This is a genomic window from Rhodoferax sp. U2-2l, assembly GCF_020594515.1.
Classification (GTDB): Bacteria; Pseudomonadota; Gammaproteobacteria; order Burkholderiales; family Burkholderiaceae_C; genus Rhodoferax.
This window is the reverse complement of sequence record NZ_JAJCTH010000003.1, coordinates 230205-287493: the sequence shown is the minus strand read 5'-3', so window position 1 is coordinate 287493 and position 57289 is coordinate 230205. Positions and strand designations below refer to the sequence as shown.

Below are 57289 nucleotides of genomic sequence, written 5' to 3'. Positions count from 1 at the left end.
AAATACAACGACACGTACGGTCATCCGGCGGGTGACGAGGCTCTCCAAAAAGTTGCCCATGGCCTGCGCACCACCTTGCGGCGCGAGCTCGACATGCCAGCACGCATGGGCGGCGAAGAATTTGGCGTGCTACTGCCAGGGGCCAACGCCGACCAGGCTCTCGCCACAGCCGAAGTCATCCGCACCACCCTGCAAGACATGGCCCTCACCCACCCAGCCAACCCCCCGCTCGGCGTGATCACCATGAGCCTGGGCGTGGCCGAAGTCACCGCCGCTGACACCGCCACAAGCCTCTACCGTCGCGCCGACGAAGCCCTGTACAAGGCGAAAAACACCGGGCGAAATCGGGTGGTGCTCGGCGACTGAGCGCCCGTCAAAGGCCCATCCACCCCGCCGTGTCCGGCGAGGCTTGGGCCATCAGGGCGCGTCGCTTGCGTCTTGCTTATTGGGCCTCAGACTCATATACCTCGTGATAGGCGTTGCCATAGTAGCTGTGGATCAGCAGTTCCTTGAGTTCGCTGATCAGCGGGAAGCGCGGGTTGGCGCCGGTGCACTGGTCGTCAAACGCGGCTTCTGCCAGGCTGTCCACCTTGGCCAGGAATTCGGCTTCGTTGACACCGGCGGCCTGGATCGAGGCAGGAATGCCCAGCACCTTCTTCAGGCCATCGACCCACTCCACCAGTTTCTCAACGTGGTCATGGTCGCTGGTGGCTTCCAGGCCAAGGTGTTTGGCGATCTGGGCATAACGCTCCACACCCTTGGGCCGGTCGTACTGGCTGAAGGCGGTTTGTTTGGTCGGGATGTCAGCGGCGTTGTAACGGATGACGTTCGAGATCAACAGCGCGTTGGCCAGGCCGTGGGCGAGATGGAACTCGGCACCCAGCTTGTGCGCCATCGAGTGGCACACACCCAGGAAGGCGTTGGCAAACGCAATACCGGCGATACACGACGCGTTGTGGACTTGTTCACGTGCTTTCGGATCGTTGGCACCGTTGATGAACGAGGCTGGCAGGTAGTCCTTGAGCAGCTTGAGGGCCTGCAAGGCTTGTGCATCAGAGTACTCGTTGGCCATCACCGACACATAAGCTTCCAGCGCATGGGTCACCGCGTCGATACCACCCACAGCGGTGAGTGACTTGGGCATGTTCATGACCAGGTTGGCATCCACGATGGCGATGTTGGGTGTGAGTTCGTAGTCGGCAATCGGGTACTTCACACCGGTCACTTCGTCGGTCACCACGGCAAACGGGGTCACTTCGGAGCCGGTGCCGGAGGTGGTTGGCACCGCGACCATCATGGCCTTGAGGCCCATCTTGGGGAACTTGTAGATGCGTTTGCGGATGTCCATGAAACGCAGCGCCAAGTCTTCAAACTGGACTTCCGGATGTTCGTACATCACCCACATGATCTTGGCCGCATCCATCGGTGAGCCACCACCCAGCGCCAGAATCACGTCGGGCTGGAAGGCGTTCGCCATCGACAGACCTTTGCGCACCACCGCCAGGGTCGGGTCAGCGGCCACTTCGTGGAAACATTCCACTTCCAGGCCTTGCTTCTTGAGAATGCGCGTGGTGTCGTCCACGTAGCCGTTTTCGAACAGGTACCGGTCCGTCACGATCAGGCAGCGCTTGCGGTCTGCCAGGTCTTCCAGGGCAATCGGCAGGCAGCCGCGACGGAAGTAGATGGATTTGGGGAGTTTGTGCCACAACATGTTCTCGGCCCTCTTGGCGACGGTTTTCTTGTTGATCAGGTGCTTGGGTCCGACGTTTTCGGAAATCGAGTTGCCACCCCAAGAGCCGCAGCCCAGGGTCAAGGACGGCGCGAGGTTGAAGTTGTAGAGGTCACCAATACCACCGTGTGAAGACGGTGTGTTGATGAGGATGCGGGCGGTCTTCATCTTGTCGCCAAAGTAGGCGATGCGGTCACCCTGCAAATCCTGGTCGGTGTAGAGCGAAGAGGTGTGGCCAATGCCACCCATGGCCACCAATGCCGCTGCTTTGCTGCAAGCATCAACAAAATCTGTGGCCTTGTACATGGCCAACATGGGTGAAAGTTTTTCGTGGGCAAAGGCTTCATTGGTTGACACATCGGTCACTTCACCGATCAACACCTTGGTGAAACCCGGCACAGAAATCCCGGCCATGGTTGCAATCACGATGGCCGATTGGCCCACGATCGCGCTGTTGAGTGAGCCATTTTTGAGGATGACCTTGCGCACAGCTTCGGCTTCTTCAGCGTTCAGGATGTAGCCGCCATGTTTGGCAAAACGTTCACGCACCGCCTGGTAGGCCTGTTCAACAATGATGACCGACTGCTCGGACGCACAGACCACGCCGTTGTCAAAGGTTTTGGACATCAGGATGGAGGCCACCGCACGTTTGATGTCAGCGGTCTCATCAATCACGGCCGGGGTGTTGCCCGCACCCACACCAATGGCGGGTTTGCCGGAGGAATAAGCAGCACGCACCATGGCCGGGCCGCCGGTGGCCAGGATCAGGTTGATGTCTGGATGGCGCATCAGCTCGTTGGACAAGTCCACGGTGGGTTCGTCGATCCAGCCAATGATGTCGGCCGGTGCACCAGCTGCCACAGCGGCCTCCAACACCAGACGAGCGGCTTCACAGGTGGACCTGCGTGCACGTGGGTGGGGCGAGAAGATGATGCCGTTGCGTGTCTTGAGCGCGATCAGCGCCTTGAAGATGGCGGTGGAGGTGGGGTTGGTGGTGGGGACGATGCCGCACAGGATGCCAATGGGTTCAGCAATCGTGATGGTGCCGAAGTTGTCGTCTTCAGACAAGATGCCGCAGGTCTTTTCGTCCTTGTACTTGTTGTAGATGTACTCTGACGAGAAGTGGTTTTTGATGACCTTGTCTTCCAGCACACCCATGCCGGTCTCGGTCACTGCGAGCTTGGCCAGCGGGATCCGCGCGTCGGTGGCAGCCAGCGCTGCGTTGCGGAAAATGGCATCCACTTTTTCCTGCGTGAAAGTCGCAAACAGTGCTTGCGCCTTCTTGACCCGCGCCACCAGTGCGTAGAGTTCTTCCTTGTTCGTCACAGCCATCTTGATTCTCCAAAACTGAAGTTAGACACTCGCTGCCACCCCACAACCCGTCGGGCAGCGCGAGGGTTTTCTCAAAAACGCGCAAGACATCTTGACATGCCGATGGATGAAAAGTTCCTTGCATGAGCCAACAACACACCTCTCACTCTGTTCGTTTGGTCTGTGTTATTAGTTTGAGTATTGTCATTTTACACACAATATCAATCAAAGTCGAACATGATTGACCTTGTTTTCCTTTGAGCTTGGAATTTGGAATTGGGTGATCAGGACGACGAGGGAAGCTGGCGGCAAGGCGCCCGCGGGCAAGCGCAACGGGCCGCCAAGACGTCGGCTCGTCCGGGTGGCGTCAGGCAAGCCGAGACGCTGCGGCCTCACCGCCGCGAATCACATGCCGTCGGCGTAGACCAGCGTGATACCGGCGGCCATGGCTGCCGCGATGCCTTGCGACGACAGGCCCCGGTCAACGACCCAGCGGCTGACACCATTGAACGGCACGATGGTGGCAAAGGACTCCTGCCCCCACTTGCCGCTGTCGCAGATCGACACCACGCTCTTGCTGCGCGCCACCACGGCACGCTTGACGGTGGCCTCGACCATGCTGGAGTTGGTCCAGCCAGCGTGGCTGTCCACCGCGCCCGGGGCCAGGAAGAACACGTCGATGTTGAGGTTGGCAATCTGCGCCAGCGCCACCGGCCCGACCGTGCTCAGGGTGTTCTGGTAAATGTCCCCGCCAATCAACTGGAGCTGGTACGGGGTGCGGCCCGCCAGTTCACTGGCGATGCCGATGCCGTGGGTGACGATGGTCAGGTCGCTCACCTGGGGCAGGCCCTGGGCAATGGCTCGGGCCATTTCGCAGGCGGTGGTGCCGGCGTCCAGATACACCGTCTGGCCGCTTTTGAGCAAGCGCGTGGCAGCCCTGCCCACCGACTGTTTTGGCGCCTGGTCCTGCGCCAAGCGCTGGGCGTAACCCACCTCTTGGTTCAGCAGCACGGCACCCCCGTGCACCCGGCGCAACAGGCCGCGCTTTTCCAGCTCGGCCAGATCCCGGCGCAGCGTCATCTCGGAGGACTGCAACTGCTCAGACAGCTGTTTGGTGCGGCATTCACCCCGGGCGGAGAGGGCCGCCATGATCAGCTCCTGGCGATGGTCGGCAAGGTATTCAGCCATGGTGTGTCTTCCTGCCGTTGTGTGGCGGTTTTGTTAACGTGAAAAACTGGGGGCTGTCATCCCGGACCTGACCCGCCTTCCATGAACCCGAGGCCATGGATGGCGGATCGGTGCTCGCCATGACTGCCACATTGGCCGCTTTTGGCTTGGCAGCCATGACAGTGCGTTTGGAAATGTGCGTGTTGCCAAAATTCCAACAAATTCGAACAGCCACCGAATTATCACCAAAAAAAGCACCCATCCACCCGCCACCGTTGAACAGGCTTTTACCGCTGGACCAACGCCGCACTGGCCGCCGCCAGCACCTCGCGGGTCAAGCCCGCCAGCAACGACGAGGTGGCGCGCGCCTGCTGCCAGTACAGTGGCACATCCAGGGGCGTGTCAGGCACCAATTCCACCAGCGATCCGTCTGCCAGATGTCCGGCCACCAGTTCCTGCGGATGCAGGCCCCAGCCCATCCCCGCGACGGCTGCCGTCACAAACGCCTGCGGCGACGGCAGCGTGTGCCGGGGCAATTCGACGTGCCGATGGCACAGGCGCTGCACCCAGCGGGCCTGCAACTCATCCTTGGTGTTGAACACCAGGCTGGGTGCGTCGGTCAGGCTGGCCACCCCCACCCCTTTGGCGAAATAACGCGCCACCAGGCCGGGGCTGGCCACCGCCAGGTAGCGCATGGCGCCCAGCGGGCGGCTGTTGCAACCCGCTGCTTGGCGGGCCGTGCCGGTCACGGCGGCCAGCACGGTGCCTGAGCGCAACCAGTCGGCCGTGTGGTCCTGGTCATCCACCGCAATGGCCATCAGCACCGGCGCATCGGCCGCAAAACGCGCCATGGCCGGGGCAAACCAGGTGGCCAGGCTGTCGGCGTTGACCGCCACCGGCAGCGGCACCCGTACCGCGCCGTCGTGCGTCAGCGTGGGCAATTCACCGTGCAATTCGTGCTCCAGCAGCCGCACCCGGTCCACATGCTGGCACAGGCGGCGCCCGGTCTCGGTGGCACCACACGGCGCGCCACGCACCACCAGGGCACAACCGACCTGCTCCTCCAGCAACCGGATGCGCTGCGACACGGCTGACGGTGTCACATGCAGCGCGCGGGCGGCGCGCTCAAAACTGCCTTCGCGCACCACGGCAGCCAGCGCAGACAAAGAGGCGTAGTCCATCATGACGTTAGTTTTTCTTAACGAGGTGCAGGAAAGATAGTTTGTCTTGATTCTAGAAAGCAGGCAAGCTCGGCCCCCATGCCCAACCAAGCCGCCCTCCTTTCTGCTGTCGCACCTGCTTTTGTGCAGGGTCTGTCCTTGAGCCTGGGGCTGATCGTGGCCATTGGCGCCCAAAACGCGTTTGTGCTGCGCCAAGGCTTGCGCCGCGAACACGTGGGCAGCGTGGTGGCGTTTTGTGCCTTGGCCGACGCGGTGCTGATCAGCGCCGGCGTGATGGGCATGGCCCAGGCCCTGGGGGAGCGCCCGGGCGTGGCCCGCTCTCTGGCGCTGGCGGGCGCTGCTTTTTTGGCGGTTTACGGTTGGCAGGCGTTACGCCGGGCGCGGCAGCCCCACCAGCTGCGGGCGGCAAACGGGGGCGCAGGCCTGAGCTTGGCGGGCGCCTTCAGCCAGGCTGCGGCCTTCACGCTGCTCAATCCGCACGTGTATCTGGACACGGTTCTGCTGGTTGGCAGCATCGGGGCGCAACAACCTGCGGCGTTAAGGCCGTGGTTTGTGACCGGCGCCTGTGTCGCCAGCCTGGCCTGGTTCGGCTTGCTGGGGTTTGGCGCCCGTTGGTTGGCGCCCTGGTTTGCCCGGCCCCGGGCCTGGCAGCTGCTGGACGGCCTGATCGGGCTAACGATGTGGGTGCTGGCCGCTTTGCTGGTGCGGCATGTGCTGACGGCCAGCGGGGGCTAAAACGGGCAGGCGCCAAGCCCGCCCTGGCGTTCGGCGGGTCAGCGTCAAGACGGGGTCACGATCTCCCGGGCGCTGATCTGGTATTTGAAGTCGTCCGGCGCGTATGAGTTGAAGCGCCCTGAGGCGTCTTCGCCCACCGGGTACATGAAGAAGCCCAGCGTTTCGCCTTTCGAATGGGGCAGCTTCACATCATGCGCCATGTTGTAGGCCATCCAGTTGCCTTCCCAGCCACCAAACAGCGCGCTGTTCACCGGCTTCACGATGGGGTTTTGCGGCGACTTGATCCACTCGGGGGTTTCCTGGCGCATCACCTTGGTCACGTCGGCCGGGTCCATGGCTACCCAGCCGTGGCCCTGAAGGTAGACCTCGGCCCGGCAGTGCTGCGCACCCTTCAGGCTGGCCGGGTTGCCACCCAGTTCCTTGTAGCCAAAAGCGGAGGGCACCAGACGCAGGCCATAAACATCCCGCGCGGGCAGCCCGATGGCGCGGCACATCCCCACAAACAGGGCGTTGAGGTCAGCACACTTGCCACCCAGGTTGCCAGTTTCCAGCATGGTCTTGATGTCGCCCTCGCCACAGCCTTTCACCTTGGGTTCACGGAACGTGTTGGCCACGATCCAGTCGTACAACTTTTGCGCCCTGTCCACGTCGGTTCGGGCACCCTGCGTGGCTGCCAACGCGGTTTGACGCACGATGCCATCGGTGGGCAGCAGGTCGGTCGGCTGGCGCCAGTAGGCCAGCGTGGCCGCGTCTTCGGCCGGGCTGCGCTTGGCTTGCCAGTCAACCGCACGATTCTGGGTCTGGATGCGGCTGGTCAGCTCCACGTAGGGTTTGGCTTCCTTCTCCGCAAATTCCACGTACAACATACGGGCGCCATACTGCCCATCGGCGGTCAACGTCGCCTGGCCGTTGCTGGTGTACGTGTGGTCCATGGATTTTTGCCAGTCGGTGTCAACCGAGGCCACAGGCAGCCAGACCCGCGCCGCCCCCTGCGGCGCCAGGATGTCAACCCGGGTGGTGACCTCAAACGTGCGCCATGAGCCCGGCTGGGGGGCAAACAGGCGATCGGCAGGTGACGCCGCTTGGGCGAAAGAGGCGGCAGGCAGTGCCGCGACAGTGGTCAGAGCCAGACTTTTCAAAAAAAGTCGGCGCGCGTGGGCGTGAACGGTGGTCATCCAAAGAACTCCGGAAAGGTTGCGAGGCCAGGTCGTCGGGGTAGGTGAAGGTACCCAGGTTGACCAACATCAATTATCGCCGCGCACCCTGTTGACTGACCGGGTCCAGCGGCTGCATCAAGGGCGCCAAAAGCTTGGCCGCTTGTGGGCCAGCCCAATCGAACTCGCCCCGCACCACACCCACCACACGGCCATCGGATGCCACCAGCACCGTGGTCGGGAAGACGCTCACCCCCCACGTCCGCGCCATCGTGCCCAGCGGGTCCAGCAACACGGGCAAGGTCAGGCTGTTGCGCTGGACGTAACGCTGAACCACGGTGCCGGACTCCTTGAAGTTCACCGCCAAAACCACCAGCTTGTCGCTCCCGTAGGCCTTGGGCAGCGACTGCAGCGAGGGCATTTCTGCCAGGCAGGGCGCACACCAACTGGCCCAAAAATTGATCAACACCGCTTTGCCGCGCAAATCGGCCAGTTGCCAGGTCTGGCCCTGCAGGTCAGTCCCCACCCACGCGCGTGCGGATTTGCCGGGGGGCCACGGCCGGATGTCGTAACCCTGCGCGTGGCCCGGCGCGCTGGACAACAACGCCGCAGCGGCAAGGATCAAGGGGCTAAAAGGGCGACAGATGGGCCAGAACAAGGGGGACTCTCAGGGTGGTGCCGTTAATGTAGCCGCGGCCAAGCATGGGGCAAGCTCCCTAGCCTTCCCCGGTGCGCCTGTGCACAATGGCGCATGACTCAACCTCTGCACAAACGCCCGGCCCACCATCTGCGCGCCTCGGACCTGCGGGCGGCCGCCCAACTGGCCACCCAGGCCACCCACGCCATCACCCGCATCAGCGAGGGTGTGCACCAGTCGGTTTGGCGCACGCTCGGCGCCCCCAGCGGCGCCACCGCCGCCCGCACGCGCGGCCTGACCGGGCTGGTCTACCAGAGCATCACTGGTGTGACCGCGCTGATCGGGCGTGGTGTGGACAGCGCCCTGACCCGGCTGGAACCCCTGCTGCAGCGGCTGGAAAACCAAGGTGACGCCTCGCCCGAACGGCTGGCGGTGGTGGCCGCCTTCAACGGCGTGATGGGCGACCGGCTGGCCGCCAGCCACAACCCGCTGGCGCTGCCCATGACCCCGCTGTTCAAGGCGCCCGCCGCCAAGGCACCCCAAAGGCTGGACGCCTATCTGGCACAAGACAACCCGAGCGCCCACGTCACACCCAAGCTGCTGCTGGTCATCCACGGCCTGTGCATGAACGACCTGCAGTGGACCACCGAGCACCAGGGTCAGCCGGTCAACCATGCCGACGCTTTGGCCAGCGCGCTGGGCTGCACCCCCGTTTACCTGCGTTACAACAGCGGGCTGCACGTGTCGCAAAACGGCCGCGAACTGGCCCGGCAACTGGAACACCTGGTGAAGCGCTGGCCGACAGCGCTGGCGCAGATCACCGTGCTAGCGCACAGCATGGGCGGGCTGTTGATCCGCAGCGCGCTGTATTACGCGCAGCAGGACGCGCTGACCTGGCCGCAGCGGGTCAAACACCTCGTTTTTCTGGGCACACCGCACCACGGCGCACCGCTGGAGCGCGCGGGCAACTGGGTGGATGTGATGCTGGGCAGCACGCCCTACAGCCGCCCGTTTGCCAAACTGGGTCAATTGCGCAGCGCCGGTGTGACCGACCTGCGCTACGGTCACCTGCTGGACGTGGACTGGCACGGCCACGACCGGTTTCACCGAAAACCCGACAGCCGCCAAGCCGTCCCCCTGCCTGACGGTATCGCCTGCTTCACCGTGGCCGCCACCGCAGCCACCCAACGCGGCACGCTGGCCGACCGCCTGCTGGGCGACGGCCTGGTGCCCCTGCCCAGCGCGCTGGGGCAGCACAAAGACCCGACGCGCTGCCTGCACTTTGCCCCCGATCACCAGCTGATCCTGTACCGCACCTACCACCTGCAACTGCTCAGCAGCCCGCAAGTGACGCGGCAGCTGATCCAGTGGCTGGCGTGACGCACAGCCTCCGCCCCAAACCCGGGCCTTGGCGATGGCCTGCGACATTCGTTGAAAATGCCCTGTCATCCACCTGAACCGCCATGCACCCCAATTTACAGACCCTGACCCGCTTTTACGCCGCCTTTGCCGCCCTGGACGCCGATGCCATGGGCAGTTGCTACAGCTTGGACGCCACTTTTGACGACCCCGCCTTCTCGCTCAAAGCCCAGCACGAGATCGCGGGCATGTGGCACATGTTGTGCAACGCCGCCCGGGGCCACGGCAAGCAGGACTGGCGGCTGGATGTCAGCAACCTGCACGCCGACGACCACACCGGGCACGCCCACTGGGAGGCGCACTACGTTTTTAGCGCCAACAAGCGGCCGGTGCACAACATCGTCGAGGCCGACTTCACCTTCACCCCCGAGGGGCTGATTGCCAGCCACCGCGACCGGTTCGACTTCTGGCGCTGGTCACGCCAGGCGCTGGGCATGGGCGGCTGGGTGCTGGGCTGGGCGCCGTTTTTCAACAAACAGGTGCGCGTGCAAACCCGCGCCGCGCTGGACCGGTTTCTGGCCCAAAACCCTCGGAATTGAACGCCTCAGCAAAACGGCCAACCGCGTTCAATCGCCACGTATTTGGATAGCCGCATGAACCACACTGACGCGGGTTGCCGGGCACTCGGCGTGGTCATCGGCGCCAGCGGTGGCATCGGTGCGGCGCTGCTGGCGCAACTCCAGGCCGACCCGCGTTTTACGCTGGCGCTGGGCCTGTCGCGCCGCAGCATGCCGGCGCTGGACTTGCTCGATGAAGCGAGCATCGCCGCCGCTGCCAGCTACGTCAAAACCCTGTTGCAGGAAAAGTCGCTGACATTGGACTTGGTGCTGGACGCCACCGGCATGCTGCACACGCCCACGCATCAGCCCGAAAAAAGCTGGGTGCAGCTCGATGCCACGCAGATGGCGCAGGCGTTTGCCATCAACGCCATTGGCCCGGCGCTGCTGATGAAACACTTTTTGCCGCTGCTGCCGCGCGAAGGCAGACCGGTGTTTGCCACGTTGTCGGCCAAGGTCGGCAGCATCGGCGACAACCGGCTGGGCGGCTGGTACAGCTACCGCGCCAGCAAAGCCGCGCTGAACCAATTGGTGCACACAGCGGCGATCGAGTTGCGGCGGCGTGCGCCGCAGGCGATTTGCGTGGCGCTGCACCCAGGCACGGTGCACAGCGCGCTGTCGCAACCGTTTGCCAAAACCGGCCTTCACGTGCGCCAGCCTGACGTGGCCGCCACCGAGTTGCTGGCGACCTTAGGCACCTTGAAGCCGGAGGACTCCGGCGGGTTTTTCAGTTATGACGGGGAAGCGCTGCCTTGGTGAAGGTGTCACCCCAATTGCAGCAGATGCGTCATGAGCCTCAAGCTCTCGTGAGCCGTTCTTCGGCTTTCTCGCGGGTGAAGCCTTCACAACTTCAACGCCAAGGCGTTGGCACGCGCGTCGGTTTCAACTTGCTGGTCATGGGGGCCTACAGCCACTCACCATTGCGGAGCCTGTTTATGGGAAGCAAGACCTCCGAGATGCTTAAAACATCCCAGGTGGCGACACTGTTACTGCGCTGATTGCGCCATTTACGAGATGATGTCCTGCGAGGACCTCAACTAAACTACTTACGGGTGCTGCAGCAGGGATTTGTTGCAGCAGGTTCACGCGACGGTCGGGCCGCCTCGCGGCTTTGTCACACATGAAAACCCGATGCCCAATATTTCAATCGAACAGATTGCGGCTGCACTATTTGCAGTCGCTCTTATCCACACATTTTCCGCCAAGCTATTTGAACGGCTGTCTTACCGCTACCCCCGACACGCAGGCCTTCTGCATTTGCTGGGAGAAGTCGAAGTCGTCTTCGGCTTCTGGGCCATCGTGCTGGTCTTTGCCATGGCCGTGGTGAGTGGCGGCAGTGAGGCGCTGGCCTACGCCGAGTCCCGGAAATACACCGAACCCCTGTTTGTCTTTGTGGTGATGGTGATCGCAGCATCCAAACCGGTGCTGCATGTGGTTATGGCTACGGTCAACGCCCTTGCTCGACTTTTGCCGGTCCGTCGATCACTGGCCACGGCGTGGCTGGGATTGGCCGCGGTACCGCTGTTTGGGTCTGCGATCACAGAGCCTGCAGCCATGACGATTGCAGCGCTTATGTTGGCTCCCCAGATTTTTAGACCGGATGTGCCAGAACGGGTGAAATACCTGGCTCTGGGCGTGCTGTTTGTCAATATTTCCATCGGCGGGACGCTGACATCCTTTGCCGCGCCGCCTGTGCTGATGGTTGCTTCGACATGGAATTGGACGTCTGCATTCATGCTGGCCACGTTTGGCTGGAAAGCGGCCATTGCCGTGCTGGTGAACGCCAGCATTGCCGTCTTCGTGCTGAGAAGGCACCTGCCAGAGATTGATGCCCGATTGGAGGGCTCCGGCGAAGGCAGCATGCCCATGCCCTTGGTGGCCGTCCATTTGACCTTCCTGGCTTCGGTGGTGGCACTCGCACACCATCCGGTGGCCTTCCTGGGTCTGTTTCTGATGTTTTTGGGGGTAACCCAGGCGTACGAGCGCTATCAGAACCAGCTCATCGTCAAAGAGGCGCTGCTTGTCGCGTTTTTCCTGGCGGGGTTGGTTGTGCTGGGCGGCATGCAGCAGTGGTGGCTCCAGCCCATCGTTTCCGGTATGTCTCCCAAGGTACTCTTCTTTGGTGCCACCGCCTTGACGGCATTGACGGACAACGCGGCTTTGACCTACCTTGGTTCGCTCATTGAGGGGATTTCAGACGAGGCCAAGTACAACTTGGTTGCGGGTGCAGTTGCCGGCGGTGGATTGACTGTGATTGCCAATGCACCCAATCCCGCCGGCGTTGCGTTGCTTCGTCGAGGTTTCGCTGATGAATCAATTGGGGCGGGCGAATTGCTAGTGGGTGCCTTGCTGCCGACATTGATCGCGGTTGCCGCATTCGCGCTCCTGTAAGCGACACCACTGACTCAGCAGGAACCAGCAATGCCACCCTTTTGGGGCAGGGTAAATCAGGTTACCGACGAATTGAACATCTCCCGCCACCCGCAGGCGCTGCTGAAACTTCGCGAACCCTCGCAGCGAACCAATTGCGTTGCATCTGCAGCGCTCTGATGCTTAAAGGCGGGGGGTAGTCGCAACATGCCCCTGGATTGAGGCGCTATGCCTTCAACAGCAATCTCTCAGTTGGCCCCGCAGCACTTCTTGTACTTTTTGCCGCTGCCGCACGAACAGGCGTCGTTGCGGCCCGGGGTTTCGACGCGGAACACGGTTTCCACGCGCGGGCCGATGTGGCGCCAGACTTCGCGCAGGTCGTACACCGCCCACAGCGCGTCGGCAAAGTCGTTCAGTCGCTGCTCGCTCATGGTGGGCACGCCGTCTTGCTCAAATGCGCCCACGGTGGGTTCTGCCGTGTCGTCTTCGGTCAGGGTCACGATGCATTCCAACGCGGCGTTGATCACCTTGGCGGCTTCGCGGTCGCGCGGTGGCTCCCACTCTTCGGGCCAGTTTTCCACCGCGTACATGAAGCCGATGGCCCAGATCTGGCCAAAGGATGGGATCGGTGCATCACCCATTTCGGCGCGCTGCTCGGGGGTCAGGGCGGCAATGGCGCCGCGCAGGTCCATCACCTCGGGCTGGTAGGCGCGCTCGTCGTCCAGCGCCTCGATGGGGGTGTTGAGCGCGGTGGCCACCTCGTTCATGCGGCGGGTCCAAAGCGTCATGAAACGCTCAAACTGCGCGGTATCGGCAAACACCGAGCTGCCACAGGCCCCGGCAGGGTCAAAGCCCAATAGCACCGGCAGGTATTCGGCGGGCACCAATTCGCGGCGGCAGCACACCAGCGCGGCCAGAAAACCTTCGCAAAACTCCCACTGAGGGATCTCGTCGTCGCGCATGCGCAGGTCGTCCAGAATGGTGTCGAGTTCGTCGAAATGTTCAACGTCCAATGCGCTTTCAGGCGCGACTTGGGTGGTTTCAGAGGTCATGTTTGAAAATCAGAAATTAAATCAGCCCGTATTGTCCTCGGTGCGCCGGGGGTCGTCAAAGCAGCGTGAACTTGCCGACCGATGCGCGCCCGTGCCACGAACCCGCACGGATGATTTCACCGTGATTTAGAGCGCTTTCAGGGCGGTCACATCCCAGGTCAGAAGCCTTTTTTTCATGCAAAGCACGGCCTTGTCCTTGCTCAGCAAGGTGGCTTGGTAGGCCACCGCAAGGTCGATGAATTTCTGGTCGTCGGGGTCTTTGCAGGTCACGCGGGCTTTGGGCACCACGGGCACGATGCGGGCCTGGCCGTCAAACGCTGCCAGCACCTGCTCTGCGGTCAGTGCGTGATGCACGATGCTTTTGACGATTGCAGGGTAGGTGAGCACCCGCGCCAGCTCCTCGCGCATGGGCGCGGTGGCCAGCCATTGCAACTGGCCCGAGTCCAGGGCGCTTTGCAAGGGTGGCGTGGCCGGGTCGCGGAAGATCAGCAGGTCCAGGACGATGTTGGTGTCAACCACCACCGGCGCAGGCTGGGCGGCCTGGGGCCCGATCGTCTGGGTGGCAGCGATCAGGCTCACGCGGCGGGTTTGGGGCTGCGCTCACGCGCGGAGCCGGCCACCATGTCAAAACGGAACAAGCGGCATTCGATCGGGCCGTTCCACATCGGCACGCGGCGGGATTCTTTCAGGCGCATCTTGCTGGGCAGTTTGAGGTCGGGCGTGAGCATCCAGGCGGTCCAGCCCGAGTAGTTTTTCTTCCAATGGGTGGCGAGTTGGCTGAAGAACTCACCGCCGTTCTCGGTTTGGGGCAGTTCACGGGCGCCAAAACGGCCCTGCTGCAAATCAGCACCCTCTTCTGCACCACTATCGTCCTCGTAGCTGTCAGCCCTGTCGTTATAAGGGCTAGAGGCCTGTTTGGCATGTAATGGCGCACGTTCCATACGGCCACTGCGGGCCACACCGGCGACCTCGATTCGTTCACCATAGGGGGGGTTCAACAGCATCACACCACCACCGGCCTGGCTCACATCCATCGGCGGCATTCGTTGTAATGCGTCACCACCCCGGAACTCAATCACCTGGGCGACACCGGCGCGCTCGGCATTGCGCTGGGCAAAGTCGACCATACGGTGGGCCACATCGCTGCCAAACAGCAGCGGTTTTTGATCGGCGTCGGGCATCACCACGGCCTCTTGAGCTTCCTGCTTCATGGCCTCCCAGTCAGCCTTGCGGAACGGCAGGTATTTCTCGAAGGCAAAACGGCGCTGGCCACCGGCGGGCATGTTGCAGGCCATTTGGGCGGCTTCGATCAGGATGGTGCCGCTGCCGCAACACGGGTCGTACAGCGGCTGCAGGTCACCCTCACCGTCGAGCCAGCCGCTGGCGGCGATCATCGCGGCGGCCAGGGTTTCTTTCAGAGGGGCATCACCCTTGTCAACACGCCAGCCGCGTTTGAACAGCGGTTCACCCGAGGTGTCGATGTAGAGCGAACAACTGTCGGTGGTCAGGTGGGCGTAGATGCGCACATCGGGCCACTGGGTGTTGACATCGGGGCGCACGCCATTGGCCACGGTGCGAAAACGGTCACAGACGGCGTCCTTGATCTTGAGCGCGGCAAAGTTCAGGCTATTGAGCGGGCTGTGCTGGGCGGTGATCTCAACCTTGATGCTTTCACGCGGGGTGAACCAGCGCTCCCAGGTGACTTCGCTGGCGGCACGGTACAGGTCCTGCTCAGAGCGGTATTCGGTGTAACTGAGCAACACCAGCACGCGTTGCGCCAGGCGGCTGTAGAGGTTGAGCAGCATGGCGTGGGCAAAGCCGGTGCGCACCGCCACGCCACCACGTTGTTTGGTGATGCAGCCCGGCGGCAGCTCGGTGATGCGCAAGACCTCAGTAGCCAGGTAGTCTTCGACGCCAGCGGCGCAGGGCAGGAACAGTTGGAGTTGGTTCATGAATTACCTCAATAGGTTGAGGACAGATCTAATTTGCGCCGCAAATCTTGATCTGTCCTGCAAGGTCGAACAGCCGACATCCGACGAGATGTTGGGGACAGAGCAAATTTGCTCCGCAAATCTTGGTCTGTCCCGCAAGGCCGAACAGCCGACATCCGACGAGATGTTGGGGACAGAGCAAATTTGCTCCGCAAATCTTGGTCTGTCCCGCAAGGTCTCACAATTCCTTGCGCAACGATGCCGGGGCGATGCGCAGGCCTTCGCGGTATTTGGCCACGGTGCGGCGGGCGCATTCGATGCCCTGTTCCTTGAGCATGTCGGAGATCTGGTTGTCGGACAGCGGTTTTTTGGGGCTCTCGGCGGCGACAAACTGCTTGATCAGGGCGCGCACCGCAGTGCTGGACGCATTGCCGCCGGATTCGGTGCCCAGGCCCGAGCCAAAGAAGTACTTGAGCTCGAAGGTGCCGTAGGGCGTGGCCATGTATTTGGCGGTGGTGACGCGGCTGATGGTGGACTCGTGCAGGCCCAGCTCGTCGGCAATTTCGCGCAGCACCAGCGGGCGCATGGCCAGCTCGCCGTGGATGAAGAAGCTTTTTTGCCGCTCCACAATCGCGGTGGACACCCGCAGGATGGTATCAAAGCGCTGTTGGATGTTTTTGATGAACCAGCGTGCTTCTTGCAGCCGTTGCTGCAGCGCCAGCGCACTCGATGCCTCGCTGCCACCGGCCTTGTGGCCCTTGAGCGCGTTGGCGTAGATGTCGTGCACGCGCAGGCGCGGCATCACTTCGGGGTTCAGGCGCACGGTGAATTTGACGCCTGCGCCATTGCCCACCTTGACCACCAGCACATCGGGCACCACCACGTTGCGTTCCACGTCCACAAAACGCCGTCCGGGTTTGGGCTCGAGGCGGCTGATCAGGGTGATGGCGGCGCGCACGGCGGCATCGGTGGCGCCACACAGCGGCATCAGGTGTTTGATGTCGCGCCTGGCCAGCAGGTCCATCGGCTGGCGGCAGATGGCCAGGGCGACCTTGATCACGTCGGGGTCGAACTCGTCGCTCAGATCGGTGTTGCGCTGCAGGGCTTGCAGCTGCAGGCTCAGGCATTCAGCCAGGCCACGGGCACCCACGCCAGTCGGCTCCAGGCTTTGCAGCAGGCTCAGGGCCACGGTGAAGTGGTGGACCAGTTGTTCCAGCTGCTCCGGATCGTCCTCACCGGCCAGGCCACGGGCCAGCTCGTCGAGCGGGTCTTCCAGGTAACCGTCGTCGTTGAGCGACTCGATCAGGAAACGCAGTGCGGCACTGTCCTCCGCACTCAAGCGCAGCGCCAGCGCCTGGCGGTGCAAAAAGCTTTGCAGCGACTCCTGGTTGCGCGCCAGTTCGGTGGCGTCCATCTCGTCGTCACCGCTGAGATTGTTGCCACGGGCGGCGGCCTCGCCACCCCATTCGCCGTCGTCGGGGGCCAGGCTGACGGTGCCGTCGCCCTCCCAACTGGGGCTGTCCTCAGACGGCACCCGCGCCTCGTCGCCGTCGTTGTCGGCCTTGACCCGGGTCGTCTCCGGGTAGTCAGCGCCTGAGTAGGTTGTGACTTCCGATTCACGGTCGGCCTGGCTGACCGGCGCATCGGCTTGCGCCAGGCCAAACGACTCGCGCTCGGCTTCCTCGACGTTGCGCTCCAGGAACGGGTTGTCGTCCAGCATCTGATCCACCTCGCTGGAAAGCTCCAGGGTGGAGAGCTGCAACAGCCGAATGGACTGCTGCAACTGGGGCGTGAGCGCCAGATGCTGCGAGATGCGTAGGGACAGGCCTTGTTTCATCACATTCTGAAGTGTTCACCCAGGTACACCCGACGGACATCAGCGTCGTTGACGATGTCGGCGGGGGTGCCCTGCGCCAGCACGGTGCCGTCGCTGATGATGTAGGCGTGGTCGCAAATACCCAGGGTTTCGCGCACGTTGTGATCGGTGATCAGCACGCCAATGCCCCGGTTTTTCAGAAAACTGATGATGCGCTGGATCTCGATCACGGCAATCGGGTCGATCCCGGCAAACGGCTCATCGAGCAGGATGAAACTGGGCCGCGTGGCCAGCGCGCGGGCAATTTCCACCCGCCTGCGTTCACCGCCCGACAGTGACAGCGCGCTGGATTGGCGCAGGTGTTCCACCCGCAGGTCTTGCAGCAAGCCGGTCAGGCGCTTTTCAATCTCGGCCTCACCCAGCGGCCGCCCATGTTCGTCAAATTGCAGTTCCAGCACCGCCCGCACGTTGTCTTCGACATTGAGCTTGCGAAAGATCGACGACTCCTGCGGCAAATACCCCAGCCCCAGGCGCGCACGCCGGTGGATCGGCATGTGTTCGATGGATTGGCCGTCGATGGTGATGTCGCCCGCGCTGGCTCGCACCAGCCCGACGATCATGTAAAACGAGGTGGTTTTGCCAGCCCCATTGGGGCCGAGCAGCCCCACCACCTCACCCCGGCGCACCGCCAGAGAGACGTCTTTCACCACCTTGCGGCTGCCGTAAGACTTTTCCAGATGGTGCGCTTGCAGGCTGCGGTGGTCCGACCCAACGTCCAGCGGACGCCCGCGCGCCACGGTATCAGCTGCGACCGGGGGCACCGGGGTGACCACGCTGCGGCCTGTCATGGCTTGGGGGTCCCCAGGGTGCCGGCTTCACGCAGGGGCGTCGAGGCCGGGGCGGCGGGCGCGCTGGCTGCGGCGCTGTTGGGCGTCAGCATGGCCTTGACGCGACCCGCCGGCGCACCAGGCCGCCCGGTGCTGCCGACTTTGCCCGCGACAGGCGCGCCGTCCAGCGTGAACACGTCGGTGACATTGTTGTAAACAATCAAACCGGCATTGAATTCGTCGTTCATGACGGTGCCACGGTAACGGCGAAGCTGCGCGCTGCCGATGAACTTGACGGTGCCGTTGCGGCCGTCGTATTCGATGGTTTCACCCTCACCTTCGATGTACTCGTCCAGGCCTTCGCGCTTCTGGCGAAAAAAGGCCAGCTTGCCAGGCTCAGCCTTGACCACGCCATATTGAAAGCCATCGGGGTCTTGCCGCACATCCAGCGTAGCACCCCGGATCAGGATGGTGCCCTTGGTCAGCACCACCCGGCCGGTGAACACGCTGACCTGGCGGACATCGTCATAACGCAGGGCGTCCGCCTCCACATTCATGGGCTTGTTGCGGTCAGCCTTCTCACCCCACGCGGCAGGTGCCAGCAGGACCATCAGGACCATGACCAGTCGGGAGAGAAGGGTGTTATTCATAAAGGCACGAATCTTGCATGATTTATGCCTTGCATTGTAGCGGCCCAAAGCGCTGCGCGGTACGGCCCAAGCCCGCATGACGCGCCACGCCGCTATCCGGCACTCAGCGCCCCGCGCGCACCTCCGCCACCAGAAAATTGGCCACTTGCAGCACCCGGTCCATGGCTCTGGTCATGGCTGCGTCGGTGTAAAACCGCCCGGCCACACCCAGCGCAGGCACGCCATCCACCTGATAGGCCGCCATCAACTGGTTGGCCCGACGCGCTTTGGTGCTTGTGCCAAAAGAATTGAAGTGGCTGGCAAACCGGGTTGTGTCAACGCCCTGCCCGGCAACCCACTCGGTGATGGCGCGCTCGCTGAGCAGATTCTGGCGCGCCACATGAATGGCCGCAAACACTTTGTCATGCAGTTGGGCCAGCAAACCCATGCCATCCAGGGCATAAAAAAGGCGCTGGTGCAGCAAATAACTGCTCTGGAAGGCCACCGGAACCCGTCTGAACGCCACGTCTGACGGCAATTGCCCAGCCCACGCGCCCAGCACGGGCTCAAACGCATGGCAATGCGGGCAACCGTACCAAAAAAACGCCAGCACCTCGATCTTGCCAGCGGCGGCATCCACCGGCGCCAAGTGGCCCAACGGGATGAAATCCGCACCCGCCTGCGGCACCCGGGCTTGCGCCAGCACGCTTGAAGGCAACAGACCGGCTGTGGCCAGTGAGGTGGCTGCCGCACAAAAATCACGACGATTCACAGACATGTGGGATTGTCAACGCGCCACACGCACCATGGCCGCTTCCTGACCGGCGGCTTCGAGCCGGGCCTTGGCTTTTTCGGCGTCTTCACGCGTCTCAAACGGCCCCATGCGCACGCGGTAGACCGTGCGACCGGCCTGCTCACGCTCGGTCATTTTGGTCTCGATGCCCGCCAGCGAGAGCTTGGCGCGCTGGCTCTCGGCGTCTTCCGGGCTGCGGTAGGCGCCCACCTGAACAAAATAGATAAAAGCCTCCGCCGGGCTGACTGCTTCCGATGCGGCGGCCTTGGCACCCGCCAGCTTGGCTTTGACCAGATCCCCCAGCGGGTCGGCGGTGACGGCGGGTTTGACCTCCGGCACGGCGGCATCGGCTGCCGAGGCCGCGGCCTTGGGCGGCAGAGTCTCCACCTGTTCGACGGAGGCCGGGCGCGCCGGGTTCTTGCCATACAAGGGGGCATTCGGATCCCAATCCTTGTTTTTCTGCTGCTCCACCGCGTCCTGATCGGCGGGGCGGTTCGTACCCTTGTCCAGAAAGGGCACCGGCACCTTGGTCACGTACACCGCCACCGCCAGCGCCACACCCAAGCCCACCACCAGCCCCAGCACAAATCCCAGAAAAGTGCCACCCCGTTGTTGTTTCATGTTTTGCCTTTGATACCGGTCTGTGTCCGTTGCTTACATTTTTTGCGGCGCGCTGACACCGAGCACCGCCAGGCCGTTGGACAACACCTGTGCCGTGGCCGCCACCAGCGCCAAGCGTGCCAGTTTGACCGCTTCATCATCGACCAAAATGCGCTCGGCATCGTAATAGCTGTGGTAGCAGGCCGCGAGTTCGCGCAGGTAAAACGTCACATCGTGCGGCGCAAAACCCTCAGCGGCCATGGTCAGCATCGCCGGGTATTTGGCCAGCAGCAGCATCAGCGCCTGGGCTTGCGGGCTGTCCAGCGCGCTCAGGTCAACGCTGGCCAGGCTGGCCGCGTCACCACCCCAGGCGGCCAGCACCGAGCAGATGCGCGCATGGGCGTACTGCACGTAGTAGACCGGGTTGTCGTTGTTCTTTTGCACCGCCAGATCGACATCGAAGGTGTATTCGGTGTCGGGCTTGCGGCTGAGCAGAAAGAAACGCACCGCGTCCTTGCTGGTCCACTCGATCAGGTCGCGCAGCGTCACGTAGCTACCCGCGCGTTTGCTGATCTTGACCTCTTCGCCGCCCTTGACCACGCGCACCATGGTGTGCAGCACGTAGTCCGGGAAGCCTTGCGGAATGCCCACATTGGCGGCCTGCAGCCCGGCGCGCACGCGGGCGATGGTGCCGTGGTGGTCGGTGCCTTGGATGTTGATCACTTTGCTGAAGCCGCGCTCCCACTTGGTGATGTGGTAGGCCACGTCGGGCACAAAGTAGGTGTAGCTGCCATCCTTTTTGCGCATCACGCGGTCTTTGTCGTCACCGTAGTCGGTGGACTTGAGCCACAGGGCGCCGTCCTGCTCATAGGTTTTGCCCGCATCAATCAGCCGTTTGACCGCCGCATCCACCTTGCCGCTGGTGTACAGGCTGCTCTCCAGGTAATAGTTGTCGAACTTGACGGCGAAGGCCTGGAGGTCCAGGTCCTGCTCATGGCGCAGGTAGGCCACGGCAAACTGGCGCATGCCGTCCAGGTCATTGGCATCCCCCGAGGCGGTGAATTCACGGTCATCGGACTTGACGGTTTTTTGGGCCAGAAAATCCGCCGCAATGTCGGCGATGTAGTCGCCGTTGTAGAAGTTTTTGCTGACCGGGTTGTCGGGGTCAACCGGCCAGCAATCGTCGCCCGGCTTGAAGCCCTGCACACGCAACTGGGTGCTGGTGGCCAAGGTGCCAATCTGCACACCCGCGTCGTTGTAATAAAACTCGCGGTACACGTCCCAGCCTTGGGTGGCAAACAGGTTGCAGATGGCATCGCCCAGCGCTGCCTGGCGGCCATGCCCGACGTGTAACGGGCCGGTGGGGTTGGCTGAGACAAACTCCACCAGCATGCGTTGCCCGTTGCCCGCCTGCTTGCCGTAACAGGACGTTTGCGCCAGCACCTCGCGCACCACTTGTTGTTTGGCGGCGGGTTTGAGTTTGATGTTGATGAAGCCGGGCCCGGCAATGTCCAGCGCATCGACCCAGGTCTGGTACGGCACGGTGGCTTGCAGTGCGGCACAGAGCTTTTCAGCCACCTGGCGCGGGTTGAGCTTGAGGGGTTTGGCCAGTTGCATGGCGGCGGTGGTGGCTAGGTCGCCATGGGCCGCCACTTTGGGCGACTCGAAGGCGGCGCGGGCGCCAGCACCCGGTGACAAATCTTCCAGCGCCAGGCGCAGGGTTTCCAACAGATCGGTTTTGACAGTAAGCATCGGGCGATTTTAGAGGGGCGGGTGACGCCGCCTGACGGCTGGGCCAGGGTGGCCGGTTTCAGGCGGCTTTCTCGGTCGTCGAATGGGCAAACGGCAGGTGGGCAAATTGCTGCTTGAGGTAATCCACCCACAGCCGCACCCGCAGCGGCAGATGTTTGCGCTGGGGAAACACGGCGTACACCCCGTTGGGCGGCGCGGCAAAAGCTTCCAGCACCGGCACCAATAACCCGGCAGCCACCTCGGCCTGCACCTCCCAGGTGCTGCGCCAGGCAATGCCGTAACCCGCCAGGCACCAGTCAAACAACACTTCGCCATCGGAACAACTCATCGGGCCACCGGGTTTGAGGTGCACCACCTCCACCCCCGCGCCCTGCGGCAGCGAAAACGCCCAGCCCCGCGTTTGCGCGGCGTCGCTGGACAGCGTCAGGCAGTCAAACCGCGCCAGATCGCTGGGGTGCTGCGGTATGCCATGGCGTTTCAGGTAAGCCGGGGCGGCCACACACAGGCGCCGGTTGTCGGCCAGGCGCACACTGACCAGGCTGGAGTCGGGCATGTCACCGACCCGCACCGCGCAGTCAAACCCCTCGGCGCTCAGGTCCACCACGCGGTCACTCAGGTTCAGCGCAATGCTGACCTCCGGGTACAGTTCGCGAAAACGCGGCACCAGCGGCGCCACATGACGACGCCCGAAACCGGCCGGCGCCGTCAGCGCCAGGTGGCCGGTGGGTTTGATCCCGCCCGCAGACACACGGGCCTCGGCACTGGCCAGCCCGGTCAGCAGGCGCTGGCAGTCCTCCAGAAACGCGCTGCCTTCCTGCGTGAGGGAGACGCGCCGGGTGGTGCGCAACAGCAGCTTGACGCCCAGGCGCTCTTCCAGCGCATCCAGCCGGCGCCCGATGATGGCGGGCGCCACACCTTCGGCTTTGGCCGCCGCGGTCAGGCCACCGCGCGCAGCCACATTGACAAAGGTTTCCAGCTGTTTGAGCTTGCTCATGCGAACCGGGTCCGGCACATCGCCAAGCGACTAAGCCACCGCCCGGGCGGCGCGCAAGGCCTGCACCTGGTCAGGCCCCAGGCCCAGCGCGGCCAACAGTTCATCGGTGTGTGCACCCAAGGTGGGCGGGCTCAAGCGCACGCCGAGCCGGTGACCACCCAGCGTGAAAGGAAACAGCGCGGCCTGGGTGGTTTGGCCAGCCCGCTCGCCGTCGGGCAAGGTGATGTCGGCCAGGCCGCCAGTGGCCAGCAGGTGTTCGTCGTCAAACAGTTCCTCGGGCTTGCGGATCGGCGCGTAGGGCAGCTGGTTGGCTTCCATCACCTGCGCGATCTGGGTGGCGCTGTAGTGCGCCAGCCGCTCACGCAGCAGCGGCAACAGTGTGGGGCGCTCACGCACCCGGTCGTTGTTGCTGGCGTAACGCACATCGGCTTTGAGGTCCGCCAGGTCGAATACCGCACAAAACGTGGCCCACTGGGCATCACTGACCGCAGACAGAAAAATCTGCTCGCCGTCTTTCACGGTAAACACGTCATACACGCCCCAGGGCGAAATGCGCGCGGGCATGGGGGCCGCGGCTTGGCCGGTGATGGCGTACTGCAGCATGTGCTGGCCGACCAGAAACACGTTGTTCTCGAACAGTGCGCTTTGCACCTCCTGGCCGCGCCCGGTGATGCCGCGCTGGATCAGCGCACCCAAAGCGCCGATGGCACCAAACAAACCGCCCATGATGTCGTTGACGCTGCTGCCCGCGCGCAGCGGGTCACCCGGGCGCCCGGTCATGTAGGCCAGGCCACCCATCATCTGCACCACTTCATCCAGCGCGGTGCGGTGCTCGTACGGGCCGGGCAGAAACCCCTTGTGGCTGACATAGATGATCTTCGGGTTGACTTGGGACAAGGCCACATAGTCCAGCCCGTACTTGACCATGGTGTCGGGCTTGAAGTTCTCCAGCACCACATCTGCACTCTGGGCCAGCTGGCGTGCCACGGCGGCGCCTTCGGGCTGGTGCAGGTTGATCGCGATGCTTTTCTTGTTGCGGTTGAACATCGGGAAAAACCCCGCTCCGGCGCCCAGCAGGTGGCGGGTGCGGTCCCCCTCCAGGGGCTCGACCTTGATCACCTCGGCGCCCATGTCGGCCAGCACCATGCCGCAGGTCGGGCCCATCACCATGTGGGTGAACTCCACCACCCGCAAACCGTGCAACGGCAAGGCGGATACGGGGACAGCTGGTTCGGTGGCGTGGGTCATGGGGATGCTGGGTGTGACAGGCAGGGTGGCAGGCTGGGCTGACAGGATTATTTCCCAGTCCGGTCGCGCTGGGTGGATTACCTCCATTTTTGTCACAGCTGCGCGATGATGCATCCACGCAATCCAACCGGCAATGTTCCCTAAAATGGTGCTCAACAGGTGACCACCACCGGGGCAGGCTTGCCACCCAGCCGCCAGAATTTTTCAACTCCAACCGCACCATCATGACCGAACGCATCACCCGACATCGCCTGCAAGTGGCCAGCAACCTGTGCCAGTTCATCGACACCCAAGTGCTGCCCGGCACCGGCGTGACACCTGCCAAATTCTGGAAGGGGTTCGATGCCATCGTGGCCGATCTGGCACCAAAAAACATCGCCCTGCTGGCCGAGCGGGACCGCTTGCAAAGCGAGCTCGATGCCTGGCACACGGCCAACCCCGGCCCCATCGCCGCGGGTGATCACGGCCAACCGAACGACATGGCGCACTACCGCGCGTTCCTGGAAAAAATCGGTTACCTGGTGCCGGTGCCCGACAAAGTTCGCATCAGCACCAGCAAGGTGGACGCCGAGCTGGCCAAACAAGCCGGTCCGCAACTGGTGGTGCCGATCCTGAACGCCCGCTACGCGCTCAACGCCGCCAATGCACGCTGGGGCAGCCTGTATGACGCCTTGTACGGCACCGATGTGATTGACGAGGCCAAGGGCTGTCAAAAGGTCGGCAAAAAGGGCGGCTACAACCCCAAACGCGGCGCCAAGGTGATCGAATACGCACGTTATGTGCTGGACCGCTGCGTGCCCCTGAAGAAAGGCTCACACATCGACTCGGTGGCCTACAGCATCAAGGGCGGCAAGCTGGCGGTGAAACTGGCCGACGGCAGCAACACCAGCCTGGAAGACAACGACCAGTTGGTGGGCTACCAAGGCGAGGCCAAGACACCTTCCAGCGTGTTGTTTGTCCACCACGGCCTGCATCTGGACCTGATCATCAACCGCGCCACGGCCATCGGCGCCAGCGACCCGGCGGGCGTGTCTGACTTGGTGGTCGAGGCGGCCCTCTCCACCATCCTGGACCTGGAAGACTCGGTCGCCGCGGTGGACGCCGACGACAAGGTGCTGGCCTACAGCAACTGGCTCGGCATCCTCCAAGGCACACTCACCGAAGAAGTGGCCAAAGGCGACAAGACCATCACCCGCGGCCTCAACCCCGACCGCCTCTACACCGCGCCCGATGGCAAAAAGCCGGTGCGCCTGCATGGCCGCAGCCTGATGTTTGTGCGCAACGTCGGCCACCTGATGACCAACCCGGCCATCCTCTACACCGACAAGGCCGGTGAAGTGCGTGAGATTCCCGAAGGCATCATGGACGCGGTGGTCACCACCACGATTGCCATGCACGACCTGGCCAAGACCAAAAAAGACGCGATTCGCAACTCGCGCAAGGGCTCGGTCTACATCGTCAAACCCAAGATGCACGGCCCGGCGGAAGTGGCGTTTGCCAATGAACTGTTTGGCCGCGTCGAGAAGCTGCTGGGCCTGCCGGAGAGCACCGTCAAACTCGGCATCATGGACGAAGAGCGCCGCACCAGCGTCAACCTGAAAGCCTGCATTGCCGCTGCCGCCAGCCGCGTCGCGTTCATCAACACCGGCTTCCTGGACCGCACCGGCGACGAGATGCACAGCGCCATGTTGGCCGGCCCGATGGTTCGCAAGGCTGACATGAAAGCCAGCACCTGGATCCACGCCTACGAGCGCAACAACGTGCTGGTGGGTTTGCAATGTGGTCTGCGCGGCAAGGCCCAAATCGGCAAGGGCATGTGGGCCATGCCCGACCTGATGAAAGCCATGCTCGAGCAAAAAATTGCCCACCCCAAGGCCGGTGCCAACACCGCCTGGGTGCCCAGCCCCACCGGTGCCACGCTGCACGCCCTGCACTACCACCAGGTGCTGGTCAGCGACGTGCAAAAAGACATTGAAAAAACCCACGCCAAACGTGATGCCCAGAGTGAACACGACGCGCTGCTGACCGGTCTGTTGCACATCCCGGTCGCGCCCGCCCCCACCTGGAGTGAGGCCGAGAAACAGCAGGAACTCGACAACAACGCCCAGGGCATCCTGGGTTATGTGGTGCGCTGGGTGGACCAGGGCGTGGGCTGCTCCAAGGTGCCCGACATCCACAACATCGGCCTGATGGAAGACCGCGCCACGCTGCGCATCAGTAGCCAGCACATGGCCAACTGGTTGCACCACGGCGTGGTGACCGCGGCCCAGGTCAAGGAAACCTTTGAGCGCATGGCCGCCGTGGTGGACGCGCAAAACGCGGGCGATCCGCTCTACCAACCGATGGCGGGCCACTTTGACACCTCGATGGCCTACCAGGCCGCGTGTGACCTGGTGTTCAAAGGCCTGACCCAACCCAGTGGTTACACCGAGCCGCTGCTGCACGGCTGGCGCTTGAAGGTGAAGGCAGCGGGCTGACCTGGCACATGGATCGGCCCACCGCCATGCCCCACCAAGCGCCACCGCCAGCACCCCAGCCGGGTCTGTGCCCGATTTGCGGCCAGCCCAACGCCTGCGCGATGGAGGCTGAACGCGTCACCGGCGTCAAGCAGCCGCCGTGCTGGTGCACCACCGCCAGTTTCAGCCCCTCTCTGCTGGACCGCATTCCGGCGGCCGCACGCCACACCGCCTGCGTTTGCGCGGCGTGTGTGGCAGCCAACCCGGCATGAGCTGGCTGGACAAAGCCCCGCTGTGGGTGGTGGTGGCGCTGGCGGTGTGGATGGCGGTTGCCCCGATCGCCCCTGAGCCGCATCTGATCGACAAACTGCGCCTGCTCAGCCAGGGTGCGCTGGTGCGCCCACTGGACGTGTTTGACTTGTGCCTGCATCTGGCGCCGATGCTCCTGCTGGCGCTGCGGCTGTGGCGGCAATTTGGGCCCGGCAAGCGCTGAGCGGTTGACGCCCCTCCCGGCGCCGCCCGGCCGCAAGGGTCAGCGCAAGTCGGGGAAAGGCAAGTCGCCGCGCCCGTCAGCCGACGGGGCCTTTGGCTTGGACGCGCTGCTGGTGTCTTCCGCGGATGGAAACGCCAGATCCAGATCCAGACCCGGCGAGAGCGTTTCGGCCACCGACACCGGCTTGGCATCCTCTTCTGCCGCCCGGCCACGCATGTCCATCACCATGGCCATACCCGCCAACTCGGCCGGGCCGGTGCTCTGACCGCCCAGACCCGAATAGTTCGTCATCTTCCAGGGCGAGTCAGACGTCACCTTTTCGGCCACGGCATGCAGCATCAGCAAATCACGGAAGGCGGGCAGATCGAATGACATCTGCATGGGCGCTGCGTCGTTGCGGAAAATGCAGGCCTCCAGGAACGCGATGGCTTCGATGTTGGGCCAGAACCGCGCCAGCACAGCCAGCGGCTCGGGGTAGCTCAGCAGGTCACGGCCTTCCAGGTTGAACGCAGGAAAATCGGGCACCACACCGTTGAAAAACCGGTTGAACGCCGCCCGCAATTCGCGGAAATCAGACTTCAACCCTTGGGCGTGGTACTGCGTCAGCAAGTCCAGATACACCAGCGGGTTCGGGTCCTGGCTTTCCAAAATCTGCTTGCGCAACACATTCAAGGCCCGATCGGTCTGCCCCAGTGAGACAAAAAACTCGGCCTGCTGGCGGATGTCTGACACGCTCTCGGCGTTGATGTTGTGGGTCATGGCAAACCCATCCGCTGGCGGCAGCGCCATCGGCGGCGTCACGGACGGCGGCGCATCGGCGGGCGGCAGACTGGCCAGGTCAATGTCCAGGTCCACATCAGACTCGGCGGTCACGGCATGTGGCCGGTCCACCTCCACGGTTGCCAGCGTCGGCAGCACCGTCGCCGCGGGCGCCGGGAAAGCGGACGGTGGCGCGTTGGCAACCGTTTGCGTCGTGCCGTCTTGGCCCTGCTGCCACCAGGCCTCGTCGTTCTTTTTGGCGGCCTGCTGCTTGCGCAGCACCCAGGCCAAGGTGGCCAGGCAAAGCGCCAACAAGCCTGACAGCAGGTAAAACCAGGTCAGCGGAACACGCTCGGCTTCGGCCTGGCGCAATTTGGTCTGAAATTCCGTCAGACTGGCTTCGTTTTTTAAAGCCAGCTCTTTGAGGACCTTGATATCGTTCTGCAAAGCCTCCATGCGCAGGGCCTGCTGCACCGCCTCTTCACTGGGGGCCGAGGCAGGCACCGATGCCGGCGCAGAAGCAGGTGCCGCCACTGGCATCGGTAAGTCACCCTGGACGGGCAACACCAGGGACTGGTCCAGCTTCAACACAGGTTTGGTCTGCTCCGGCGCTGGCCTCGGCTTGACCGGGGCCGCTGCGGGCTTGGGTCGCTTTTTAACGGGCGCAGCTTGCTGGGGTGCCACCGGCCTGGCCAGCGCTGCGTCCGCCTGAACCCGGTTCGGCGCCGAGGTGGGCGCCGCCTGGGCCTGCGCGACCGATGCCCCGGCGCCAGCTGCGCTTTGCGGTGGCATGCTGGACGCACTGGACGCCAATGGCATCAAATCGACGGCCGACGGGGCTGACGCCTTGGGCAAATCTGGCGCCGGAAAGTCCGACAGCAAGACGTATTGGCGAGACATGGGGCTGCCGCAGATGGACCGCAGCACCACGGTCACCACCGGCTCAGTCACCGCAGCGGCAGACCGGATGCGCACCATGGCGGGCGCAGACCCGGTGCTGGTCTGGCTCACCGTGATCAACGGGCTCAGCTGCTGCGACTCGGCAAACAGCACCTCGGCCGACAGGCAGGTCGCCAGCACGTCTTCACCGGCGCCAGGCACGACCGGCACGGTCACATCCAGCGAGCGACCAATCACCGCACTACCTCGCAGATCACCCAGCGTGAAGGCGTGACCGGTTGACGCGGCTCCAGTTAACACTGCCAACAAGGCGACAAAATAACTGACTCTGTTCTTCAAGACAGCATTTCCACGTTGTAACGATTGACGCATCGAAAAAGACCCGGTAAGCAGCCAGCGAAGGCCAACTGGTCTGACAAAAACTCACCTTGACGGCGATTTGAAAGCATACTCGCAAGACGTCTTGATTTTGTACCGTCTTTTCCCATCCAAGCAGAACATAGCAGGAAATCGTTAAGCTTTGCGCCTTGGAGCAACATTTTGTCAGTCAGCACAACGCTATTGAATCGCTCACCATGTGCCAATTACTCGGAATGAACAGCCACCTGCCGGCCAGCCTGACGCTGAGTTTCACCGGCTTCGCGCAGCGCGGCGGCGGCACCGCCCACCACGGCGACGGCTGGGGCATTGCTTTTTTTGAAAGTGACGACAGCCGCCCCGGCAAAGGGGTGCGTCACTTTGTCGACAAATGCAGCGCCGCCGCCTCGCCGATAGCGCAGATGCTCAAAAATTACCCGATCAAAAGCCACAACGTGGTAGCGCATGTGCGCAAGGCCACCGTGGGGCAGGTCACGCTGGAAAACACCCACCCGTTCGTGCGCGAGTTGTGGGGCCGTTACTGGGTGTTTGCCCACAATGGCGACCTGAAAAACTATGCACCGCACCTGCACGGCCATTTCAGGCCGGTGGGCAGTACCGACAGCGAGTTGGCGTTTTGCTGGCTGTTGCAGGAGCTGGCCAAATCCCACGCCAGTGTGCCCACGGTGGACGAACTCACCCGCACCCTGCAAGAGCTGGTGCCGCAGATCTCAAAACACGGCACCTTCAATTTTTTGCTCAGCAACGGCCAGGCACTGTGGGCGCACGCCACCACCCACCTGTGTTACGTGTTGCGCGCCCACCCGTTCAATCAGGTGCATCTGAAGGACGATGATGTGACGGTGAACCTGGCCCAGCTCAACAGCCCGGCAGACCGGCTGGCCATCGTCGTGACCGAGCCGCTGACCACCGATGAAGACTGGACGCCTTTTGCCCCGGGCCAACTCAACGTGTTTGTCGACGGCACCCTGGCGCACTGCAGCTGCCAGTGCGCCGCCCCGCCGCGCCCGGCGCCCATCACCGACCCGCTAGGGCCGGTGCCGGTGGTGGCTGCCGGACCGGCGCCGCGTTGTATTCAGACCTGTGCCGCTTCCAGCGCCTGCACAAACATCGCCGCCACGTCAAAGCCGGTCTGATCAAAGATCTCCTGGAAACAGGTGGGGCTGGTGACGTTGATCTCGGTGAGGTGCTCACCAATCACGTCCAGCCCGATCAACAACAAGCCGCGCGCCGCCAGCACCGGGCCAATCGCTTCGGCGATCTCGCGGTCACGCGCGGTCAAGGGCTGCGCCACCCCTTTGCCGCCTGCTGCCAGGTTGCCACGCACCTCGCCGCCTTGCGGAATACGCGCCAGGCCATACGGCACCGGCTGGCCGCCAATCACCAGCACCCGCTTGTCGCCCTGGGCGATGGCAGGCAAAAAGGCTTGCACCATCACGGTCTCGGCGCCCTCCTTGTTGAGCGTTTCGATGATGGCGCCCAGGTTCAGGCCATCTTCCTTCACGCGGAAGATGCCGGTGCCGCCCATGCCATCCAGCGGCTTGAGGATGATGTCCTGATGTTCGGCGTGAAAACGGCGGATGTCCTGCGCATCACGCGTGACCAGCGTCGGACCGATGAACTGCGGCCACTCCAGAATCGCCAGTTTTTCCGGGTGATCGCGCAGCGCGCGTGGCTTGTTGAAGACGCGGGCGCCCTCGCGCTCGGCCTGCTCGAGCAGGTGGGTGGCGTAGAAGTACTCCGAGTCAAACGGCGGGTCTTTGCGCATCACCACCGCGTCAAAGTCCTTTAGTGCGGCCGCTCGCTCGTTGGGTGCTTGCTGCAGCGCGGTGAACCACTGGGGCGTTTGGCCGGTGAGTGTGATGTCTCGCACATAAGCGGTCACCGGCGCGCCACGCTGCCACATGATGTCTTTGGGTTCGCAAACACTCAGGGTGTGGCCACGTTTTTGCGCCTCGCGCATCATGGCAAAGGTGGTGTCTTTGTAAATTTTGAACGATTCGAGCGGGTCAGCGACAAACAACAACTTCATGGAAACATCACTTTCTAAGTGGCCCCGAGGGGCGCAGGAGGCAAGGAAACGACTGCCGTGCGCGCGTGTCAGCGCGGCGGCAGGTCAAAGTGCGATTTTCCAACCCTTTGGATCAACAAGGCCAAGGCACCCGCAATCACCCCCCAAAACGCCGAGCCGACACCGGCAATCACCACCCCGCTCAGGGTGACCAGAAAGGTGATCAGGGCGGCCTCGCGGTGAAAGTCGTCCCGCAGCGCGGTGGTCAGTGCCGAGCCGATGGTGCCCAGCAGCGCCAGCCCGGCAATCGTGGCAATCAGTTCCTTGGGAAACGCCGTGAGCGCGCCAGTGATGACCGTGCCAAACATGCCGATCAGGATGTACAGCGCGCCGCACGACACCGCGGCGGTGTAGCGTTTGTCCGGGTCCGGGTGGACCTCGCGGCCCATACAGATTGCGGCGGTGATGGCGGCCAGGTTCAGCGCATAACCACCAAACGGCGCCAGCACCAGCGTGACCAGGCCGGTCAGCGTGATCACCCCCGACACAGGAATGCCGCGCTGGTCAGTCGTGCGGCCATAACCTGCGGCGTTAATGACCGCCACCCCCGGCAGGTTTTGCGAGGCCATGGTCACCACAAACAGCGGCAGCGCCAGGCTGATGACCGCACTCCAGCTGAACTGCGGCAGGGTGAATACCGGCATCGCCAAGCCAAATTGCACGCTAGCACCCGTGAATCCAGAGGTCATCGCTACATAGGCAATAGCAACCAGCAAGGTCACAGGCACCGCGTAACGGGCCAACCAGCGTTTGCCCGCCAGGTAGGTCAGCAGCATGATCAGCACCAGCGGCAGGTTGGTTTGTGCTGCGGTGAAAGCCTGCATGCCAAAGCGCGCCAATACGCCAGCCAGCAAGCCCGAAGCGATCGCCATGGGCAGGTGGTTCATGGCGCGCTCAAACAAGCCGGTGACCCCCACCAGGGTGATCAGCGCAGCACACACCATGAAGGCGCCCACCGCTTCGGCCATGCTGAAGCCGCCCGCGACACCCGCCGTGGCCAACACGGCGGCGCCGGGGGTGCTCCAGGCCACCATCACCGGCTTTTTCAGGATCAACGACGGCACCGCGGTGCACAAGCCCATGCCCCAGCCCAGCGCCCACATCCAGGACGTGATCTGCACAGGTGTGGCCCCGAAGGCCAGCGCCGCCTGGAACACGATGGCCACCGAGCTGGTGAAGCCCACCAGCACAGCCACAAAACCGGCGGTGAAGGCGGCGGGGGAAAGATCTTTGAAAAAGCGCATGACTTGGTTCTGGCGAAGCGCTGAACTTTACCTTGCCCAGGCCGCCAGCCGACCCGACCGGGCGAAACCGCCCACCCACCCGTCAGGGCTCAAATCTCGATCTTGCTGCCCAACTCCACCACCGCGTTGCTCGGCAGGTTCAAGAACCCCGCCGCGCCGCTGGCGTTGAGGTGCATCTGGGCGAACAACTTTTCGCGCCACAAGGCCATGCCGCTGCTCAGCGAGGGCGTGACGGTGTCGCGGCTCAGGAAATAACTGGTGGTCATCGGGTCCAGATCACAACCCCGGCCTTTGAGGCTTTGCAGGGCTTTGGGCAGGTCGGGGTCGTTCTTGAAGCCGTAGTTGACGATCACCTGCCAGCAGTCGTGCCCCAGGGACTCGATGCTCACCCGTTTGTCCATGCCAATCCACGGCACCTCATGGCTGACCACGGTGACAAACAGGTTGGTCTCGTGCAGCACCTTGTTGTGCTTGAGGTTGTGCAGCATCGCGTTGGGCACGGTGCCGCTCTCAGCGGTCAGGAAGACGGCGGCACCGGCCACGCGGGTGGGCGGGCTGATGAACACCGCCTCCAGGAAACTGGTCAGGTCAATGGCGTCCTGTTTGAGTTTTTGCTTGAGCAGCCGTCGGCCGTCTTTCCAGGTGAGCATCACGGTGTAGACGCCACCGGCGATCAGCAGCGGGAACCAGCCGCCGTCGAACAGCTTGATCATGTTGGAGGTAAAAAACGCCATGTCCACCACAAAGAACCAGCTGGTCACGCCAACGCACAGCCACAAGGGGTATCGCCAGGCATATCGGACGACAAAAAACGTAAGCACCGTGGTGATCAGCATGTCCAGCGTCACCGCAATGCCATAGGCTGCGGCCAGGTTGCTTGATGTCTTGAACAACACCACAGCCAGCACAATCAGCACAAACAGGCCCCAGTTCACAAACGGCATGTAGATCTGGCCGGTTTCCTTGACGCTGGTGTGCCACACCTGCAAGCGTGGCAGGTAGCCCAGCTGGATGACCTGCTTGGTGACCGAAAACGCCCCGGTGATCAAGGCCTGCGAGGCAATCACCGTGGCCAGCGTGGCCAGGCCCACCAGCGGCAGCAGCGCCCAGTCGGGGGCCATGTTGAAAAACGGATTTTTCACCGCGCTCGGGTCACTGAGCAACAAGGCGCCCTGGCCAAAGTAGTTCAGCGTGAGGCAAGGCATGACCACGGTGAACCAGGCCAGGCGGATCGGCTTCTTGCCAAAGTGCCCCATGTCGGCATACAGCGCCTCGCCCCCGGTCACACACAACACCACCGCCCCCAGAATGATGAAGGTGACGCCCGGGTTGTTCCAGGTAAATAACCAGGCATGGTGCGGGCTCAGCGCCCACAAAATCTCGGGGTTGTGCCAGATGTGCGACACACCCAGCACCCCGATGACCACAAACCAGGTCAGCGTGATCGGGCCAAAAAACTTGCCAATGTCAGCCGTGCCGCGTTTTTGCACAAAAAACAGCGCAAACAAAATCAGCAGGGTCAGTGGAATCACCGCTTTTTTGAAGGTAGGCGACACCACCTCCAGGCCTTCCACCGCCGACAGCACCGAGATGGCCGGGGTGATCACGCCATCGCCATAAAACAGGCAGGTGCCAAAAATGCCCACATACAACAACACACGCCGCAATTTGGGCTTGTCGACGACCGACTGGGACGCCAGCGCCAGCATCGCCACCAGACCGCCCTCGCCGTTGTTGTCGGCGCGCAGCACCAGCGTCACGTATTTGAGCGAGATGATGACGGTCAGCGTCCAGAAGAAGATGGACAGCACGCCCATCACGTTGTCGGTGGTGAACGGCACATGGCCAGAGCCAAACACTTCCTTGACCGCGTAGAGCACGCTGGTGCCGATGTCGCCATACACCACACCAATGGCGCCCAGGGTGAGTGCGCGCAGAGACGTTTGAGAGTTTGTCAAATCACCACTCAGCCTACCAACAGGCCGGGCTCCATGTCATGAGAGGGCGCCATTTTGCGCCTGAAAGCCGGGCAGGCGCTGCCAACGATCTGACACAGACTTGATCTGACTCAACGTTTCCTGACCGCCTGTGGCGGCAAACCCACACGTCAGGCTTAGTCGTAGACCTCGGCCTCGGGGTCGGTAGCCTCCAGTTCGTAGCTGGCGGCCAACATGGCCAGGCGGCCCACCACGCCGTACATGTAAAACCGGTTGGGCAGGCTGGCGCCGGGCTTGATGCCCGGCTGGGGCAACTGGGTGCTGTGCTCAAAAGCCAGCGGCACGTAGTCCGAGCCGGGCGCGTTGAGCGCCTCATCCACCCCGCGTCCGGCGTGCACGCGGTAAAAACCACCCACCACATACCGGTCCATGGTGAAGATCACCGGCTCGGCCACCGCGTCATGGACACGCTCTTGCGTCATCACCCCTTCTTGCACCATGAAACCGTGTGGCGCCAGCGGGGTCTGCCGGTTTTTGGCCAGGGCTTGCGCACGGTCGGCCAGGGCCTGCATGTCCCTGGCGTCGCGCACCGTCACCACGCCCAACTCGTGCGTGCCGTGGTCGGCCTTGACCACCACAAACGGCTTCTCCTTGATGCCGTATTCCTTGTACTTGCGCCGCACCCGGGTCAGCACCACGTCCACCTGGCTGCGCAGGCAGTCCAGCCCGCTGTCCTTGTCCAGTTCCACCTCGTCGCATTTGTCAAACAGCGGGTTGATCAGCCAGGGGTCGACGCCCAACAGTTTGCCCAGCCGTTTGGCGACTTCTTCGTAGGCTTTGAAATGTTTGCTTTTGCGCCGGGTGGGCCAGCCCGCGTGCAACGGTGGCAGCAGGTACTGCTCGTAAATCTCTTCCAGAATGCCCGGGACACCGGCGCTCAGGTCATTGTTGAGCAGGATGGTGCAGGGGTCAAAGTCTTTCAGGCCCAGACGGCGCCTGCCGCGGATGACCGGCTCCAGGGTGACGGATTCACCGTTCTGCAGCTCGATGGTGGTGCTTTTCTTGAGTGCCGGGTCAATGGAGCCCAGCCGCACATTCAAACCCGCCATGTTGAAGATGCGCCGCAACTGCGCCAGGTTGTCCAGGTAACTCGGGCTGTGCGGCCCGTTGCTGGGGATGACCAGCAGGTTGCGCGCCTCGGGGCAGATTTTCTCGATGGCAGCCATGGCAGCCTGCACGGCCAGCGGCACCATCTCCGGGGTGAGGTTGTTCCAGGCGGAGGGAAACAGGCGGGTGCTGACCGGCGAGAGCTTGAAGCCGGCGTTGCGGATATCGACCGAGCTGTAAAACGGCGGCGTGTGCTCCATCCACTCCAGCCGGAACCAGCGCTCAATGGCGGGCATGGAGTCCAGCACGCGCTGCTCCAGTTCATTGATGGGGCCTGTCAAGGCGGTGATGAGATGAGGAACCATGGAAAACCTTGCGAAAGAGTTGCTTTTATTCTAGGGCGGGCCTGTGTCGGCCAGACGCGCATCAGACGTAGATGTGCAAACTTTCACTCAGTTCCCGTCCGGGCCAAATAGTTCCAGAACACCACCTGTCAGGTCAGTGTGCCAGCGCACGGTCTGGCGCGCCCGTGGCCGTCAACGGTTCAGGTCCGCACTTCGCCCTGGCCCAGCACCACGTATTTGAGGGAGGTGAGGCCCTCGATGCCGACCGGGCCACGCGCGTGGAACTTGTCGGTGCTGATGCCGATTTCGGCACCCAGCCCGTACTCAAAGCCGTCGGCAAAACGGGTGCTGGTGTTGACCATGACGCTGCTGGAGTCCACCTCGCGCAAAAACTGTTGGGCATGCACATGGTCACGCGTCAGGATGGCGTCGGTGTGGTGGCTGCTGTACCGGTTGATGTGGGCGATGGCCTCCTGGACCCCAGCGACGATCTTGATGCTGATGATGGGTGCGAGGTATTCTTCAGACCAGTCCGCCTCGAGCGCGGGCACCAGCTTGACGGCTTCGTTCTGGACAGCTGCCTGATCAGACTGCAACAAGGTCAGCGCCTCGGGGCAGCAGCGCATCTCGACGCCTTTGGCCGCGTAAATGCGGGCGATCTGCGGCAAAAACTCGGCCGCCACACCCCGCGCCACCAGCAGGCTCTCGGTGGCGTTGCAGGGGCTGTATTTGTTGGTTTTGGCGTTGTCGGCCACTTTCACGGCCAAGGCGATGTCGCACGGGTCGTCCACATAGGTGTGGCAATTGCCATCCAGGTGTTTGATGACCGGCACCTTGGCGTCGCGGCTGATGCGCTCGATCAGGCCCTTGCCACCGCGCGGAATGATCACATCCACAAACTGCGGCATGGTGATGAGTTGGCCGACCAACTCGCGGTCGGTCACTTGCACCAGCTGCACCCCGTGCTCGGGCAGGCCGCTCTCCGCCAACGCCTGCTGCACCAGCCGCGCCAGCGCCTTGTTGGAGTCGATTGCCTCGGAGCCGCCGCGCAGGATGCAGGCGTTGCCACTCTTGATGCTCAACGACGCGGCTTCAATCGTCACATTCGGGCGGCTCTCGAAAATCATGCCAAACACCCCGATCGGCACCCGCATCTGCCCGACACGGATGCCGCTGGGCTGCTCCTTCATTCCGATGATTTCGCCAATCACATCGGCCATGGCGGCGAGTTGTTCACAGCCCTGGGCGCAGGTCTCGATCACCTTGGGGGTGAGCTTGAGCCGGTCCACCATGGGGGCGGCCAGACCCGCGGCCACCGCGCGGTCAATGTCGCGGGCGTTGTCGATCTGCAGCGCGGCCACGTTGGTCCGCAGCAGCTCGGCCAGGCGGCGCAAAGCTTTGTTTTTGATCGCTGCTGGCGCTTTGGCCATCAGGACCGAGGCCTGTTTGGCCTGAGCACCCAGCGTTTGGGCGTAGTCGGGGAGGTTGATCGCGTTCATCGGGCTATTTTGGCACGCGTCGCCTCAGGCATGGCCGCCTTGACCGGCTTCCCCGCCCCCACCGCGCACAGACCACACAGCAACATCGCCAGCCGACCCAGCGCCGCCCAGGGGTCGTTGGGCCAATCGGGTTGCCTCAATCCTTTGACGATGCCGTCCACCAAATGCGCGCTTTGCAGCAGTTGCGCCAGCGCGGCGTCGCTCAGGCGCGGCAAAACACGCTCAAACAAACGCTCCTTGTTGCCCCAGATACGCTGTTCACGCAGCGCCATCGGCAGTGGTGTGCCGCGGTTCATGGCGTCTTTCACACGTTTGAGGGCGCGGATGTCCTCGGCCAGGGTGTAGTGCACCAGCACCTCGGCCTCGCCCTCGGCTTGCAGGCCGTCGAGCATGCGCTGCACCCGCGTCGCCTGGCCGGCCAGCACCGCTTCGGACAGCTTGAACACGTCGTAGCGCGCCACATTGAGCACGGCGGATTCGATCTGCGCAAAGCTCAGTTCACCAGCCGGGTGCAACAGCGCCAGTTTTTGGATCTCCTGGTGCGCGGCCAGCAGGTTGCCTTCCACCCGGTCGGCAAAAAACTGCAGCGTGCGCTGGCCCTCTTCGCCCGCTGCCACACGCTGGGCTTGGGCCGCCAGCCGTTGGGCAATCCATTGCGGCAGCGCGGCGCGCTCGACCGGACTCACTTCCAGCGTGATGCCGCCTTCCAGCGCGGCAAACCAGGCGGTGGCCTTGGTCATTTTGTCGAGGCGGGGCAGGATCACCAGGGTCAGCGTGGCGTCGTTGCCGCGCGACTGCTCCACCAACTGTTGCAGCGCCACGCTGCCTTCCTTGCCGGGTTTGCCGCTGGGGATGCGGATTTCGACGATCTGTTTGTCGGCAAACAGACTCAAAGACCCACAGGCGGCCAGCACCTCGCTCCAGTCAAAGTTGGCACCGCTCACGGTGTGGGACGTGCGCTCGGTGAACCCTTGGGCGCGGGCGGCGGCGCGGATGGCGTCCAGCGCCTCACCAATCAGCAGCGGCTCGTCGCCATGCAAGGTGTAAAGGCTTTTGAGACCTTTGTTCAAATGCGCGGGTAACTGGGACGGGCTGAGTTGCATGGAACCAGTTTAGCCTGCCCCTATCGCCAGGGGTCTCAGGCCGGGTTGGGACGCAGCGGCATCGACCTGGAACAGCGCCACCTGGCAGGGCTAGCGATGACGCGTTCAAAACCAGATCATTGGCTTGCCGGGCGTTGCATTGCATCGCCCGAACGTTCGCGCACCGGGCAGACGATGACCACCCGCCGGGGCAAAGCCCGGGACGGCGTCACCCGTTCAGGAGAGTCGGAAAGTTTCGAGGTGGATGCTGGTTTCGGTGTTGCTGATGCCTTTGAGCAGGCGAATGCGCTCCAGCACTTTGGCCAACTCCTGCAGGGTTTCGGCGCGCAACTCGGCCAGCAAGTCCCAGCGGCCATTGGTGTCATGCAGGGTGGCCACGCCAGGCTCGCCCAGCAGGGCAGCAATCACCGCGCGGGTCTGGTTGCCGTCCACCGCGATGCTCATCCAGGCGGTGATGGGGTCGTGCTGCACGTCCGGGCGCAGCCGCACGGTGTAGCCGACGATCACGCCATCGTCTTCGAGCTTACGGATGCGGTTGGTAACGGTGCCGCGTGACACCTTGAGCTTGAGCGCCAGCGCGGCCACCGACAGCCGGGCGTCTTGCCGCAGCAGGGACAGCAATTGTTGGTCTACTCCATCCATTGTGGCAACCCAAGGTGTCAAAACGGCAATTATGTGACGGTTTTTATACAAAATTGACCATTGTGATTGTTGCCGTGCGCAGGCAAACTCGTTCTCACCCGTTTCCAGACGATGACCCGTCCGAAAAACCCACCATGACCACCCCCCACATCATCCACACCGCACCCCACAGCCGCGTCAGCACCCTGTTTCTCAGCCCGGCAGACGTGGCCGCGCTGGTTGGCCGCCAAGGCATCGCCGCCACACTGCAAGGTTTGGCCGCCTATATTCGCCAGGATTTTTTGCGCTGGAAGAGTTTTGACAAGGCGCCCCGTGTCGCCAGCCATTCGCCAGACGGTGTGATCGAGCTGATGCCCATTGCCGACGCCAACACGTACACCTTCAAATACGTCAACGGCCACCCGCGAAACACCGCCCGGGGCTTGTCCACGGTGATGGCGTTTGGCGTGTTGGCCGATGTGAGCACCGGCGTGCCGCTCTTGCTCAGTGAGCTGACGCTGACCACCGCCCTGCGCACGGCCGCGACATCGGTGGTGGCCGCACGCGCTTTGGCCCGGCCCAACAGCCGGGTGATGGCCCTGATTGGCAACGGGGCGCAAAGCGAGTTCCAGGCCCTGGCGTTTCACCATTTGCTCGACATTGAAGAGATTCGCCTGTTTGACATTGACCCCGCTGCCACCGCCAAGCTGATGCGCAACCTGCAAGCAAATCCTGACACCGCGGGCCTGCGCCTGATCGCGTGCAGCAGTGGGCGCGATGCGGTACGTGGCGCCGACATCGTGACCACCATCACCGCCGACAAAACCAACGCGGCCATCATCACGACCGACATGCTGGAGAGCGGCATGCACATCAACGGCGTCGGTGGCGACTGCCCTGGCAAGACCGAGATTCACGCCGACGTGTTGCGCGCGGCCAAGGTGTTTGTCGAATTTGAGCCGCAAACCCGCATCGAGGGCGACTTGCAACACCTGCCCGCTGACTTCGGCGTGACCGAGTTGTGGCAAGTTCTCGCAGGACACACGCCAGGCCGTGACCACGCCGATCAGGTGACGCTGTTTGACTCGGTGGGTTTTGCTTTGGAAGACTTTTCTGCGCTGCGCTACCTGTATGACCACGCGCAGCAACTGGGCTTGGGCGCGCCGCTGCCACTGATGGCACCGTTAAGCGACCCAAAAGACCTGTATCAGCTGATTCGGCCTGTCGCCCTTACCCAAGGGGCCTCAAGCGCTATTGAATTTGCTTGACGGCCGCCAGGCGGCGCTGAATCTGCTGGGCAATGTCGCTTTGCATGTCGCGAAACAGCAGGGCTTCTTCGGTTTCTTTGGCCAGCGCAGCGGTTTCGCTGTAGCTGATGTCGCGCTGCTGCACGATCTCAGCGTCGTCAATCAGCTCGCGGCCTTGCGGCGTGTCCAGCCGGAAGCGCACCCGCAGGCGCAACTGGAATTCACGCACCTGGCCGGACGAGTTCATCCCGACCACCACTTTTTCACGCTGCTCGCCCAGCACCCTCAGCACCACCTGAGCTTGCGTTGGCGGCTCATCTACACCCAAAACTCTGACCGCGCCACCAAAGGAGCGACGCAGTTCCTGCACCACCGCCCCCCCCGGATTCGGCCCGATGGCGATGCTGGTGAAGGCGAAGTTCTGGCTGCCACGCAGCTTGAAGCCGCAACCCACCAGCAGCCCCGCTGCCAGCATGGCCACGCCCAGGCGACGCCGGGAGAATTCACTCGGATGCATCAGACCAGACTTCATAGCAACTCCTTAAACCACCAGATTGACCAAGCGGCCCGGCACCACAATCACTTTTTTGGGCGCGGCACCATTGGCCAGCTTCTGGAACATCTCATGGGCGATGGCTGCTTGCTCGATCGCCGCCTTGTCGGCGCTGGCGGGTACGGTGATTGAGCCGCGCAGCTTGCCGTTCACCTGCAGCATCAGCTCAACCTCGTCCTTGGCCAGGGCATCCGGGTCGACCTGCGGCCACGGGGTGTCCAGCAGGTCACCCAGCGTGCCCGCGTAGCCCAGCTGCGACCACAAGGCGTGGGTGATGTGCGGTGTGGCCGGGTACAGGCAGCGCAGCAAGATGCCAAAACCTTCGATCAGCGCCACCTGGGCACCGGCGGTGTCCACCGCCTTGAAGTCTTCCAGCGCGTTGATCATCTTCATGCAGCCAGACACCACGGTGTTGTACTGCATGCGCTGGTAGTCGTAGTCCACCTGTTTGAGCACGGTGTGGATTTCCAGCCGCAGGGCCTTGGCCTCCTTGCCAAACGCGACATCTTTCAAGCCAGACGCCTGTGTGGCCATCGCAGCGGCAGCTGCGACATCCATCGCAGACAGCTTGACGCCAAAGTTCCAGACCCGGCGCAGGAAGCGGTAGCTGCCTTCCACCGCGGCGTCGTTCCACTCCAGCGTGGCCTCGGGCGGGGCTGTGAACATGGTGTACAGGCGCGCGGTGTCGGCGCCGTATTTTTCGATCAGGTCCTGCGGGTCCACCCCGTTGTTTTTGGACTTGGACATGGTGCCCACACCTTCGTAGTCGATGGGTGTGCCCACCGGCAGATCGTCGACGACGTTGATCAGGCGTGCACCAATGACCTTGCCTGCGTCGTCCAACACGTGTTCCACGTCCTTGGGCCAGAAATAGTCCTTGCCACCTTTGTCAGTGCGGCGGGAATAAATGTGGTTGAGCACCATGCCCTGGGTAAGCAGCTTGGTGAAAGGCTCGTCGACCTTGACCAGGCCCAGGTCACGCATCACCTTGGTCCAGAACCGCGCGTACAGCAAATGCAGGATGGCGTGTTCGATGCCACCGATGTACTGGTCCATCGGCATCCAGTAATCCGCGCCCTCGGCCACCATCTTGTCCGCATTGGTCGGGTCGCAGTAACGCATGAAGTACCACGAGCTGTCGACAAAGGTGTCCATGGTGTCGGTCTCGCGCCGCGCAGGCTTGCCGCAGATCGGGCAGGTGACACCGGCGTGGAAGGCCTCACACTTGTTGAGCGGGTTGCCCGAGCCGTCCGGCACCAGGTCGTCGGGCAGCACCACCGGCAAATCCTTCTCGGGCACCGGCACCGCACCGTGGTCATCACAGTGGATGATCGGGATCGGTGTGCCCCAGTAGCGCTGGCGGCTCACGCCCCAGTCGCGCAGGCGCCAGGTAACCTTCTTCTCACCCAGGCCCAGCGCAGCCAAGTCAGCCGCCACCGCCGCCACGCAGTCCTTGAACACCAAGCCGTCGTATTTTCCGGAGTTCACCGCCACGCCAGCACCTTTTTCGGCGTACCAGTCCTGCCAGACGGTGGCATCAAATACCTGCGCACCCACCGCCACCACGGGTTGGATCGGCAATTGGTATTTCAGTGCAAACGCAAAGTCGCGCTCGTCATGCGCGGGCACCCCCATCACGGCACCATCGCCATAACTCATCAGCACGTAATTACCGACCCACACTTCCACCTTGCCGCCCGTCAGCGGGTGGGTGACAAACAAGCCGGTGGGCATACCCACCTTTTCCTTGAGCGCCATTTCGGCCTCGGTGGTGCCGCCTTTCTGGCATTCTTCGATGAAGGTCGCCAGTGCCGTGTTGCTGGCTGCCGCATGCGCAGCCAGCGGATGCTCCGGTGCCACCGCGCAAAAGGTCACCCCCATGATGGTGTCGGGCCGGGTGGTGAAGACGTACATCTTGCCGCCGCTGATCAACGCGCCATCAGCGCCTTGGATGTCGTGCGTGAAGGCGAACCGCACGCCCTCAGACTTGCCGATCCAGTTTTCCTGCATCAGCTTGACGCGTTCGGGCCAGCCGGGCATCTTGTCGCCGGTGAGATTGGCCAGCAGCTCGTCGGCATACTGGGTGATGGCCAGGTAATAACCCGGAATCTCGCGTTTTTCAACCACCGCACCGGTGCGCCAGCCCTTGCCGTCAATCACCTGTTCGTTGGCCAGCACGGTCATGTCGACCGGGTCCCAGTTGACCACCTGGGTCTTGCGGTAGGCGATACCTTTTTCCAGCATCTTCAGAAACAGCCACTGGTTCCACTTGTAGTACTCGGGGGTGCAGGTGGCGACCTCGCGGCTCCAGTCGATGGCCAGGCCCATGGCCTGCATCTGCTTTTTCATGTAGGCGATGTTCTCGAACGTCCACTTGGCGGGTGGCACGCCGTTCTTGAGGGCCGCGTTTTCGGCGGGCAGGCCAAAAGCGTCCCAGCCCATGGGCATCAGCACGTTGTAACCCTGCATACGCAGCTGGCGCGTCAGCATGTCGTTGATGGTGTAGTTGCGCACATGGCCCATGTGCAATTTGCCGCTGGGGTAAGGCAGCATCGAGCAGGCGTAAAACTTCTTTTTGGGTTGGCCTTGGGCGTCCACCGCGTTTTCCGTGACCCGGTAGGCATCGCTGGACTGCCAATGCGCCTGTGCTGCGGGTTCAACGTCGAGGTGGGTGTATTTGTCTTGCATAACGATCCATCGTGGCGGTTTGAACACCGCTGTAGCGTGAAGTAACGGGGATAAGGCTGCGTGGTTGCCCGCTCTAGCGCACCAGGCGCACGCAGCAGGCTTGACCCGATTTTAGGGTTTGCGCGTGGCCGGTTCGGCAGGTGCTGTCGGCGCTGCCGTTGGCAGGGGGGCAGCGGCAGGCGTTGGGTTGTCGGCGATGAAGCCGATGCGGTTCAGACCCGCTTTTTGCGCAGCGCCCATCACCTCCACAATGCGGCCGTAGGGCACGGCGGTATCCGCGCGCAATTGCACCTCGGTGTCCGGGTTGGCCTGCTGGGCGGTTGCAAACTGCCGGGCCAAGTCATCCAGCGACACCGGGTGGTCATTCAGGTAGGTCTGCCCGGCGGCATCCACCACCACCAACACCGCTTTGGGCACCTCACTGGCCTTGGCGGCATCGGTTTTGGGCAAATCCAGCTTGATGGAACTGGCAAGCAAAGGCGCGGTGATGATGAAGATCACCACCAGCACCAGCATCACGTCGATCAGCGGCGTCATGTTGATGTCGCTCATGGGTGGTGCGCCCGAGCTGCGGTCCAGACGACCAAAAGACATGTGCGTCAGCCCCGGATCAAAGCGGTGTGCTGGTGTGGCCCACCAGTTCGCGCAGGTCGCGGGCAAAACCTTCCAGCTCGCCCTCGATACGGGCCACGGCGCGCCCGAGCACGTTGTAAGCCAGCACCGCCGGAATGGCCACCGCCAGGCCGGCCGCCGTCATGATCAGCGCCTCACCCACCGGGCCGGAGATTTGGTCGATGGTGACCTGCCCGGCCGAGGCAATACCGATCAGCGCGTGATAAATCCCCCAGACCGTGCCGAGCAAGCCGACAAACGGCGCTGTGGCGCCTATCGTGGCCAGCAACACCTGACCGTGTTGCAACTTGGCCAGCGACACATGCAGGGCATTGCGCAACCTGCGGGTGAGCTGCGTCTCCAGGCCACCGGCGCCGGCCAAGGTGCTGCTGGCTTCCAGTTTTGTCGCTTCCACCATCGGCAGCACCAAGACTTCACGGTCAGAAGCCCGGATCTTCTGTGTCGCGTCCTCGACGTTGCCCGACTGCCAGAAGACGGCAATACAACGATCCACGTCCCGGCTGGCCCGGTGCAGCAGCCAGGCTTTCCACAAAATCACCACCCACGTGGCGATCGACATGACCAGCAACAGCAGGGCCACGCCCCGCGCCAGCGCGTCACCTTGCCAGAAAAACTGGGCCAGGTTCATTTCAGGCTGAGTACGTCAGCCATGTCGAACAAGCCAGCCTTGCGACCTTGCAGAAAGCGCACAGCCCGCAGGCTGCCCTGCGCGTAGCTGACGCGACTGGACGACTTGTGGGAAATCTCGATGCGCTCACCCGTGCCCGCAAACAGCACCGTGTGGTCGCCCACAATGTCGCCGCCGCGGATGGTGGCGAAACCGATGGAAGACGGATCGCGCTCGCCGGTCACGCCTTCACGGGCATACACCGCGCAGTCTTTCAGGTCGCGCCCCAAAGCGCTGGCGATGACTTCGCCCATTTTCAGCGCCGTGCCCGAGGGCGCATCGACCTTGTGGCGGTGGTGCGCTTCGATGATTTCAATGTCGTAACCGGTGGATAGGGCCTTGGCCGCCATCTCCAGCAGCTTCAAGGTGACGTTGACACCCACACTCATGTTGGGCGCCATGACGATGGCAATGTCTTGGGCTGCAGCGGCGATCTCGGCTTTTTGCGCCTCGGTGAACCCGGTGGTGCCAATCACCAGATTGACACCCAGTTCGCGGCAAACCCGCAGGTGTTCCAGCGTGCCCTCAGGCCGGGTGAAGTCAATCAAGGCATCGGTGTTGCTCAGGCCCATCGCCAGATCCGAGGTGATGGCAATGCCACTGCTCAAACCGATGAATGCGGCCGGGTCCAGGCCAATGGCCGGGCTGCCAGGCACGTCCAAAGCGCCGCTCAGTCGACAGTCGTCAGCGCGAGAAACAGCCTCTACCAGCATACGGCCCATGCGACCGCTGGCACCGGCCACACAAATTCGGTGGAGGATGGTGTCGCTCATACCAACCTTTTACAGTGCGGGGGATTCGAGGGGCGGGTAGCTCGCGGGCGGCGTAGCCACCGGCTTGGCAGGGCTTGATGCAACGGGTGCAGGTTTGGCGGCGGCTTTCAGGCTGTCAGGGGACATTTCCAGCACGGGCACCGTGCCTGAATGGCGGCCAGAGTCCAGGGAGGCCACAAACTCGGCCTCGGTGGGCAGCGGGTCGGCCTCAACCCGTGCCAGCACATCGTCCTTGAAATACACCGTGACCTTGCGCGCCTGGGATTCCACCCCTTGCCGCTTGAAGGTGAAAACATAATCCCACCGGTCGGCATGAAACACATCGGTGAGCAAGGGCGTGCCCAGAATATTCTTGACTTGACCGCGGCTCATGCCATTTTTGAGCGCGTCGACCTGCTCGCGCGAGACAAAGTTACCTTGAACGATGTCAATCTTGTAGGGCGTCACCATACTGACCAGCCGGTTGCTGGCGCCATCCACGGAACTGCAGGCAGACAGCGCAGCCACCGCGGCACCTAGCGCGCTCCAGCGGACACAACGAACAATGGAATCAGACATAGAAAAAGCCGCGACGATATGATCTGTTCATTGTACTGGCAGCGTTCCATTTCAAGGTACGCGGCGCGGCAACACCACCGGCAACCGGAAAACCTGTATGACCAAGATTGATGAACTCAAGAGCACCGGCCTGAAAGCCACCCTACCCCGGCTGAAAATTCTGGAAATCTTCCAGAAAGGCGCGCGCCGCCACATGACGGCCGAGGACGTGTTTCGCGTGTTGATGGAAGAGCACGCGGACGTCGGCCTGGCCACGGTGTACCGGGTGCTGGCGCAGTTTGAACAGGCCGAGATCCTGTCGCGCAGCCATTTTGAGAGCGGCAAAGCCGTGTACGAGCTCAATGAAGGTCAGCACCACGACCACCTGGTCTGTCTGGATTGTGGTCGGGTGGAGGAGTTCTTTGACGCCCAAATTGAACAGCGCCAACATGCTGTGGCGAAAGAGAAGGGTTTTGCCATCGCTGACCATGCTTTGAGCCTGTACGCCCATTGCACCCGCGACAACTGCGAGCACCGTCGCAAACCAGGCTAACTGGTCTCGCCCATCGCCTTGCGATGGCGCTCGACAAACTCCTTGTAGGTATCGACACCGCGGATCTGCAGGATGGTGTTGCGCACCGCAGCCTCCACCAGGACCGCAATGTTGCGTCCGGCCACCACCTGGATCACCACCTTGCGCACCGGCACGTCCAGCACATCCTGCGTCAGCGGCTCATAGGGAATACGCTCGTAATCACGCTCCATGGTTTCGCGGCGCACCAGATGCACGATCAGCTGCAGGCGTTTTTTGCGCCGTACGGCGGTCTCACCAAAAATGCAGCGGATGTCGAGCAAACCGATGCCGCGCACTTCAAGCAGGTTGAGCAGCAGCTCCGGGCAACGCCCTTCAATGGTGTCCTGGTTGATGCGGTACAAATCCACCGCATCATCGGCCACCAAGCCATTGCCGCGCGAGATCAACTCCAGGCCCAGCTCACTTTTGCCCAGGCCGGACTCACCGGTGATCATCACCCCCAGGCCCAGAATGTCCATGAACACGCCGTGCATGGTGCAGCGGTCGGCAAAGTGTTTGGACAGGTAGGCGCGCAACACGTCGATCACAAAGGCCGATGAGCCCTGGGTGGCAAACATCGGGATCTGGGCGCGCTCACACATCGACATCAGCGCTTCCGGGGCGGCTTGACCATCGGCCAGAATCAGGACGGGCGGCTCCAACGTGACAATGCGCGCGATACGCCGCATGCTGTCTTCCGGGGTCGCGTTGGTCAGGTAGGCCACCTCGCGTTCACCCAGAATCTGGACCCGGTAAGGGTGGATGTAGTTGAGATACCCCACCAAATCGGCGCCAGAGCGCGCCGCCCGCACGGCCACTTCATCAAAACGCCGCTCGGAAGCGCCGAGACCCGCCACCCATTCCCAGCGCAAATTACTCCGAAACGCCTCAAAGAGGACGTCGGCGCTGATCACGGTGGGTTTCAAAGCGGGCGCTTAAATGGATTGAACCGATTGCCAGCTGGTGATCAGCCCGTGCAAGTCAGCCACCGAGGGGCTAGCCATGATTTTTTCCCGCAGATCAGCGTCGCTGAGCATTTCTGCGATTTCAGAAAGGATTTCCAAATGTTTTTGCGTGGCAGCCTCAGGCACCAGCAAAAAGATCATCAGACCCACAGGCAGTTCATCGGGTGCCTCAAAGCCGATCGGATTGGCCAACTGGAACACCGCCGCCATGGGCGACTTCAGGCCCTTGATCCGTCCATGCGGTATCGCCACGCCGTGGCCCAGACCGGTGGACCCGAGTCGCTCGCGCGAAAACAGGCTGTCCGTGACCAGCGCGCGGCTCAAACCATGGAGATTTTCAAACAGCAAACCCGCTTCTTCAAAAGCTCTTTTCTTGCTGGAAATGTCCACCTGGACAAGCACGTGGTTGACGGTAAGGATAGACGCAAGTCGGTTCATGATGGACCCAAATTATGCATCCTGAAAAATTGGACGCAAAAAAAAGCCGCACGCACCAGCGGGCGGCTTGCCGAAGTTTAAATTACATCATGCGCTTGGCGGCGTCGTGATGATGCGATTGCAGACGGTCTTTGTGGCGAACCACTTGGCGGTCCAGCTTGTCGACCAATTCATCCACGGCCGCATACAGATCCGAATGGGCACTTTCAGCAAAGAGTTCGATACCTTTGATATGAATATTGCACTCAGCTTTCTGTCTGCGCTCTTTTTCCTTCTGGTTTTCTAGTGTGAGCAAAACTTTGACATCCACGACCTGGTCGAAATGGCGTTTGATGCGATCGAGCTTGTTAGTGACATAGGACCGCAACGCTGGCGTCACTTCCAGGTGGTGACCACTGATTGTCAAATTCATAAAGAGCCTCCTACAGCTTGGTTGAGAGAGTCGCCAGCACCGTGTTGACGACAGGACGGTTAAGTTGAATTGTTGACCAGACTATGCCCCTCGTCCCCCGGTATTGCAAATTTTTCCATGCTGCACTGCAACAGTGTCAGGACTTACCCGGTCAAATTTGTGAATGGTCACATGGCGGTGCCATAATCGTCAGGCTGTCAACAACAGGATTTGTCACCTTGGAAACCTACCCTAGTCGGTAGCTTTCGACCCCAAAACAAGCGTCCGGGGTTGGAAGCCTGACCAACATCCCCCCCCTTTTTTTTGATGCCTTGTTTATTTTGGGAGTGAGCGTATGCTCAATATCTTCACCCTTGTCAACGGCCGCCTGTTTCAGGAAGAGATTGAATCGCTGGAAGAGTTGTCACGTTTCCAGCCGATCTGGGTTGATCTGGAATCCCCCACCCCGGAAGAAAAACGTTGGATCAAGCAGTACTACGGCCTGTCAATTCCAGAAGATGCGATGGACGAGGACATCGAGGAATCCGCCCGCTTTTACAAGGAAGATAACGGCGAGTTGCACATTCGTAGCGACTTTTTGGTGGCAGATGACGACGAACCGCATACCGTTCGGGTGGCATTCATCCTCAACACCGACAACGATGAACTCAAAAGCAAAGGCGTGCTTTTTTCCATCCACGACGAAGACGTGCCGGTGTTTCGGCTGCTGCGCATGCGGGCCCGGCGCGCACCCGGACTGATTGAAGAGGCCAAGGAAGTGCTGCTCAAGCTGTTTGACGCCGACGCCGAGTACTCCGCCGACACGCTGGAAGAAATTTACGACGAGCTGGAAAAGGTCAGCAAAAAAGTGCTGTCAGGCGACATGACCGACGCGCTGGCCGGTGAAGTGCTGGGCGCCATTGCCCGCCATGAAGACATGAGCGGTCGCATTCGCCGCAATGTGATGGACACCCGCCGCGCGGTGAGTTTCATGGTGCGCAGCAAGATGCTCAACGGCGAACAGTTTGAAGAAGCGCGGCAGATTTTGCGCGACATGGACTCGCTCGATTCCCACACCGCCTTCCTGTTTGACAAGATCAACTTCTTGATGGACGCCACGGTCGGTTTCATCAACATCAACCAGAACAAGATCATCAAGATTTTCTCGGTGGCCAGTGTGGCGCTGCTGCCACCCACCCTGATCGCCAGCTTGTACGGCATGAACTTCAAGTACATGCCCGAACTGGACTGGTCGCTGGGCTACCCGTATGCGCTGGCGCTGATGGTGGCCAGCGCACTGGGGCCGATGCTGTATTTCAGACGGCGTGGCTGGCTGAAATAAGAAACAGGTGACCCAGCCCTCAAGATGCCGGGCCAACGGCGCTTATTTGGGAAGTATTCGCATGAACTGCGACACGATCGCCAAGGCATAAGGACTGGCCACCTGCTGCACAAAGGCCGAAAAATCCATGTGGGCATCAGCATCCGCCCGATCCGAGATGGTGCGCATCGCCGCAAACGGGATGCCGTAGTCAAAACACACCTGGGCCACGGCAGCGCCTTCCATCTCAACGGCCAGCGCCTGATGACCTGCCGCCTGCAAATCGGTACGGATGGTGTTCACATCGGCCGGATCACACACAAACTGGTCGCCGCTCGCGATCAGGCCACGGTGCACGCCGGGCGCCTCCAGCAAAATGTCACGATGAAAATGATCGCCAGCCTTCGGCAAGCCAGATTTGACCGCTTCAAATAACAGAGCAGACAGCGTCTCATCACAGGCCATGGTGGCACGGTCGTACAAGGGAATTTCGTAACGTGGAAAAAACGGGCTGGGGTCCAGGTCGTGTTGGATAAAGGCGTCGGCCACCACCACATCCCCCACCTTGACACCGTCGCCAATGCCTCCAGCAACCCCTGTGAACAGCACGCGCTCGGCACCAAACGCCTCAATCAGCGTGGCCGTGGTGCTGGCAGCAGCCACTTTGCCGACCTTGGAGAGCACCAGCACCACCTCGTGACCAGCCCATTGGCCGCACCAGAAGGTGCGCCCGGCGCGCACGTGCTGGGTCGGCTGTTGCAGTTGATCCAGAAGTCCTTTTTGTTCATCCAGCAGGGCACTGACGATAGCAAGGGTTGTCAAGGGAAGTCCTTTATTTGCCGCGCAACTCGCGCCGCAAAATTTTACCTACCGGCGTTTTGGGCAAGTCGGTTCGGAATTCAATCACTTTGGGGTGTTTGTAACCGGTCATGTTGTCCTTGCAGTAGGCCCGCACCTGGGCCTCGGTGAGGTTGGGGTCTTTTTTGACGATCACCAGCTTGACCGCCTCGCCCGATTTGTCGTCAGGCACGCCGACGCAGGCGCACTCCATGACGCCAGGCATCTGCGACACCACGTCTTCGACCTCGTTGGGGTAGACATTGAAGCCGCTCACCAGAATCATGTCTTTCTTGCGGTCCACGATCTTGAAGTAGCCGTGCTCGTCCATCACGCCGATATCGCCTGACTTGAAGTAACCATCCGGCGTCATGACTTTGGCGGTTTCATCCGGGCGTTGCCAATAACCCGCCATCACCTGCGGACCTTTGATGGCGATCTCGCCGGGCTCGCCAGGCGCAGCGTCGTTGCCCTCGTCGTCCAGCAATTTCAGCCAGGTGCTGGGCACCGGCACGCCGATCGAGCCGGAATACTCGGTCGTCGTCACCGGGTTGGAGGTGGCAATCGGCGAGGTTTCGCTTAAGCCGTAACCCTCGCAAATGGCGCAGCCGGTTTTCTCGAACCAGAGTTTGGCCACAGCGCTTTGCACGGCCGTGCCGCCGCCGGCCGACACCATCAGGCGCTTCCAGTTGACCTTGCCAAAGTCGGGATGGTTGGCCAGCCCGTTGAACAGGGTGTTGACCGCCGGAAACACATGCACGCTGTGTTTGGCCAGCTCACCCAGCACCGCCGGGAAATCGCGCGGGTTGGGGATCAGGATGAGTTTGCCGCCCAGGCGCAAGGAGAGCATCATGTTCACCGTGAAGGCAAAGATGTGGTAAAGCGGCAAGGCGCAGACCGAGTTGATCTGCTCGCCAGCGGGCACTTTCACCAGCGCAGGCTGGAAACAGGCGTCGGCCTGCAGCACATTGGCCACCAGGTTGCGGTGCAGCAGCACGGCACCCTTGGAGACCCCGGTGGTGCCGCCGGTGTACTGCAGCACCGCGACATCGCCCGGTTTGATGGTGACTTTTTTCAGGGCGACACCGCTGGCCTGCGCCATCGCTGCATTGAAGCGCACGGCGTCGGGCAGGTTGTAGGTGGGCACCATCTTTTTGACATTGCGCACCACATAGTTCACCAACGTGCCTTTGAGCAGGCCCAGTTGGTCGCCCATCGCACACAACACCACATGTTTGACCGGCGTGGCGGCCACACACTTTTCAAGTGTGGCGGCAAAGTTTTCCAGAATGACGATGGCTTTGGCGCCCGAGTCCTTGAGTTGGTGCTCCAGCTCACGCGGGGTGTACAGCGGGTTGACATTCACCAGCGTGAACCCGGCACGCAGGATGGCAGCCACCGCGATCGGGTACTGCAACACGTTGGGCATCATCACCGCCACCCGGTCGCCACGCGCCAGCCCGAGGCTTTGCAGGTAGGCGCCAAAGGTCTGACTCATCTCATCGACTTGGGCATAGCTCAGCTCCTTGCCCATGAAGCTGTAAGCGCTCAGACTCGCGTTTTTCTTGAAACTTTCCTCCATCAACTCCACCAGGGAGCTGTAACGACTTTCATCAATATCGGCAGGAACACCTGGTGGATAAGTTTTGAGCCAGATGCGATCGGTCATGGTGAGGTCTCCGGTATTTTTATCGAAAGAACCATTCTCACCGGGACGTCAGCTTGTGTAAGCTGTGTTTTCCCTAATTAGAGAAAAGCCCCCAATTCCAGCCATCCTGACTGGAATTGGGGGCTAAATCGCTGTATTGACCCTTGAGCGGGCCATCCCGGGCTGAAGACTCAGGCTCTGAGCGCGGTCAACACCTCGTCGAGCATCTTCTTGGCGTCACCAAACAACATGCGATTGTTGTCCTTGTAGAACAGCGGGTTGTCGACACCGGCGTAGCCCGAGGCCATGCTGCGTTTCATGACGATGGAGGTCTTGGCCTTCCAGACTTCGAGCACCGGCATACCAGCAATCGGGCTGCTCGGGTCGTCCTGGGCGCTCGGGTTGACGATGTCGTTGGCGCCAATCACCATGGTGACATCGGTGTCGGGGAAGTCCTCGTTGAGTTCATCCATCTCGAACACGATGTCGTAGGGCACCTTGGCCTCGGCCAGCAGCACATTCATGTGCCCCGGCATACGCCCGGCCACCGGGTGGATGCCAAAACGCACGTTGACACCTTTTTCACGCAGGAACTTGGTGATCTCAAACACCGTGTGCTGGGCCTGCGCCACCGCCATGCCGTAACCCGGCACGATGATCACGGATTTGGCCTCACGCAACAGCTCGGCGGTTTCCAGTGCCGTCACAGGCGTCACTTCACCAACGGGTTGCGCTGCACCGCCAGCAGCGGGCTTGGGCGCGCTGGTGGTGCCAAAACCACCGGCAATCACACTGATGAAGCTGCGGTTCATGGCGTTGCACATGATGTACGACAGAATCGCACCGCTGGAGCCCACCAGGGCGCCCACCACAATCAGCAAGTCGTTGGACAACATGAAGCCGGTAGCCGCTGCGGCCCAGCCAGAGTAGCTGTTGAGCATCGATACCACCACCGGCATGTCGGCGCCACCAATGGCCATCACCATGTGCACGCCAAACAGCAGCGCAACGATGGTCATGACGATCACCGGCAGCATGCCCGACTGCACATCGTGGGCCTGCATGAAGACACCACCAAAATAAATCACCACCAGCAGACCGGCCAGATTGAGCCAGTGGCGCCCCGGCAGCAAGACCGGGTTACCGCTGACCCGACCCGACAGCTTGCCAAAAGCGATCACCGAGCCCGCAAAGGTGACCGCACCGATGAAGATGCCAATGTAGATTTCCAGCTCGTGGATGGTTTTGGCAGCACCTTCAAAACCGGCGCTGGCCGTCGGGTCGATATAGGTGGCAAAACCCACCAACATCGCCGCCAGACCGACCATGCTGTGCATCAGCGCCACCAGTTCTGGCATTTGCGTCATTTGCACCGTGCGCGCAGCGTACAAGCCAATACCGCCGCCAATCACCATGGCGCCAATGATCCACGGCAGACCCGCCGCCGTCACCTGCGGGCCAAACACAGTGGCCAGCACCGCCAGCGTCATGCCGACCATGCCGTACAGGTTGCCGCGTAACGCGGTGGTCTGGTTGGACAAACCGCCCAGGCTCAGGATAAAAAGAATGGTGGCGCCAATGTAGGCCACCGTAGCCAAACTGGAAGACATGGGTTTTCCCTTCTTATTTGCGGAACATGGCCAGCATGCGCTGGGTCACAGCGAAGCCACCGAACATATTGATCGCGGTGAGCACAATGCCCGCCGCTGCCACCCAGGTGATCAGGCTGTTGGGCCGTTCCAGCGCACCCGCGATCGGCGAGATCTGCACCAGCGCGCCGATGGCGATGATGCTGGAGATGGCGTTGGTCACGCTCATCAGCGGCGTGTGCAAAGCCGGTTTGACGTTCCAGACGACCATGTAGCCGACAAAACACGCCAGCACAAACACGGTGAAGTGCGACATGAACTCCTTGGGCGCGTTGGCACCAATCAGCCAGAACAGCGCGGCCGCCACGCCAAACACGATGGCCAGCTTGCTGCCCGCCATGGGCGCACTGGGCTCGCCGTGACCATGGCCTTTTTTGGCAGCTGGCGCCGCCGCCGGTTTGGCGGCCGGTGGCGCCGCAGCGACTTTGGGCGCCGGTGCTGGCCAGGTGATGCTGCCGTCCTTGGTCACGGTCAGGCCACGAATGGCATCGTCTTCCATGTTGACATCGATGATGCCGTCTTTGGTCTTGCACAACTCCTCAGACAAGCGGAACAGGTTGGTCGCGTACAGCGTGGACGATTGCATGGCCAGACGCGACACCAAGTCGGTGTAACCCACGATGGTCACGCCGTGTTTCACGACGGACTGACCCGGTTCGGTCAGCTCGCAGTTGCCACCTTGTTCGGCCGCCATGTCGACGATCACACTGCCCGGCTTCATCGAACGCACCATCTCGGCGGTGATCAACTTGGGCGCGGGTTTGCCGGGAATCAGCGCGGTGGTGATGATGATGTCCACCTCTTTGGCCTGCTTGGCGTACATCTTGCGCTGGGCTTGCTGGAAGCCCTCGCTCATCACCTTGGCGTAACCGCCGCCGCCCGAGCCTTCTTCCTCGTAATCGACCTTGACGAATTCGCCGCCGAGCGACACCACCTGGTCGGCCACTTCCGCGCGGGTGTCATTGGCACGCACGATGGCGCCCAAGCCCGCGGCGGTGCCAATCGCTGCCAGCCCGGCCACACCGGCACCAGCGATGAAGACCTTGGCGGGCGGCACTTTGCCCGCAGCAGTGATCTGGCCGTTGAAAAAGCGCCCAAAGGCATTGGCGGCCTCCACCACAGCGCGGTAACCGGCCACGCCCGCCTGCGACGTCAAGGCATCCATCTTCTGCGCACGGCTCAGGGTGCGAGGCAGTGCGTCAATGGCCAGCACAGTCGCCTTTTTGGCGGTGAGTTGCTGCATCAACTCCGGGTTTTGTGCCGGCCAGATGAAGCCGATCAGCGTACCGCCGTCGCGCAGCAGGCCCACTTCATCCGTGGTGGGTGGGCGTACTTTGAAAACAATGTCAGACGTGGCCCACAGCGTGGCGGCGTCGGCAACGATGCTGGCGCCCACCGCCTGGTAGTCGGCGTCACTGATATTGGCAGCTGCGCCCGCACCAGACTGGACAGCCACGGTAAAGCCGAGCTTGATCAGCTTGGCCACCACCTCGGGCACGGTCGCGACCCGTTTTTCGCCTGGAAAAATTTCGCAGGGCACACCGATAGACTGCGCCAACTTCGCAGACTCGGGGGAACCTGACTCCACGGACTGACCCGGCTGGGCAGCAGTGGCTATATCAGCTTGCATGGGAAGACTCCTTGTTTTCTTGCAAAAAGCAAAGCCAAAACACGCGTTTTGGGCAGCCCGCTGAGCTTACAACAGTTTTACGTGAGGTCTTCACGCTGCCACTTGGACAAGTGAGCTCTGCTGGCGACGGCTCCGTCACCTGTGCATCCGGGATAATTCAGGCATGACTGACAGATGGAAACCCAGCGCCACCGTGGCCGCAATCATTGAACACCAGGGCAAATTTTTGCTGGTGGAAGAACACACCCCGGAGGGTTTGCGGCTGAACAACCCGGCCGGGCACCTGGACGAGGGCGAGAGCCTGCTGCACGGGTGCGCCCGCGAGACCCTGGAGGAAACCATGCACCTGTTCACCCCGGACTATCTGGTGGGGGTGTACATGTCACGCTTTCAACGCCCGGCCAGTGCAGACCAGCAGGCGCAGGACGTGACCTACTTGCGCTTTGCCTTCGGCGGTACGCTGGGTGCCTTGCAGACCGGGCGTCGTCTGGACACGGGCATCGTGCGCACCCTGTGGTTGTCGCCCGATGAAATGCGTGCCAGTGCCGAACGCCACCGCAGCCCGCTCGTTTTGCAATGTATGGAAGACTATCTGCGCGGCCAGCGTTTTCCGCTGTCGCTGATCCACACCGACGCCAGCATCAGCGCGCTGACCAGCGGCCACCCGACACCATGAGCACCGGCATCCAAGCGCAACGGGTGGTGGTGGGCCTGAGCGGCGGGGTGGATTCCGCTGTGACCGCGTGGCTGCTCAAGCAGCAGGGCCATGAGGTGCTGGGCATCTTCATGAAAAACTGGGAGGACGATGACGACTCCGAGTTCTGCTCTTCCAACGAAGACTTTGTTGACGCGGCGGCGGTGGCCGATGTGATCGGCATCGAGATCGAACATGTCAACTTTGCCGCCGACTACCGCGACCGGGTGTTTGCCGACTTTTTGCGCGAATACAGCGCGGGCCGCACGCCCAACCCCGACATCCTGTGCAACGCCGAGATCAAGTTCAAGGCCTTTCTGGACCACGCCATGCGCCTGGGGGCCGACAAAATCGCCACCGGCCACTACGCCCGGGTGCGGCACAACCCGACCAGCGGCTTGCATGAGTTGCTCAAGGGGCTGGACCCGTCCAAGGACCAGAGTTACTTTTTGCACCGTCTGACCCAGGCTCAACTGGCCAACACGCTGTTCCCGGTGGGTGAGCTGCTCAAGACCGAGGTGCGCCGCATCGCGCTGGAGATTGGCCTGCCCAATGCCAAGAAGAAAGACTCCACCGGCATCTGTTTTATTGGTGAGCGGCCGTTCCGTGACTTTTTGAACCGCTACATCGCCAAAGAGCCCGGACCGATCAAAAACGACAAGGGCCAGACGATTGGCCAGCATGTGGGCTTGAGCTTCTACACCCTGGGCCAGCGCCAGGGCCTGGGCATTGGCGGGCTCAAAACCAAGGGCGCCCAGCGCGGTGGCGGCGACCACGCGCCGTGGTTTGTGGCGCGCAAGGACATGGCCGCCAACACCTTGTGGGTGGTGCAGGGGCATGATCACCCTTGGCTGCTGTCACCCACCCTCCATGCCGGGCAGGCCAGTTGGATCGCAGGCTCAGCGCCGCCGCCCGGCGCCCTGGCTGCCAAAACGCGTTACCGCCAGGCCGACGCGCCGTGTACTTTGGCAGGGGTGATGGATGACCGCTTTGCGCTGGCGTTCCCACAAGCACAGTGGGCGGTCACGCCGGGTCAATCTGCCGTGCTGTACGACGGCGAGGTGTGTCTGGGCGGCGGCATCATCACCGGCACCGTCCCGGCGTAACGCACGCTGGTTTGACGTCGTTACACCAAGTTGACGCACGGGGTCATGGATGGCGGGTCGTGGCCCGCTTGTGACAGCCACAGCTGCGCGCCATCCATCAGCCCATCCGGGCTAGCAGGCTCTC

General features: G+C 62.3%; 52 protein-coding genes and 1 pseudogene (2 of these 53 only partly in view). 15 read left to right on the top strand and 38 right to left on the bottom strand.

Translation table 11 applies throughout. The annotated features are described in order from the left end of the window. Positions 1–366: the 3' end of a diguanylate cyclase gene (locus tag LHU53_RS04450; RefSeq protein ID WP_227330880.1), read on the top strand. The gene continues 1149 nt to the left of window position 1, outside the view; only the last 366 of its 1515 coding nucleotides appear in the window; the start codon falls outside the window, past its left edge; its stop codon occupies positions 364–366. A gap of 76 nt (positions 367–442) precedes the next feature. Here LHU53_RS04450 and adhE read toward each other — a convergent pair whose 3' ends face one another. The 3 genes from adhE to LHU53_RS04435 all read right to left on the bottom strand — a co-directional run bounded on the left by adhE (position 443) and on the right by LHU53_RS04435 (position 5391). Next, positions 443–3061 carry a bifunctional acetaldehyde-CoA/alcohol dehydrogenase gene (gene adhE, locus LHU53_RS04445; protein WP_227330879.1) on the bottom strand — a complete coding sequence of 873 codons (2619 nt, stop codon included), beginning with the start codon at positions 3059–3061 and terminating at the stop codon, positions 443–445. Positions 3062–3445: 384 nt separating this feature from the next. Then, complete coding sequence (locus LHU53_RS04440; RefSeq protein ID WP_227330878.1) at positions 3446–4228, bottom strand: DeoR/GlpR family DNA-binding transcription regulator; 783 nt, start codon at positions 4226–4228, stop codon at positions 3446–3448. Positions 4229–4494: 266 nt separating this feature from the next. Then, positions 4495–5391 carry a LysR family transcriptional regulator ArgP gene (locus LHU53_RS04435; protein ID WP_227330877.1) on the bottom strand — a complete coding sequence of 299 codons (897 nt, stop codon included), beginning with the start codon at positions 5389–5391 and terminating at the stop codon, positions 4495–4497. Positions 5392–5466: 75 nt separating this feature from the next. On the opposite strand from LHU53_RS04435, the gene LHU53_RS04430 reads away from it, so the two are divergent. Continuing rightward, complete coding sequence (locus tag LHU53_RS04430) at positions 5467–6123, top strand: LysE/ArgO family amino acid transporter (protein WP_227330876.1); 657 nt, start codon at positions 5467–5469, stop codon at positions 6121–6123. A 44-nt stretch (positions 6124–6167) separates the two neighbouring features. Here the strand turns inward: LHU53_RS04430 and LHU53_RS04425 are convergent, their stop codons facing one another. Both LHU53_RS04425 and LHU53_RS04420 read right to left on the bottom strand, forming a co-directional pair. Continuing rightward, positions 6168–7298 (bottom strand): transglutaminase family protein, encoded by a 1131-nt coding sequence (locus LHU53_RS04425; protein WP_227330875.1) that lies wholly within the window; start codon positions 7296–7298, stop codon positions 6168–6170. A gap of 73 nt (positions 7299–7371) precedes the next feature. After that, positions 7372–7902, bottom strand: coding sequence for a TlpA disulfide reductase family protein (locus tag LHU53_RS04420; RefSeq protein WP_227330874.1), 531 nt, complete (start codon positions 7900–7902; stop codon positions 7372–7374). Between the two features lie 126 nt (positions 7903–8028). Between LHU53_RS04420 and LHU53_RS04415 the strand changes: the two genes are divergently transcribed. From LHU53_RS04415 to LHU53_RS04400, 4 genes are all read left to right on the top strand, one after another. After that, positions 8029–9294 (top strand): triacylglycerol lipase, encoded by a 1266-nt coding sequence (locus tag LHU53_RS04415; RefSeq protein WP_227330873.1) that lies wholly within the window; start codon positions 8029–8031, stop codon positions 9292–9294. Positions 9295–9377: 83 nt separating this feature from the next. Then, positions 9378–9872 carry a nuclear transport factor 2 family protein gene (locus LHU53_RS04410; protein ID WP_227330872.1) on the top strand — a complete coding sequence of 165 codons (495 nt, stop codon included), beginning with the start codon at positions 9378–9380 and terminating at the stop codon, positions 9870–9872. A gap of 54 nt (positions 9873–9926) precedes the next feature. After that, positions 9927–10649, top strand: a complete 723-nt coding sequence (locus LHU53_RS04405; RefSeq protein ID WP_227330871.1) for an SDR family NAD(P)-dependent oxidoreductase — start codon at positions 9927–9929, stop codon at positions 10647–10649. Between the two features lie 372 nt (positions 10650–11021). After that, positions 11022–12281 carry a putative Na+/H+ antiporter gene (locus LHU53_RS04400; protein WP_227330870.1) on the top strand — a complete coding sequence of 420 codons (1260 nt, stop codon included), beginning with the start codon at positions 11022–11024 and terminating at the stop codon, positions 12279–12281. Positions 12282–12508: 227 nt separating this feature from the next. Here the strand turns inward: LHU53_RS04400 and LHU53_RS04395 are convergent, their stop codons facing one another. The 11 genes from LHU53_RS04395 to LHU53_RS04345 form a co-directional block, all read right to left on the bottom strand. Then, positions 12509–13312: a YecA family protein gene (locus tag LHU53_RS04395; RefSeq protein ID WP_227330869.1), complete on the bottom strand. Its 804-nt coding sequence runs from the start codon at positions 13310–13312 to the stop codon at positions 12509–12511. A 126-nt stretch (positions 13313–13438) separates the two neighbouring features. Continuing rightward, positions 13439–13891, bottom strand: coding sequence for a putative toxin-antitoxin system toxin component, PIN family (locus tag LHU53_RS04390; RefSeq protein ID WP_227330868.1), 453 nt, complete (start codon positions 13889–13891; stop codon positions 13439–13441). Continuing rightward, a complete protein-coding gene (locus LHU53_RS04385; RefSeq protein ID WP_227330867.1) occupies positions 13888–15264 on the bottom strand; it encodes a class I SAM-dependent RNA methyltransferase in 1377 nt (458 codons plus the stop codon). Before LHU53_RS04385 ends, LHU53_RS04390 begins: the two co-directional genes overlap by 4 nt. 217 nt (positions 15265–15481) lie before the next feature. Continuing rightward, a complete protein-coding gene (gene rpoN / locus LHU53_RS04380) occupies positions 15482–17080 on the bottom strand; it encodes an RNA polymerase factor sigma-54 (protein WP_227330866.1) in 1599 nt (532 codons plus the stop codon). Then, positions 17080–17907: an LPS export ABC transporter ATP-binding protein gene (gene lptB, locus LHU53_RS04375; protein WP_227330865.1), complete on the bottom strand. Its 828-nt coding sequence runs from the start codon at positions 17905–17907 to the stop codon at positions 17080–17082. The genes rpoN and lptB overlap by 1 nt, the downstream gene beginning before the upstream one ends. Then, positions 17904–18536, bottom strand: a complete 633-nt coding sequence (gene lptA / locus LHU53_RS04370; protein WP_227330864.1) for a lipopolysaccharide transport periplasmic protein LptA — start codon at positions 18534–18536, stop codon at positions 17904–17906. Before lptA ends, lptB begins: the two co-directional genes overlap by 4 nt. Positions 18537–18639: 103 nt before the next feature. Then, positions 18640–19293, bottom strand: a complete 654-nt coding sequence (locus tag LHU53_RS04365; protein WP_227330863.1) for a thiol:disulfide interchange protein DsbA/DsbL — start codon at positions 19291–19293, stop codon at positions 18640–18642. A 9-nt stretch (positions 19294–19302) separates the two neighbouring features. Beyond that, complete coding sequence (locus LHU53_RS04360; protein ID WP_227330862.1) at positions 19303–19929, bottom strand: SPOR domain-containing protein; 627 nt, start codon at positions 19927–19929, stop codon at positions 19303–19305. A gap of 33 nt (positions 19930–19962) precedes the next feature. After that, complete coding sequence (gene argS, locus LHU53_RS04355) at positions 19963–21660, bottom strand: arginine--tRNA ligase (RefSeq protein WP_227330861.1); 1698 nt, start codon at positions 21658–21660, stop codon at positions 19963–19965. Positions 21661–21718: 58 nt separating this feature from the next. Continuing rightward, the gene (locus LHU53_RS04350; protein ID WP_227330860.1) at positions 21719–22654 is read right to left on the bottom strand and encodes a LysR family transcriptional regulator; all 936 of its coding nucleotides are present in this window, start codon (positions 22652–22654) and stop codon (positions 21719–21721) included. A 30-nt stretch (positions 22655–22684) separates the two neighbouring features. Further along, entirely contained in the window at positions 22685–23902 is a 1218-nt protein-coding gene (locus tag LHU53_RS04345) for a CaiB/BaiF CoA-transferase family protein (protein ID WP_227330859.1), read from the bottom strand. A 224-nt stretch (positions 23903–24126) separates the two neighbouring features. On the opposite strand from LHU53_RS04345, the gene LHU53_RS04340 reads away from it, so the two are divergent. Genes LHU53_RS04340 through LHU53_RS04330 form a run of 3 tightly spaced genes read left to right on the top strand, consistent with a single transcriptional unit; the run spans position 24127 to position 26851 of the window. Next, positions 24127–26379, top strand: coding sequence for a malate synthase G (locus LHU53_RS04340; protein WP_227330858.1), 2253 nt, complete (start codon positions 24127–24129; stop codon positions 26377–26379). An 8-nt stretch (positions 26380–26387) separates the two neighbouring features. Next, complete coding sequence (locus LHU53_RS04335; protein ID WP_227330857.1) at positions 26388–26630, top strand: cysteine-rich CWC family protein; 243 nt, start codon at positions 26388–26390, stop codon at positions 26628–26630. Further along, positions 26627–26851, top strand: a complete 225-nt coding sequence (locus tag LHU53_RS04330; RefSeq protein ID WP_227330856.1) for a hypothetical protein — start codon at positions 26627–26629, stop codon at positions 26849–26851. The genes LHU53_RS04335 and LHU53_RS04330 overlap by 4 nt, the downstream gene beginning before the upstream one ends. Positions 26852–26890: 39 nt before the next feature. Here the strand turns inward: LHU53_RS04330 and LHU53_RS04325 are convergent, their stop codons facing one another. Continuing rightward, the gene (locus tag LHU53_RS04325) at positions 26891–28849 is read right to left on the bottom strand and encodes a FimV family protein (protein ID WP_227330855.1); all 1959 of its coding nucleotides are present in this window, start codon (positions 28847–28849) and stop codon (positions 26891–26893) included. 236 nt (positions 28850–29085) lie between these two features. Between LHU53_RS04325 and LHU53_RS04320 the strand changes: the two genes are divergently transcribed. Next, positions 29086–30024 (top strand): class II glutamine amidotransferase, encoded by a 939-nt coding sequence (locus tag LHU53_RS04320; RefSeq protein ID WP_227330854.1) that lies wholly within the window; start codon positions 29086–29088, stop codon positions 30022–30024. Here the strand turns inward: LHU53_RS04320 and gshB are convergent. The 7 genes and pseudogenes from gshB to LHU53_RS04285 form a co-directional block, all read right to left on the bottom strand. After that, positions 29964–30920: a glutathione synthase gene (gshB, locus tag LHU53_RS04315; protein ID WP_227330853.1), complete on the bottom strand. Its 957-nt coding sequence runs from the start codon at positions 30918–30920 to the stop codon at positions 29964–29966. The two genes, LHU53_RS04320 and gshB, sit on opposite strands and share 61 nt — an antisense overlap. A 68-nt stretch (positions 30921–30988) precedes the next feature. Continuing rightward, positions 30989–32215, bottom strand: a pseudogene (locus tag LHU53_RS04310) (benzoate/H(+) symporter BenE family transporter); the annotation flags it as partial. A 77-nt stretch (positions 32216–32292) separates the two neighbouring features. Continuing rightward, positions 32293–34161 carry a potassium transporter Kup gene (locus LHU53_RS04305; protein WP_227330851.1) on the bottom strand — a complete coding sequence of 623 codons (1869 nt, stop codon included), beginning with the start codon at positions 34159–34161 and terminating at the stop codon, positions 32293–32295. Positions 34162–34316: 155 nt separating this feature from the next. Next, a complete protein-coding gene (gshA, locus tag LHU53_RS04300; protein ID WP_227330850.1) occupies positions 34317–35612 on the bottom strand; it encodes a glutamate--cysteine ligase in 1296 nt (431 codons plus the stop codon). Between the two features lie 179 nt (positions 35613–35791). Continuing rightward, entirely contained in the window at positions 35792–37090 is a 1299-nt protein-coding gene (locus tag LHU53_RS04295; protein ID WP_227330849.1) for a glutamate-5-semialdehyde dehydrogenase, read from the bottom strand. Beyond that, on the bottom strand, positions 37087–38193 hold the full coding sequence (holA, locus tag LHU53_RS04290; protein WP_227330848.1) for a DNA polymerase III subunit delta: 1107 nt from the start codon (positions 38191–38193) through the stop codon (positions 37087–37089). The genes LHU53_RS04295 and holA overlap by 4 nt, the downstream gene beginning before the upstream one ends. Positions 38194–38409: 216 nt before the next feature. Further along, positions 38410–38835: an Lrp/AsnC family transcriptional regulator gene (locus tag LHU53_RS04285; protein ID WP_227330847.1), complete on the bottom strand. Its 426-nt coding sequence runs from the start codon at positions 38833–38835 to the stop codon at positions 38410–38412. Positions 38836–38969: 134 nt separating this feature from the next. On the opposite strand from LHU53_RS04285, the gene LHU53_RS04280 reads away from it, so the two are divergent. Beyond that, on the top strand, positions 38970–40082 hold the full coding sequence (locus tag LHU53_RS04280; RefSeq protein WP_227330846.1) for an ornithine cyclodeaminase: 1113 nt from the start codon (positions 38970–38972) through the stop codon (positions 40080–40082). On the opposite strand, the gene lptE is transcribed toward LHU53_RS04280, so the two are convergent. The 6 genes from lptE to LHU53_RS04250 form a co-directional block, all read right to left on the bottom strand. Continuing rightward, positions 40066–40593: an LPS assembly lipoprotein LptE gene (lptE, locus tag LHU53_RS04275; RefSeq protein ID WP_227330845.1), complete on the bottom strand. Its 528-nt coding sequence runs from the start codon at positions 40591–40593 to the stop codon at positions 40066–40068. The genes LHU53_RS04280 and lptE overlap by 17 nt on opposite strands. 9 nt (positions 40594–40602) lie before the next feature. Continuing rightward, on the bottom strand, positions 40603–43302 hold the full coding sequence (gene leuS / locus LHU53_RS04270; RefSeq protein ID WP_227330844.1) for a leucine--tRNA ligase: 2700 nt from the start codon (positions 43300–43302) through the stop codon (positions 40603–40605). Between the two features lie 111 nt (positions 43303–43413). Next, the gene (locus tag LHU53_RS04265; protein WP_227330843.1) at positions 43414–43896 is read right to left on the bottom strand and encodes a biopolymer transporter ExbD; all 483 of its coding nucleotides are present in this window, start codon (positions 43894–43896) and stop codon (positions 43414–43416) included. A gap of 16 nt (positions 43897–43912) precedes the next feature. Further along, positions 43913–44563 (bottom strand): MotA/TolQ/ExbB proton channel family protein, encoded by a 651-nt coding sequence (locus tag LHU53_RS04260; RefSeq protein ID WP_227330842.1) that lies wholly within the window; start codon positions 44561–44563, stop codon positions 43913–43915. Continuing rightward, positions 44560–45375, bottom strand: a complete 816-nt coding sequence (gene dapB / locus LHU53_RS04255; protein ID WP_227330841.1) for a 4-hydroxy-tetrahydrodipicolinate reductase — start codon at positions 45373–45375, stop codon at positions 44560–44562. Before dapB ends, LHU53_RS04260 begins: the two co-directional genes overlap by 4 nt. Before the next feature lie 9 nt (positions 45376–45384). Continuing rightward, complete coding sequence (locus LHU53_RS04250; RefSeq protein WP_227330840.1) at positions 45385–45933, bottom strand: outer membrane protein assembly factor BamE; 549 nt, start codon at positions 45931–45933, stop codon at positions 45385–45387. Positions 45934–46030: 97 nt separating this feature from the next. On the opposite strand from LHU53_RS04250, the gene fur reads away from it, so the two are divergent. Beyond that, entirely contained in the window at positions 46031–46465 is a 435-nt protein-coding gene (gene fur, locus LHU53_RS04245; protein ID WP_227330839.1) for a ferric iron uptake transcriptional regulator, read from the top strand. Here the strand turns inward: fur and hprK are convergent. From hprK to hpf, 3 genes are all read right to left on the bottom strand, one after another. Beyond that, on the bottom strand, positions 46462–47412 hold the full coding sequence (hprK, locus tag LHU53_RS04240) for an HPr(Ser) kinase/phosphatase (protein WP_227330838.1): 951 nt from the start codon (positions 47410–47412) through the stop codon (positions 46462–46464). The genes fur and hprK overlap by 4 nt on opposite strands. A 9-nt stretch (positions 47413–47421) precedes the next feature. Continuing rightward, the gene (locus LHU53_RS04235; protein ID WP_227330837.1) at positions 47422–47889 is read right to left on the bottom strand and encodes a PTS sugar transporter subunit IIA; all 468 of its coding nucleotides are present in this window, start codon (positions 47887–47889) and stop codon (positions 47422–47424) included. Positions 47890–47971: 82 nt separating this feature from the next. Next, on the bottom strand, positions 47972–48301 hold the full coding sequence (hpf, locus tag LHU53_RS04230) for a ribosome hibernation-promoting factor, HPF/YfiA family (protein WP_227330836.1): 330 nt from the start codon (positions 48299–48301) through the stop codon (positions 47972–47974). Positions 48302–48635: 334 nt separating this feature from the next. Between hpf and corA the strand changes: the two genes are divergently transcribed. Beyond that, positions 48636–49622 (top strand): magnesium/cobalt transporter CorA, encoded by a 987-nt coding sequence (gene corA / locus LHU53_RS04225; RefSeq protein ID WP_227330835.1) that lies wholly within the window; start codon positions 48636–48638, stop codon positions 49620–49622. Between the two features lie 42 nt (positions 49623–49664). Here the strand turns inward: corA and LHU53_RS04220 are convergent, their stop codons facing one another. The 4 genes from LHU53_RS04220 to LHU53_RS04205 form a co-directional block, all read right to left on the bottom strand. Further along, positions 49665–50423, bottom strand: coding sequence for a 5'-methylthioadenosine/adenosylhomocysteine nucleosidase (locus LHU53_RS04220; RefSeq protein ID WP_227330834.1), 759 nt, complete (start codon positions 50421–50423; stop codon positions 49665–49667). Positions 50424–50433: 10 nt separating this feature from the next. Beyond that, positions 50434–52107: a long-chain-fatty-acid--CoA ligase gene (locus LHU53_RS04215; RefSeq protein WP_227330833.1), complete on the bottom strand. Its 1674-nt coding sequence runs from the start codon at positions 52105–52107 to the stop codon at positions 50434–50436. Positions 52108–52277: 170 nt separating this feature from the next. After that, complete coding sequence (gene pntB / locus LHU53_RS04210; protein WP_227330832.1) at positions 52278–53696, bottom strand: Re/Si-specific NAD(P)(+) transhydrogenase subunit beta; 1419 nt, start codon at positions 53694–53696, stop codon at positions 52278–52280. A 13-nt stretch (positions 53697–53709) separates the two neighbouring features. Next, complete coding sequence (locus LHU53_RS04205; RefSeq protein WP_227330831.1) at positions 53710–55365, bottom strand: Re/Si-specific NAD(P)(+) transhydrogenase subunit alpha; 1656 nt, start codon at positions 55363–55365, stop codon at positions 53710–53712. Positions 55366–55528: 163 nt separating this feature from the next. On the opposite strand from LHU53_RS04205, the gene LHU53_RS04200 reads away from it, so the two are divergent. Then, positions 55529–56041, top strand: a complete 513-nt coding sequence (locus LHU53_RS04200; protein ID WP_227330830.1) for an NUDIX hydrolase — start codon at positions 55529–55531, stop codon at positions 56039–56041. Then, the gene (mnmA, locus tag LHU53_RS04195) at positions 56038–57165 is read left to right on the top strand and encodes a tRNA 2-thiouridine(34) synthase MnmA (protein ID WP_227330829.1); all 1128 of its coding nucleotides are present in this window, start codon (positions 56038–56040) and stop codon (positions 57163–57165) included. The genes LHU53_RS04200 and mnmA overlap by 4 nt, the downstream gene beginning before the upstream one ends. Positions 57166–57262: 97 nt before the next feature. On the opposite strand, the gene LHU53_RS04190 is transcribed toward mnmA, so the two are convergent. After that, a protein-coding gene (locus LHU53_RS04190) for a metal-sensing transcriptional repressor (RefSeq protein ID WP_227330828.1) crosses the window boundary here: on the bottom strand, positions 57263–57289 show its 3' end. The gene runs 264 nt beyond the window's last position; the window shows 27 of its 291 coding nt (coding positions 265–291); its start codon lies beyond the right edge, outside the window; its stop codon occupies positions 57263–57265.

Coding starts and splice junctions, on each gene's coding strand:
- adhE (WP_227330879.1), bottom strand. CDS start 3,061: ATGGCTGTGACGAACAAGGAAGAACTCTACGCACTGGTGGCGCGGGTC.
- LHU53_RS04440 (WP_227330878.1), bottom strand. CDS start 4,228: ATGGCTGAATACCTTGCCGACCATCGCCAGGAGCTGATCATGGCGGCC.
- LHU53_RS04435 (WP_227330877.1), bottom strand. CDS start 5,391: ATGATGGACTACGCCTCTTTGTCTGCGCTGGCTGCCGTGGTGCGCGAA.
- LHU53_RS04430 (WP_227330876.1), top strand. CDS start 5,467: ATGCCCAACCAAGCCGCCCTCCTTTCTGCTGTCGCACCTGCTTTTGTG.
- LHU53_RS04425 (WP_227330875.1), bottom strand. CDS start 7,298: ATGACCACCGTTCACGCCCACGCGCGCCGACTTTTTTTGAAAAGTCTG.
- LHU53_RS04415 (WP_227330873.1), top strand. CDS start 8,029: ATGACTCAACCTCTGCACAAACGCCCGGCCCACCATCTGCGCGCCTCG.
- LHU53_RS04410 (WP_227330872.1), top strand. CDS start 9,378: ATGCACCCCAATTTACAGACCCTGACCCGCTTTTACGCCGCCTTTGCC.
- LHU53_RS04405 (WP_227330871.1), top strand. CDS start 9,927: ATGAACCACACTGACGCGGGTTGCCGGGCACTCGGCGTGGTCATCGGC.
- LHU53_RS04400 (WP_227330870.1), top strand. CDS start 11,022: ATGCCCAATATTTCAATCGAACAGATTGCGGCTGCACTATTTGCAGTC.
- LHU53_RS04395 (WP_227330869.1), bottom strand. CDS start 13,312: ATGACCTCTGAAACCACCCAAGTCGCGCCTGAAAGCGCATTGGACGTT.
- LHU53_RS04385 (WP_227330867.1), bottom strand. CDS start 15,264: ATGAACCAACTCCAACTGTTCCTGCCCTGCGCCGCTGGCGTCGAAGAC.
- rpoN (WP_227330866.1), bottom strand. CDS start 17,080: ATGAAACAAGGCCTGTCCCTACGCATCTCGCAGCATCTGGCGCTCACG.
- lptB (WP_227330865.1), bottom strand. CDS start 17,907: ATGACAGGCCGCAGCGTGGTCACCCCGGTGCCCCCGGTCGCAGCTGAT.
- lptA (WP_227330864.1), bottom strand. CDS start 18,536: ATGAATAACACCCTTCTCTCCCGACTGGTCATGGTCCTGATGGTCCTG.
- LHU53_RS04365 (WP_227330863.1), bottom strand. CDS start 19,293: ATGTCTGTGAATCGTCGTGATTTTTGTGCGGCAGCCACCTCACTGGCC.
- LHU53_RS04360 (WP_227330862.1), bottom strand. CDS start 19,929: ATGAAACAACAACGGGGTGGCACTTTTCTGGGATTTGTGCTGGGGCTG.
- argS (WP_227330861.1), bottom strand. CDS start 21,660: ATGCTTACTGTCAAAACCGATCTGTTGGAAACCCTGCGCCTGGCGCTG.
- LHU53_RS04350 (WP_227330860.1), bottom strand. CDS start 22,654: ATGAGCAAGCTCAAACAGCTGGAAACCTTTGTCAATGTGGCTGCGCGC.
- LHU53_RS04345 (WP_227330859.1), bottom strand. CDS start 23,902: ATGACCCACGCCACCGAACCAGCTGTCCCCGTATCCGCCTTGCCGTTG.
- LHU53_RS04340 (WP_227330858.1), top strand. CDS start 24,127: ATGACCGAACGCATCACCCGACATCGCCTGCAAGTGGCCAGCAACCTG.
- LHU53_RS04335 (WP_227330857.1), top strand. CDS start 26,388: ATGGATCGGCCCACCGCCATGCCCCACCAAGCGCCACCGCCAGCACCC.
- LHU53_RS04330 (WP_227330856.1), top strand. CDS start 26,627: ATGAGCTGGCTGGACAAAGCCCCGCTGTGGGTGGTGGTGGCGCTGGCG.
- LHU53_RS04320 (WP_227330854.1), top strand. CDS start 29,086: ATGTGCCAATTACTCGGAATGAACAGCCACCTGCCGGCCAGCCTGACG.
- gshB (WP_227330853.1), bottom strand. CDS start 30,920: ATGAAGTTGTTGTTTGTCGCTGACCCGCTCGAATCGTTCAAAATTTAC.
- gshA (WP_227330850.1), bottom strand. CDS start 35,612: ATGGTTCCTCATCTCATCACCGCCTTGACAGGCCCCATCAATGAACTG.
- LHU53_RS04295 (WP_227330849.1), bottom strand. CDS start 37,090: ATGAACGCGATCAACCTCCCCGACTACGCCCAAACGCTGGGTGCTCAG.
- holA (WP_227330848.1), bottom strand. CDS start 38,193: ATGCAACTCAGCCCGTCCCAGTTACCCGCGCATTTGAACAAAGGTCTC.
- LHU53_RS04285 (WP_227330847.1), bottom strand. CDS start 38,835: ATGGATGGAGTAGACCAACAATTGCTGTCCCTGCTGCGGCAAGACGCC.
- LHU53_RS04280 (WP_227330846.1), top strand. CDS start 38,970: ATGACCACCCCCCACATCATCCACACCGCACCCCACAGCCGCGTCAGC.
- lptE (WP_227330845.1), bottom strand. CDS start 40,593: ATGAAGTCTGGTCTGATGCATCCGAGTGAATTCTCCCGGCGTCGCCTG.
- leuS (WP_227330844.1), bottom strand. CDS start 43,302: ATGCAAGACAAATACACCCACCTCGACGTTGAACCCGCAGCACAGGCG.
- LHU53_RS04265 (WP_227330843.1), bottom strand. CDS start 43,896: ATGTCTTTTGGTCGTCTGGACCGCAGCTCGGGCGCACCACCCATGAGC.
- LHU53_RS04260 (WP_227330842.1), bottom strand. CDS start 44,563: ATGAACCTGGCCCAGTTTTTCTGGCAAGGTGACGCGCTGGCGCGGGGC.
- dapB (WP_227330841.1), bottom strand. CDS start 45,375: ATGAGCGACACCATCCTCCACCGAATTTGTGTGGCCGGTGCCAGCGGT.
- LHU53_RS04250 (WP_227330840.1), bottom strand. CDS start 45,933: ATGTCTGATTCCATTGTTCGTTGTGTCCGCTGGAGCGCGCTAGGTGCC.
- fur (WP_227330839.1), top strand. CDS start 46,031: ATGACCAAGATTGATGAACTCAAGAGCACCGGCCTGAAAGCCACCCTA.
- LHU53_RS04235 (WP_227330837.1), bottom strand. CDS start 47,889: ATGAACCGACTTGCGTCTATCCTTACCGTCAACCACGTGCTTGTCCAG.
- hpf (WP_227330836.1), bottom strand. CDS start 48,301: ATGAATTTGACAATCAGTGGTCACCACCTGGAAGTGACGCCAGCGTTG.
- corA (WP_227330835.1), top strand. CDS start 48,636: ATGCTCAATATCTTCACCCTTGTCAACGGCCGCCTGTTTCAGGAAGAG.
- LHU53_RS04215 (WP_227330833.1), bottom strand. CDS start 52,107: ATGACCGATCGCATCTGGCTCAAAACTTATCCACCAGGTGTTCCTGCC.
- pntB (WP_227330832.1), bottom strand. CDS start 53,696: ATGTCTTCCAGTTTGGCTACGGTGGCCTACATTGGCGCCACCATTCTT.
- LHU53_RS04205 (WP_227330831.1), bottom strand. CDS start 55,365: ATGCAAGCTGATATAGCCACTGCTGCCCAGCCGGGTCAGTCCGTGGAG.
- LHU53_RS04200 (WP_227330830.1), top strand. CDS start 55,529: ATGACTGACAGATGGAAACCCAGCGCCACCGTGGCCGCAATCATTGAA.
- mnmA (WP_227330829.1), top strand. CDS start 56,038: ATGAGCACCGGCATCCAAGCGCAACGGGTGGTGGTGGGCCTGAGCGGC.